General features: G+C 74.0%; 6 protein-coding genes (1 of these 6 running past the window's edge). 1 reads left to right on the top strand and 5 read right to left on the bottom strand.

The window, feature by feature from the left end; genetic code table 11:
- The 5 genes in view from ACZ6NC_RS31780 to ACZ6NC_RS31760 are tightly spaced (at most 2 nt apart) and all read right to left on the bottom strand, a layout consistent with a single transcriptional unit that may run on beyond the window.
- A protein-coding gene (locus ACZ6NC_RS31780) for an SDR family NAD(P)-dependent oxidoreductase (RefSeq protein ID WP_465737310.1) crosses the window boundary here: on the bottom strand, positions 1–7,862 show its 5' portion. The gene continues 1,501 nt to the left of window position 1, outside the view; the window shows 7,862 of its 9,363 coding nt (coding positions 1–7,862); its start codon is at positions 7,860–7,862; the stop codon falls past the left edge of the window.
- A gap of 1 nt (position 7,863) precedes the next feature.
- On the bottom strand, positions 7,864–17,436 hold the full coding sequence (locus tag ACZ6NC_RS31775) for an SDR family NAD(P)-dependent oxidoreductase (RefSeq protein ID WP_465737309.1): 9,573 nt from the start codon (positions 17,434–17,436) through the stop codon (positions 7,864–7,866).
- Positions 17,429–25,999, bottom strand: coding sequence for an SDR family NAD(P)-dependent oxidoreductase (locus ACZ6NC_RS31770; RefSeq protein ID WP_465737308.1), 8,571 nt, complete (start codon positions 25,997–25,999; stop codon positions 17,429–17,431). Before ACZ6NC_RS31770 ends, ACZ6NC_RS31775 begins: the two co-directional genes overlap by 8 nt.
- Complete coding sequence (locus ACZ6NC_RS31765; RefSeq protein ID WP_465737307.1) at positions 25,996–39,900, bottom strand: SDR family NAD(P)-dependent oxidoreductase; 13,905 nt, start codon at positions 39,898–39,900, stop codon at positions 25,996–25,998. The genes ACZ6NC_RS31770 and ACZ6NC_RS31765 overlap by 4 nt, the downstream gene beginning before the upstream one ends.
- Positions 39,901–39,902: 2 nt before the next feature.
- Positions 39,903–57,554 (bottom strand): SDR family NAD(P)-dependent oxidoreductase, encoded by a 17,652-nt coding sequence (locus ACZ6NC_RS31760; protein ID WP_465737321.1) that lies wholly within the window; start codon positions 57,552–57,554, stop codon positions 39,903–39,905.
- Here ACZ6NC_RS31760 and ACZ6NC_RS31755 point away from each other — a divergent pair.
- Positions 57,478–57,671: hypothetical protein (locus tag ACZ6NC_RS31755; protein ID WP_465737322.1), on the top strand; the 194-nt coding region annotated here is incomplete at its 3' end. The genes ACZ6NC_RS31760 and ACZ6NC_RS31755 overlap by 77 nt on opposite strands.

The raw sequence follows: 57,671 nt of genomic DNA, 5'->3' as shown, positions 1-57,671 counted from the left end.
AGGTCCGAGTCGTCACGCCGGGCGTCGCCGGTGAAGAGCGGCACCGGGGCCTGCCCGGCGGTGCCGTCCAGGTAGTGGCCGAGGCCCGCGAGGAGCTCGCGGGTGCTGCCCGCCACCAGGGCCAGGCGGGAGTCCATGGCCTCGCGCCCGCTCTGCAGCGTGTGGGCGAGGTCCGCGAGGGAGAGCTCCGGCTGCGTGGTCACGAACTCCAGCAGGCGCCCGGCGACGGCCTTCAGCCGGTCCTCGTTGCGCGCGGAGAGGACCACGACCTGCGGTGTCCCGTCGTCCCCGTACTCCTCGGCAGCGCGCTGCCCGGGGATGTACTCCTCGACGACCAGGTGGGCGTTGGACCCTCCGGCGCCGACGGCGCTGATGGTCGCGCGCCTCGGGTACTCGCGCTCCTGCCCGTCGACGTCCACCACCGGCCGGTGCCAGGGCTGTGCCTCCTGCGGGAGGTAGAACGCCGTCCCGTCCAGGGCCACCCCGGGGTTGAGCCCGCCCTGCCCGTCGAGCCCGCCCTGCCCGACGAACGGGACGAGCCGGCGGTGCTTGAGTTGGAGGGCGACCTTGCTGAGCTGGGCGATGCCCGAGGCCGCCTCGGCGTTGCCGAAGGTGGACTTGACCGTGCCCAGGGCGCAGAACCCCTCGTCCCGCGTGTGCTTGCCGAACACCTTGCGCAGCGCCGCGAACTCGATGGCGTCACCCAGCTGGGAGCCGTTCGCCGACGCCTCGACGTAGCCGACCGTGCGCGGGTGGATGCCGGCCCGCTTGAGGTTCTCCTCGATCAGCTCCGCCTGCCGGTCGGGGCTGGGCACCATCGGGCCGTTGGTCCGGCCCTTGTGGTTGGTGGCGCTGGACCGGATGACGGCGAGGATCTCGTCCCCGTCGGCGACGGCCCGGGAGAGCGGCTTCAGCAGGACGGCGCCGACGCCCTCGGCGGGCAGGAAGCCGTCCCCGTCGAGGAAGGCCCGGCTGTCCGGGCTGCTGCCGGTGAGGCCGGTCAGGCTCAGCCCGAGGAACTTCTTCGGGTGCAGGGTGAGGTTGACGCCGCCGGCGATCATCATCTCGCAGTTGCCCCGGCGCAGTTCCTCGCAGGCCATGTGGATGGCGACCAGCGAGGAGGAGCACGTCGTGTCGACCGCGAGGCTCGGCCCCTGGAGGTCGAAGAAGTGCGACACCCGGTTGGCGATGGCGCTGTAGGACATCACCGAGGTGATCGACTCGTGGACGAGGTCGGAGGAGAGCAGCTGGTACTGCTGGTACATCGCGCCGACGTAGACCCCGACCCGGCTCCCGTACGCGGTGCGCAGGCGGTCCCGGGTGTAGCCGGAGCCCTCCAGGAGGTTCCAGACGCACTCCAGGAAGAGGCGCGTCTGCGGGTCCGTGATCGCCGCCTCGCGGGGCGAGACGTTGAAGAACAGCGAGTCGAAGTCGGCGACGCCGTCGATGAACCCGCCCCACTTGGTGGGGGTCCGGCCGGGCCGGTTCTGCTCCGGGTCGTAGTAGAGGCTGTGGTCCCAGCGGTCCTCGGGGACCTCGGTGACGCAGTCGCGGCCGGCGAGCAGGTTCTCCCAGAGCTCGTCGAGGTCCTTCGCGCCGGGGTAGCGGCCGGCGAGGCCGACGACCGCGACGGCGTCCTCCTGCGGCTCGGACCGCCGCTGCGGCGCGGCCGCTACGGGATCGCGCAGCACCGGCGCCGTGGGCGCCACAGGTGCGGCCGCCATGGGCGCGGCGGGCACGACGGGCGCGGCGGGCACAACAGGCGTGACGGGCGCGGCGGGCTCCGACGACGAGGGGCGGAGGCCCAGCACCGACTCCAGCGCGCCCGCGTGAGCGCCGAGGAAGTAGCCGCTCAGGTCGTCGATGGTCTGGTGCTCGAAGAAGAGCGTCTTCGACAGCGAGCCGAAGTCGGCCTCCAGCCGGTTGGTGACGGCGAGCGCCAGCACCGAGTCGATGCCGAAGCGCTCGAACGGGGCGCCCGGGTCGATCCGGTGCGCCGGTACCCGGATCACCTCGGCGAGCGTGTTCCTGAGGTACGTGACCAGTTCGGCGCGCACGGCCTTCCGGCCGGCGCCGGCGGCGGGCCGGGCGGCCGGCTGTACGGCAGCCGGCTGTACGGCGGCCGGCTCGGGCCGCGAGGCCCGGTGCAGCACGGTCTCCCGGATCTTCCCGGCGTCGCCGGCGATCACCAGGACCTGCGTCCGCGGCGCGTCGAGCGCGGCGTACAGCGCCGCGAGCCCGGTGGCGGTCGGCATGGGCACCATGCCCAGCCGCTCGCGCATCACCGTCTCGGTGGCGCCGTCGACGCGCATCCCGCCCTCGGCCCACAGCGGCCAGTCGACGGAGACGGAGGCCCCGGAGCGCTGCCCGCGGGCCACCAGCTCCTGGCGGTGGTGCGTGTAGGCGTCCTGGAAGGCGTTGGCGGCGGCGTAGTCGGCCTGCCCGGCGTTGCCGAACACCCCGGCCGCGCCGGCGCAGACGACCAGGAAGTCCAGCGGGACGTCCTTGCTGGCCTCGTCCAGGTTGACCAGGCCCGCGACCTTCGGCGCGAGGACCTCGCGGCACTCCTCGGCGGTCTTGCGCCGCAGCAGGCCGTCCCGCAGGACGCCGGCGCTGTGGATGATGCCGTGCAGCGCGCCGTGCTCCCGCAGGATCCCGTCGACCAGCTCCCGCACCTCGGTCGCCCGGGCGACGTCCACCCGCTCGTAGCGGACGTCGGCCCCCTGCGCGCGCCACCCGTCCAGGACGGCCTGCTGCGCGGGGCGCAGCGGCGAACGGCCCGCCAGTACGAGGGTGATGTCGCGCACCCCGGTGGCCATGTCCTGGGCGAACAGGGTGGCGACGCCGCCGAGCCCGCCGGTGACGAGGTAGACCCCGCCGGTCCGCCAGGGCACCCGGGTCTCGGGGCGGTCGTCGCCCTCGGCCCAGGTCAGCGCCTCGGTGCGGCCGCCGCGGAAGCGCAGGCAGGCCTCGCCGGGGTGGCGGCGCCCGGCGGCGAGCCGGGAGACCAGCTGCCCGGCGGGCTCGGCCGGGTCGACCAGGACGGCCTGGGCCAGCAGCCGCGGGTCCTCCGCCTGGGCCGACTTCAGGAGGCCGAGCAGGCCCTGAACGGTCGCCAGGCCCTCCCGGTCGGGGACGACGAGCTGCATCAGCACCCGCTCCTGCGCCCGGTCGTCCAGGAGGTCCCGGACGTGGGCGAGGGCCTGCTCGGTGTACTCGGTGAACCGCTCAGCGATCCCCGCCGCGGCGGACGTCAGCGGCAGCACCCGCACCGCCGGGTCCTGCCCGGCCAGCGCGTCGGCGAGGGCGGGCAGGTCGGGCAGCAGCACGACGTGCTGCCTCGGCTCGATGGCCGCGGCGCCCGGCGCGGGCTCCCGCCAGGTGGGCAGGAAGGCGACCGACGACACCTCGGCGGCCCCTGCCGCGGGCGTCTCGGCGGCCGCGCCGACCTCGCCGTCCAGGACGCGGTAGGACATGCCCCTGATCCGGGCGCGCACCCCGCCCTGCTCGTCGCAGAGGTCGATGTCGAGCTTGAAGACCCTGCCGCCCCGCTCGACGCCCGCGCTGTAGCGGATCCAGGCCCACATGGCGTCGGTGCAGGAGCCGAGGACCTCCAGCTCGTCCAGGGCGAACGGCAGCGAGGGCTTCATGCCGGACACGTCGAGGGTGTCCGCGTCGCCGGCCGCCAGCCCCATGCCGAGCGAGGCCTGGAGCGTCGCGTCGAGGAGGGCGGGGTGCAGCACGTAGTCGTCCCGGGTGGCGCGTACCGAGGCGGGCAGCGTGAGCTGCACCAGGACCTGGTCGTGGCCGATGTGCAGCCGCTCGATGCCGCGGTGCGCGTCGCCGTAGCTGAAGCCGATGGCCTCGTACGCCGGGTAGAGCCGGTCGGCGCCGACCTCGGTCCGGCCGCAGGCGGCGCGGATGCCCGGGAGGTCGAGCACGGCCGGGGCGATGTCCTTGAGGACCACCTGCCCCTGGCTGTGCACCACCGGGGCGGCGCCGGGGGTGTCGCCGGCGCCGGAGATCTCGTACTCGGCCTCGTCGTGGCCCCTGGGCACCAGTGCGGTGGTGAGGGTGACGGGCTTCGCGCCGGCGGTCACCGGGCGCGCCCAGACGACGTTGCGCAGGGCGAGGCCGGGGCCGTCCTGGGCCGGTCCGCCGAGGGTGAGGGCGGCGGCGGCCCGGGCCATCTCCAGGCAGGCCACGCCGGGGAGGACCTTCCGGCCCTTCACCACGTGGTCCCGGAGGAAGAACTCCTCGCCGGTGAACTCCGACCGGTAGCGCCGGGAGCGGAAGTCCGAGGCCTCGGAGTGCAGCAGCGGGTGCGTACCCGTGCGGGTGGCGCCGTGCGAGCCGGCCGGGAGCGCCGGGCGCTGCTCCGCTGCCTGCGGCACCCAGTACCGCTCGCGGGCGAACGGGTAGGTCGGCAGCGGGACGCGGGTGTACTGCCCGTCGGCGAAGAGCGCGGCGTAGTCCAGGCCGTAGCCCTGGACGTAGAGGTCCGCGACGGTGGCGAGCAGCTCGGCGAGCGAGCCCGGGTCGGTGCCCGCCGCGGCCTGCCGGATGCACTCGTTGCCGAAGTTGCGCAGCGCGGCGCGCTCCTGGTGTCCCTGCGCGGGGACCTCTCCGACGCAGACGCGCGGGCTCTGCCCCTTGGCGGTCCACAGGCGCAGGCTCTGCACCAGCTCGGCCTGGTCGCGCACGACGCAGGCCAGCCGGTGCGGCAGGTGCTTGCGGCCGACGAGCAGGGTGAAGCCGATGTCGCCCGGGTCGAGGCCGGGCTGCTGCTCGCAGTGCGCGAGGAGCCGTTCGACCTGCTCCTCCAGCTGCTCGGCGGTGCCGGCGGAGAGGGTGACGAGGTGGGCGGAGGGCCCGCCGGTGCGGTGGGCCCGGTACGGGGCCTCCTCGATCACCAGGTGGGCGTTGGTCCCGCTGACGCCGAAGGAGCTGACGGCGGCGCGACGGGTGCCGTCTCCCCCGGCCTCCCAGGGGCGGTCCTCGGTGTTGACGTAGAACGGGCTGTCGGTGAAGTCGATGTGCGCGTTGCCCCGCTCGAAGTTGATCGAGGGCGGGATGCGCCGGTGCCGGAGCGACAGCAGCACCTTGATGACGCCGGCGACGCCTGCGGCGGTGATGGTGTGCCCGAGGTTGGACTTGATCGAGCCCAGCGCGCAGTAGTCCCGCTGCTGGGTGTAGCGGCGGAAGGCCCGCTTGAGCGCGTGGTACTCGATCGGGTCGCCGAGCTTGGTGCCGGTGCCGTGGGCCTCCATCAGCTGGATGTGCTCGGGGTTGATCCCGAACGCGTCGTAGACCGAAGTCTCCAGCCGTTCCTGGGACTTGGCGCTCGGAGCGGTGATCCCGTTCGACGCGCCGTCCTGGTTGATGCCGGAGCCGCTGATCACGCCGTGGATGTGGTCCCCGTCGGCGAGCGCGTCGCTCAGCCGCTTGAGGACGACGACGCCCGCGCCCTCGCCGGGGACGAAGCCGTCGGCCCGGTCGTCGAAGGTGTGGCAGCGGCCGCTCGCGGAGAGCATGCCGGCCTGGCCGGCGATCACCCAGAACTTGGGCGTGGTCTGGATGGCGACGCCGCCGGCGATGGCCATCTCGGTCTCGCCGCCCCACAGGCCCTGGCAGGCGAGGTGGATCGCCACCAGCGAGCTGGAGCAGGCCGTGTCGACGGAGATCGCCGGGCCCTGGAGGTCGAGGTAGTAGGAGATGCGCGCCGGCATCGCCGACAGCGCGTTGCCCCACATGGACTGCGGCGGCGCCTCGCCGCCGAAGAGCTGCGCGTAGCCGCTCTCCTGGCAGCCGACGTACACGCCGACCTGGCGGCCCTGGGTGCCGGAGCCGGCGTACCCGGCGTCCTCCAGCGCCTTCCACGACTCCTCCAGGAACACCCGCTGCTGGGGGTCCATGTAGGTCGCCTCGATGCCCGAGATGTTGAAGAACGTCGGGTCGAAGCGGTCGATGTCGTCGATGAAGCTGCCCTGGTCGCACGGCTGCGCGCCCTCGGGGTGGTAGCCCGACATGTCCCAGCGCGAGATCTTCTCGATCAGGTCGTGCCCCTGCGCCAGGTGGTCCCAGAGCTGCTCGACGCCAGGCGAGCCGCCGAACCGGCCGCTCATGCCGACGATGGCGATCGGCTCCTTGCGCAGCACGCCCGCCGGCTCGTGCGGTGCCCTCGCCGGGGCCTGCTGGGCCGCCGGCGCGGCGGCCTGCTGCGGGGCCGCCGTCTGCGCCGCCGGGAGCGGCGCGGGCTCGGTGGCCGGGGCCCGCAGCTCGGCGGGCAGCGAGGCGGTGGCCTCGGCCCGGTGGGCGCCGGCGATGTACCGGGCCAGCCGGTTCACCGAACCGTGGTCGAACAGGTCGGTGGTGGCCAGGTCGATGCCGATCTTCCGGTTGATCTCCTGGATCAGCTGCACGCCGATGATCGAGTCGATGCCGTAGTCCATGAAGGCGTCGTCCGCGGCGATCTGCGTCCGGTCGACCTTCAGGGAGAGCTTCAGCTGCTCGAAGATGACGTCCTTGACGTGCTGTTCCAGCATCTCGTCCGTGACCGACGGCGTCCGCGCCCCGGTCCGCGCGGGGCGGTGCCCCGGGGTCTCGGACCGGGCCGGCGTCTCCTGCGCGCCGACGGCCTGCGCGGGGGCCGCGCCCCCGGCGGCGGGGGCGCCCGCGAGCTCCTGCCGGATCAGCCCGTCGCTGTCTGCCGCGATCACCTGATGGCCCAGCTCGTGCAGCCGCTCCGCGGGGAACGACACCGCGCCGAAGCCCTCCTCGTCGAGCACCTCCTCCCAGGACTCGGGGGTCAGGCCCGGGCAGCCGGGGATGCGCAGCTCGGTGTCCTCGTACAGCCACCAGCCTTCGAGCAGACCGAACGTCAGGTGCGTGAAGAGCGAGTGCGCGGAGAGCTCGTTGGCGAGCAGGACGCCGTTCTCCTTCAGCGCCCCCTTGGCGTTGCGCAGCGTCCGGCGGATGTCCTTGGTGGCGTGCAGCACGTTGGTGGCGAGCACGATGTCGTAGGAGCCCGGCTCCACGTCCTGGCCGGCGAGCGGCTCCTCGACGTTGAAGATCCGGTAGTCCAGGTACGGGTACGTGGGCCCGTACTCCTTCTCCGCGTACATCAGGAAGGACTTGGACAGGTCGGTGTAGCAGTACGTCTCGACGTGGGCGGCGAAGGGTTCGAGCTTCTCGAAGACCTTCACGCTGCCGCCGCCGGTGCCCGCGCCGATCTCCAGGAGGCGGATCCGCGCCGACGGGTCGCTGCGCACGATCTCGCGCACGATGCCGGCCACCGCATCGGCCATGACGCCGTTGAAGGTGTCGGTGACGGGGTTGTTCTTGTAGATCCCCTCGACCAGCTCCATCGAGGAGTTGGGGAACATGACGTCGGTGGCGAGCACCTCGCCGGTCAGGATCCGCGGCAGGGCGCGCAGCATGGCGTCGAGGAGCAGGACCTGCGCGCGCAGGTCGGCGTTGCGCGACCACTGCGCGCTGCGCTCCTCCCACTCCGCCCAGACGTCGCGGCTGCTCACCGCGTGCACCGGGCGGGGGTGCGCGGCGTCGCCGTGCAGGTAGCCGCGGTCCAGCAGCTGGCGGACGGACTCGTCCAGCCAGCGCCGCAGCTCGTCGCCGAGCGGCAGGCGGGGAGCGGCGTCCGAGAACAGGCCCACGGCCTGCAGCTGGCTGAGGAGCAGCCGGCTCAGCAGGTCGTCGTCGACCAGGGCGTCCGCGTCGCGGTCGGTGCCGTCGACGGCCGGGGCCGCCGCGCCGTCCGCGATCTCCCGGCAGAGGCGGGCCAGGGGAACCCGTGTGCCCCTGCGGGCCGTGGTGATGGCTTCGCGCCGGATGATGTGCTGCATGTTACGAGTTACTCCCCTGAGCCTTGACCAGGCCGAGCTGGTCGAACGTGCCGGAAAGAAGGACGTCGAGGGCCGCCATGCCGTCGGCGGGCTCGATCGAGGCCGCGCCGGCCCTGCTCATCCGCTCCTGGTACTCCTGCGAGGCGACGATGCCGACGCTGCCCCAGTAGCCCCAGTTCATGGTCTTCACGGGGGCGGAGAGAGCGGAGCCGAGCCGGTGGGCGTAGGCGTCCTCGAACACGGAGCCGGCCACGTAGTTGCACTGCCCGGGCGCCTTGAGGAACGAGTTCATCGAGGAGAAGAAGAGGACGAAGTCCAGCGGCTCGGTCCGGAAGACCTGGACGAGGCGCACGCTGACGTCGACCTTGGCGGTGACGGCGGCGCGGAAACGCCCCTCGTCCATCCGCTCCAGGCTCTGGTCGAGCAGGACGATCGCCGAGTGGATCACGCCGTGGACGACCGGGTGGCTTTGCTTGATGCGCTCGTAGGCGCCCTGCAGTGACTCCCGGTCGGCGGCGTCGGCCTGCACGTAGCGGGGCTCCGGGCCCAGCCGGCCCAGGCGCTCCAGCTTCTCGCGGAGCGCCGCGTCCTCGGCCCGGCGGCCGATCCAGACGACCTGCGCCCCGTAGGTGCGGATCATGTGCTCGGTCCACGCCTCGCCGATGCCGCCCGCGCCGCCGATCACCACGTAGGTGCCGCCCTGCCGGTACACCGGGTGGGCGCCGGGCGCGGAGTCGGCGGCCTCCGCGACGCCGCCCTGGACGGTCTCCTGGATCGGGAGGAGCGCCTGCTGGTACCAGCGCTTGCGGCGGTACGCCCAGACGCTGCCGCGCTCCTCGCAGGGCAGCGCGAACAGCTCCGCGAGCGGCCAGTCGTACCCCTTGTCGAGGTCGGCCAGGCGCACGCTCCAGCCCGGGTACTCCTTGGCCACCGAGCCCAGCAGGCCGTGCAGGCCGGCGTGGGTCGGGTCCACGGTGTCGCTGCGCCGCACCGGCAGGCTCTGCTCGGTGACGACGGTCAGGTCGAGCGTGCGGCGGCCGTAACCGAGGCTCAGCAGTGCCTTCAGCGTGCGGAAGCAGGCGTAGAGGCCCCCCTCCTGCGCCTCGACCAGCGCGTCGTCGGTGACGCCCGGCGGCGTCTGCTGGGGGGCCAGCCAGACCAGGTGGGCGAGCGGTCCGCCGGCCTCGTCGAGCCGGGCGGCGATCGTCTCCACGGTGTCCGCGGGGCCGACCGGCAGGCGCTCGGCGGTCGGGTGGACGGTGCGGATCCGCTCCCAGTGCTCCTCCGTGCCGCCGGCCACGAAGACGCGGCCGTTCGGCGCGGCGGGGGTCTGCGGGGCGGGCTTCGGGACGACGTCCCAGACCGGCTTCAGCAGGATGTTCGCCGCGGGTGCCGGGGTGGGTGCGGGTGCGGTGGGTGCGGTGGGTGCGGGTGCGGCGGGTGCGGTGGGCAAAGGTGCCTCGGCCGCGGGTGCGGCGGGCACCTCGGTGCCACCCTCGGCCGGCGTGAACCAGTAGCTCCCACGGGCGAAGGGGTACGTGGGCAGCGGGAGGCGGCGGGGCCGCCCGTCCGCGTACAGCTGTGCCCAGTCGACGGCCGTCCCGGTCACCCAGAGCTCGGCCAGCCGCTCGCACTCCGCCGCGGACGGTGCGCCATCCGGGGCGGGCTGGGGGACGTGCACGGCGCCCCTCCCCCGGACCTTCCTGGCCTGGCCGGTGCGGACACCGCCGGCCTGACCGTCCTCGGCGAACCGGCCCAGCTTCTCCGCCAGCTCCCCGAGGGTGCCGGCGACCAGCGCCAGGCGCTGCGTCATGGCCTCGCGGCCCAGCTGGAGCGAGTAGGCCAGGTCCTTCGGGTCCAGCGACGGGTGCGCCCGGACGTGGTCGCCGAGGCGGGCGGCGGCGGTCCTGAGCTGGTCCTCGCTCCTCGCCGACAGAACGAAGAGGCGGGGGGCGTGCAGCGGCTCCGGCGCCGTGTCCTCCGCGGCCTCGTCGTACTCCTCCAGGACGAGGTGGGCGTTGGTGCCGCTGAAGCCGAACGAGCTCACGGCCGCGCGCCGCGCGGTGCCCGCCTCCGTCTTCCACGGCGTCAGCCCGGTGTTGACGTAGAACGGCGAGCGCTCGAAGTCGAAGTGCTCGTTGTGGCGCTCGAAGTTCAGCGTCGGCACCAGGTGCTTCTGCTGCATGCAGAGCACCGCCTTCTGGATCGAGGCGATGCCCGCGGCCGCGGAGGTGTGCCCGAGGTTGCTCTTCACCGAACCGATGGCGCAGTACCCGACCTTGTCGGTCCGCTCGCGGTAGACGGTGGCCAGCGCCTCCAGCTCGATCGGGTCGCCCAGCTTGGTGCCGGTGCCGTGCATCTCGACGTAGCCGATGCCGGCCGGGTCGATGCCGTGGCGCCCGTAGACGTCGCGCTCCAGCTCCATCTGGCTCACCACGCTCGGCGCGGTGATGCCGTTGGTCTTCCCGTCCTGGTTGATGCCCGAGCCGAGGATGACGCCGTGGACGTGGTCCCGGTCGCGCACCGCGTCGTCGAGCCGCTTCAGCACGAGCGCGCCCACGCCCTCGCCCGGCACGAAGCCGTCGGCGCCGTTGTCGAAAGTCTTGCAGCGGCCGTCCGGCGAGAGCATCCCCGCGCCGCACATGCTGATGTACGCCTCGGGGCTCAGGTAGAGGGTGACGCCGCCGACCAGGGCCATGTCGATCTCGCCGCTCTTGAGCGCCTGGGAGGCCAGGTGGGTGGCGACGAGCGAGGAGGAGCAGGCCGTGTCCAGGGCGATGGCCGGGCCCTTGAGGTTCAGGAAGTAGGCGATCCGGCCGGCCGTGATGGCGTTGCTGTTGCTGGTGGCCGAACTCGCGTCCGCGCCCTGCTTCTGCATGAGCATGCTGTACTCGTTGCTCATGATCCCCAGGTAGACGCCGCACTTCTCGCCGCTCAGCGCCCGCGGGTCGTACCCCGCGTCCTCGAAGGCGTGGTACGCCTCCTGGAGGAAGATCCGCTGCTGCGGGTCCATCGCCTCGGCCTCGGCCGGCGGGATGTTGAAGAACAGCGGGTCGAAGATCTCGATGTCCTCCAGGACACCCATCGACCGGCAGTAGACCTTGCCCTTCTGGCTCGGGCGCGGGTCGTAGTACTCGTCCACGTCCCAGCGGGACTTGGGGATCTCCCGGACGCAGTCGCGCCCGTTCGCCAGGTTGTCCCAGTACTCCGCCAGGTTCTCCGAGCGCGGGTAGCGGCCGGCCATGCCGACGATCGCGATCGCGTCACCGCGGCGCGGGTCGGCGGCGCGCGCCTCGGCCCGGGCGGGGGCCTGGGCGGGGGCCTGGGCGGGGGCGGCCGGCTGCACGGCCGGCTGCACGGCCGCGGGGGCCGGCTTGGGCGCGGCAACAGGCGCGGGTGCGGCGACGGGCTCGGGCTTCGGCTCGGGCGCCGGCTTCGGCTCGGGGGTGGGCAGGACGACGGGTGCGGCGGCGACGGGTACGGCGGCGACAGGTGCGGCGGCGGCTGTGGTGTCGGCCGGGGCGGTCAGCCCGCGAAAGGGACGCCCCTGAGGGGCGCCTCCCTTCTCCAGTTCCCGCAGGACGCAGGCCGTCAGTTCCAGGATGGTCGGGTGGTCGTAGAGCCTGGTGGCGGGCAGGTCCAGCCCGTACTGCTTGTTGATCGCCTTGATCCACTCCACACCGATGATGGAGTCCAGGCCGAAGTCGGTGAAGCTCCGGTCGAGGTCGAGCTCGTCCTCCGTCACGTACAGGGCGGCGGCCAGGCTGCTCAGCAGGTCCGCCTGGACGTCCTCCTCCGCGAGGACCGGCTGCGGCTGCTCGGCCGTCACCACGGGCGCAGCGGCCACAGGCGCGGTGGCCACTGCGGCAACCGGGGCGGCCTCCGCCAGGGCGGGCGCCGGCGCGGCGGCCGGGGCGGGCGCCGCGGTGCGCAGCAGGTTGTGCAGGTAGGCCGCCAACTGGCGGACGGTGGGCGTGTCGTAGAGCCTGGTCGCGGCCAGGTCGAGCCCGTACTGCTTGTTGATCGCCTTGATCCACTCGACCCCGACGATGGAGTCCAGCCCGAGGTCGGTGAAGTTGGTGTCGGTGTCGACGTCCTCCTCCGCCATGTACAGGGCCTGGGCGAGGCTCACCGCCAGCTCGTCGACGAGGGTCTCCTCGTCCGGTCCGGCGAACGCCGTGGCCACCGGGGCGGGGGCGGGCGCCGGAAGCGCAGCCGACGCGGGGGCGGGGGCGGGGGCGGCGACCGGCGCGGGCGCCGGGGCGGCCGCGCGCACGGGCGCGAGGGTCACCGCCGGGGCGGGACGCCGCACGGGCGCCGGGCTCGCCGGAGCGGCCGGCCCGCCGCCGAGCGGGGCGAGGCCGATCCCCCGCGGCTTCGCGACGGCACGGGCGCCGCCCGACGGGAGGGGCGCGGTGGCGGTGACGGCAGCGGGCCGTACCGGCGCGACCGGCTTCAGCGCGACGGGCTCGGCCACCACAGCGGCGGCCGGCACCACCGCGGCGGGCGCGGCAGCGGGAACGGCGGGCGCGGCCGGGGCGGCCGGCACGGAGGCCGGGGCCCAGAACCGCTTGCGGGCGAACGGGTAGGTCGGCAGCGAGACCCGGCCCGGCAGCGGGGCCGGGTAGAAGCTCCGCCAGTCCAGGCCCAGTCCGTTGACCCAGAGTTCGAGCAGCTTGCCGAACTTCCGCTTCCGCACCCAGGCCTCGATGGTGTGCGCCATGTCCTCGTCCTCGGCGAGGAACGACACGGCGTCCTTCGCGCGCTTCACGCGCCCCCGGTACACCTCGCCGACGGCGTCCTTGCCGTCCAGGTGGTCGCGGAGCCGGGCGAGCAGCTCCTCGGCGGAGCCGGCCAGGAAGGCCAGCCGCTCGTCCAGGTGCTCGCGCCCCGTCTGGAGCGTGAAGGCGATCCCGGGCACGTCGGCGTCGCCGATCCGCTCCTCCTGCGCCCAGTCGAGGAGCCGCTGCGCCTGCTCGCGCAGCTGTTCCCCGGTGCGCGCGGTGAGCACGACGACGGACGCCAGCGGCTGCCCGGCCGGGTCGGTCTCCACCGGGCGGTCGGCCGGGACGTACTCCTCGACGACGACGTGCGCGTTGGAGCCGCCCGCGCCGAAGGAGGAGACACCGGCGATGCGCGGGTACTCGCGGGGGCCGTCGGCGGTGTCGATCACCGGCCGCTCCCAGTCCGCCAGTTCCCGCTGCACCCGGAAGGGCGTCCCCTCGAAGTCGATGTGCGGGTTGAGCACCTCGGAGTGGAGCGAGGGCACCAGCTTGCCGTGCTTCAGCTGCAGCAGCACCTTGGTCAGCGCCGAGATGCCGGCGGCGCTCTCGGCGTGGCCGATGTTGCTCTTGACGGAGCCGATCGCGCAGAACTGCCGGTCGTCGGTGTGCCGGGAGAACGCCTTGGTGAGGCCGGCGATCTCGATCGGGTCGCCGAGCGAGGTGCCGGTGCCGTGCGCCTCGATGTAGCTGACGGTGCGCGCGTCGACGCCCGCCTTGTCCAGGGCGTGCGCGATCACGCCGCTCTGGGCGGTCGGGTTGGGCACCGTGTAGCCGTTGGTCCGGCCGCCGTGGTTGACGGCGGTGGCCTTGATGACGCCGTAGATCCGGTCGCCGTCGGCGATCGCCCGGTCCAGCGGCTTCAGCAGGACGGCGCCGACGCCCTCGCCGGGCACGTAGCCGTCGCCGCCCTCGCCGAAGCTCTCGCACCGGCCCTTGCTCGACGCGAAGCCGGTCTGCCCCAGCAGCAGGTACTTGTTGGGGTGGAGCGACAGGTTGACGCCGCCGGCGACGGCGACCTCGCAGTCGCCGAGCTGCAGGCTCTGGCAGGCGAGGTGGAGCGCCGTCAGGGAGGAGGAGCACATGGTCTTGAGCGTGATGCTCGGGCCCTGCCAGTTGCAGAAGTACGAGACCCGGTTGGCGATGTTCGCCGCGTTGCCCGGGATCGGCCGGCCCTCGGCCAGCGCCTGCTCGGTCGCGCCGTAGAGCTGGTACTCGTCGTACATCGCGCCGACGAAGACGCCGACGTTGCCCTCGACGCCGTTCGAGCGGTGCCGCTGGAGGTCCTGCCGCGTGTACCCGGCGTCCTCCAGCGTCTCGTGGACGCACTCCAGGAACAGGCGCTCCTGCGGGTCGGTGAACTCGGCCTCGCGGGGCGACATGTTGAAGAACAGCGGGTCGAACAGGTCGACGTCGTCCAGGAACCCGCCCCACTTGTGCGAAGTCGCACCCGGCTTGGCCGTGGACTGGGCGGAGTGGGCGCGGTGGTCCCAGCGGTCCGCGGGCACCTCGGTGATGCTGTCCCGGCCCTCGGCCAGGTTGCGCCAGAACTCGCGGAGGTTGCGGGCCTGCGGGTAGCGGCCGCCGAGGCCGATGACGGCGATGTCGGCGCCGCGCGGTGCGGCCGCCGCACGGGGCTCGGACACGACGGCGGGCGCCGGAGCGGCCGGGGCCTCGGACACGGCGACAGGCGCCGCGGCGGGCACGACGGCGGGGGCGGACGCGACGGCGGGCACGGGCACGACGGCAGGCGCGGGAGCCGCGGGCGTCACGCCCAGCAGCTCCGCCAGCCGCTCCCGGTGCGCGTCGACCAGGTAGCCGGTGAGCTGCTTGATGTCGCGGTACTCGAAGAAGAGCGTCTTCGGCAGGCGGCCGAAGACCGCCTCCAGCTTGGCGGTCAGGTTCATCGCCATCACCGAGTCGATGCCGTACCGCTCCAGCGGCAGGTCGGCCTCGATGCGGTGCGCGGGCACCTTGAGCGCGCCCGCCAGCAGCGAGGTCACGTACCCGACGGCCCTGTCCTCCAGGCCGTCGTCCTGCCGCTCCGGTTCCGCGACGGGGATGTCGGTGCTCACTGGTCCTGTGTCCTCACCGGCCTGCTGCATCGTCAGCGCCTGCCTGATTCGGGCCACGTCGCCTGCGGCGACGAGCACTTGGTGGTGGTTCGTCTGGAGGCTGCGGGAGAGGGCCTCGATCCCGGCCGCGCGCTCCAGCAGGGAGATCCCGAAGCGGTCGCGGAGCACCGCCTCCGTGGCGGCGTCCGGGCGCATGCCGCCGTCCGCCCAGAGCGGCCAGTCGACGGAGAGCGTTCGGCCGCGCCGCAGCCCGGCCGCGACCAGGCTCTGCCGGTACTCGGCGAAGCCGTCCATGAAGGCGTTGGCCGCCGCGTAGTCGGCCTGGCCGGCGTTGCCGGTGACGGCGGCGCCGGAGGAGAACGCGACGAAGAAGTCGAGGTCCGCGTCCTTGGTGGCCTCGTCCAGGTTCACCAGGCCGCCGACCTTGGGCGCCAGGACGGCGCGGAACTCGCGGACCGGCTTCTTCAGGATGAAGTTGTCCTCGATCACGCCGGCGCCGTGGATGACGCCGTGGAGGTGCCCGGCCGTGCGCACGATCCGGTCGACCAGGGCCGTCACGGCGTCCCGGTCGGCGACGTCGAGCCGGGCGTAGGAGACGTCCGCCCCCGAAGCCCGCAGCCGCTCCACGATCCGGCGCGTCCGCGCGCTCTCCGGGGAGCGGCCGGCGAGGACGAGCGTGGCGTCCTTCACCTGGCCGGCGATCTCCTCGGCGAAGATCCGTCCGAGGCCGCCGAGGCCGCCGGTGACCAGGTAGACGCCGCCGGCCCGCCAGGGCGAGCCGGGGCGGTCCGCCGCGGGCTCCTCGGCCCAGGTCAGCACCTCGCGCCGGCCGTCGCGGTACCGGACGGCGGTACCGGCCGCGTGGTCCGTGGCGGTGCCGTCGCCGGTGCCGGCCGCGTTGCGGCGCTCGGCGGCGAGGAGCGCGCGCAGGGCGTCCGCTCCCGTGGCGGCATCCGCGAGGACGATCTGACCGGTGATCCGCGGGTTCTCCAGCCGGGCCGTCCGCAGCAGCGCGCCGAGGCCGGAGAGGGCCGGCGCCTGTGGCCCGTCCGCCAGCAGGACCTGGACGAGCAGCTCGGACTGGGTGCCGTCCGTCAGGACGGCCTTCGTCCGCTCGAACACCTGGAGCGCGTAGTCGGTGTAGCGGCCGCCGAGGCCGGCCGCGCCGGAGGTGAGCACCTCCACCTCACAGCCGCCGTCCGGGGCGATCGCGTCCGCGAGGGCGCCCGCCTCGGCGAAGACCACGGTGCGCCGCGGTCCGGCGCCCGCCGGCGCGGGCAGCGCCCGCTCACGCCACTGCGGGAAGGCCAGGACGCTGCCGGTCGCGGGCTCGGACGGCAGGGCCCGGACCGCGAAGCCGGTCAGGCGCACCCGGACCTCTCCCGCGTCGTCGCACAGGTCGAGGTCGAAGCGGCGGACGGAACCGTCCTGCGGGCCCGCCGCGCTCGGGCGGATCCAGACCCAGAGACCGGGCGTGAGGGCGCCGAACACCTCGACCCGGTCGACGGCGAACGGCAACAGGGTCTGCTGCGGGGCGGCCGGGTCGGCGGCCGGCATCCCCAGGCAGGCCTGGAGCGCCGCGTCCGTCAGGCCCGGGTGCAGACGGGTGGAGTCCCAGCCCGGCTGCGCGGCGGCGGGGAGCACGAGGCGCGCCAGCACCTGGTCCGCGCCGACCAGCAGGTACTCGATGCCGCGGAACGACGGGCCGTACTCGATCCCGGCCGCCGCGAACGCCGCGTAGACCTGGTCGGCGTCGACCCGGCGCGCGCCGCACTCGGCCCGCAGCCGCGCCAGGTCGACCCGGCCGGGCGTGCCGTCGCCGGGCACGACCGTGCCGGTGCTGTGCAGGACCTGGGCCGTGGCGGGCCCGTCCGCGTCCTCGTCCGCGGCGAAGACCTCGAACCGGACGCCCTGCGCCTCGTCGGGCCGCAGCGCGACGTGGAGGTCGCGCGGCCGGTCACCCACCCGGAACGGACGGGCCCAGACCACATCGGTGAGGGCCGAACCCGCCGACGGCGTCCGCCCGCCGGCCGCGGCCGCGAGCGCCATCTCCAGGTGGGCGACACCGGGCAGGATCCGCTCGCCGCGGACCCGGTGGTCGCCGAGGAACGCCTCCTCGCCGGTGAAGGTCGAGGTGTAGCGCTGCCGCCCGAACTGGGAGGTGTCACGGTGCACCAGCGGGTGCGGCGCCGCCGGGACGGACACCCCGGGGCCGGCCTGCGTACCCGGCTGCGCCTCGACCCAGTACCGCTCCTTGGCGAAGGGGTAGGTGGGCAGCGGGATCCGGAACGGCCGGTCGGGCGCGTACAGCAGCGGCCAGTCGACGGCGCAGCCGCCGGCCCAGGCCTGCGCGACGGCCGCGTGGTCCCCGGCCGCGATCCAGGAGCGGACGAGCGCCTTGCGGTCCTCGTCCTCCTCGTCCCAGGTCAGCTGCTCGGGCGCCCGGCCCCGGAAGAGGGCGGTGTCGCCGCCCTGCCCCAGGTGGGTCCGCAGACCCCGCGCGACCGCGCTGGTGGAGTCGGCCACGAAGGCCAGCCGGTGGTCCATCGCCTCCCGGCCCACCTGGAGCGAGAAGGCCAGGTCGGTCAGGTCGAGCCGGGGCTCCTCCGCCAGGAAGGCGAGCAGGTTCTCGGCCGCGCTGTCCAGCTGCGCCTCGGTCTTGGCCGACAGGGTGACGACGACGGCCGCCGAAGCGGTCCGCACACTGCTGTCACGCATTGCGATACTCCTCCAGCACGACGTGGGCGTTCGTTCCGCTGAATCCGAACGAGCTCACGGCAGCGCGCCTCGGCGCCCGGCCGGCCTGGGGCTCCCAGGGTTCGAGGCGGGTGTTGACACGGAAAGGGGAATGGGCGAAGTCGAAGTGCTCGTTGGGCGTCTCGAAGTTGAGCGACGGCACGAGCAGGCCGTGACGCATGCTCAGCAGCGCCTTGTGCACCCCGGCGACGCCGGCGGCCGCCGAAGTGTGGCCGATGTTGCTCTTCACCGAGCCGATCGCGCAGGAGTTGGTGGGCACGCCCCGCTCCCGGTAGACGGTGCCCAGCGCGTCGAGCTCGATCGGGTCGCCCAGCTTGGTGCCGGTGCCGTGCATCTCGACGTAGCCGATGGACGCCGCGTCGATGCCGTGCCGGTCGTAGACCGAACGGACCAGCTCCATCTGGCTGTTGGCGCTGGGCGCGGTGATGCCGTTGGTCTTGCCGTCCTGGTTGGTGCCCGTGGCCGCGACGACGCCGTAGACGTGGTCGTGGTCGGCCTCGGCGTCGCCCAGGCGCTTCAGCACCAGCGCGCCGACACCCTCGCCCGGCACGAAGCCGTCGGCGCCGTTGTCGAAGGACCGGCACTGCCCGTGCGGCGAGAGCATGCCCGCCTCGGACATCCCGACGTAGGTGTCCGGCAGCAGGTAGAGCGAGACGCCGCCGACCAGCGCGATGTCGATCTCGTGGCTCGCCAGCGCCTGCTGGGCGAGGTGCAGCGCCACCAGCGACGACGAGCAGGCGGTGTCGATCGCGATCGCCGGGCCCTTGAGGTTGAGGAAGTAGGCGATGCGCGAGGCGGCGATGGCGTTGCTGCTGCTCGTCGCGGCGTTGGTCTCCGCACCGTTGCGGAACACCAGGAAGCTGTACTCGTTGCCGCTGATGCCCAGGAAGACGCCGCACTTCTTGCGGCTCAGGGACTGCGGGTCGTAGCCGGCGTCCTCGAACGCCCGGTAGGCCTCCTGGAGGAACAGCCGCTGCTGCGGGTCCAGCCCCTCCGCCTCCAGCGGCGAGATGTTGAAGAACAGCGGGTCGAAGCAGTCCGCGTCCTCCAGGTAGCCCAGCCACTTGCAGCTGGTCTTGCCCTTCTGGCCGGGGCGCGGGTCGTAGTACCGCTCGACGTCCCAGCGGGACGGGGGCACCTCGCGGACGGAGTTGCGGCCGTTGCTGAGGTTGTCCCAGTACTGGCGGAGGTTCTCCGACCCGGGGTAGCGCCCGGACATGCCGATGACGGCGGCCCGGTCGCCGGTACGGACGGCGGGCGGTGCGGCCTCCCGCGCGGCCGGGGCGGGCGCCGGGGCCGGGGCGGGCGCCGAGACGGCAGGCACGGGGGCGGCGGGGGCGACAGGCTCGACGGGGGCTACCTGGGCGGCCGGGGCGGGCTCCGCCGGGGCGGCGGGCGCGACGGGCGCGACCGGGGCAGGCGTCGGGACCGGCTCGGCGGCAGCGGCGGGCTCGGCCGGAGCCGGGATCTGCGTCTCCAGGTGGCCGGCCAGCTCGCGCAGCGTCGCGTAGTCGTACAGCCGCGTCGCCGTCAGCGACGTGCCGTACATCCGGTTGATCGTCTTCACCCACTCGACGCCGATGATGGAGTCCATGCCGAGCTCCACGAAGTTGCGGCCGGCGTCGATCTCTCCCGACTCCAGGAACAGGGCCTCGGCGAGGCTGCTCCTCAACTCGTCGATGAGGACGGACTTCGGGCGCACCGGCCGGGCGGCGACGGGCGCGGGCGCGGCCACCGGCTGCGGCGCGGGCGCCTGGGCGGGCTCCGGCGCGGCCACGGCCACCGGCTGCGGCGCGGGCGCCTGGGCGGGCTCCGGCGCGGGCCCGGAGGCCGCCATCTCGCTCTGCAGGAACTCCGCGAACTCCCGCACCGTCGGGTAGTCGTAGAGCCGCGCGGCCGTCAGCGCGGTGCCGTACTTCTTGTTGAGGGTCTTGATCCACTCGACCCCGACGATGGAGTCCAGGCCCAGCTCGATGAAGTTGCGGTTGAGGTCGATGTCGCTCTCCGGCAGGTAGAGCGCCTCCGCGAGACCGGCCCGCAGCTCCTGCCGCAGGACGCTCGTGGACCGCACCGGCCCGGCCGCGGGCTGCGCCGCAACCACCGGGCTCGCGACGACCACGGGCTGCTCGACGGGGGCCTGCGCCGCGACCACCGGCGCCGCGAACGGCGCGGGCCGCTCGGCCGGGCGGCCCAGCTCGCCCAGCCGGACGTTGCGCGGCTTGGCGACCGGCGACGTCGGCGCGGAGACCTTCGCTCCCGGGCTCTGCAGCACGATCTTCGCCCGTCCGGCGGCGGTGCCCGCCTTCACGGGCGCAGCGGGCGCAGCGGATGCAGCGGGTGCAGCGGGTGCAACGGCCGCAGCGGGAGCCGGCGGAGCGACGGGCCCGGCCGGGGTGACCGGCGCAGCCGGGGCGGGCGCGGTCACCACAGCCACCGGCTGCGCCGCCGCGGGCCGCTGCTGCGCGGCCCAGTACCGCTTGCGCGAGAACGGGTAGCCGGGCAGCGCGGTCAGGTGCGGCCGCTCGCCCGCGAAGAGCTTCTGCCAGTCCGGCGTGGCGCCCTGGCAGTAGAGGGCGGCGAGGGCGGCGAGCACGTCCCGGTACTTGGCCGCCGGGATGCCGGGCGCCGCGAGCTCGGTGAGCAGGGCCTGCGCCTGGATGTCGAGCAGCGAGCGGTCCTTGCGGTCGCGCGGCACCTCGCCGCGGCGGACCGCCGGCAGCTCCTCGCCGCGCGCCGCCGCGTCCAGCGCGGCGAGTGCGTCGCCGGCGTCGCCGACGACGAGCGCGCAGCGGTGGGCGAAGTGCTGCCTGCCCTCCAGCAGGGTGTACGCGGCGTCGCCGAGGCGGGCGGTGTCGAACGCCCCCGCCCGCAGGGCCTCCCGCAGCTCCCGGATCCGCTCGTCCAGCGACTCGGGGGTCTTGGCGGACAGGACGAGCAGCCGGGCCGGGGCCTCGGCGGTCGGCGCGGTTCGCCCGGCAGCCCGGTAACTCTCCACGACCATGTGGACGTTGGTCCCGCTCATGCCGAACGAGCTCACCGCGCCGAGCCGGGTGCCCGCCGCGCCGGCCGGCCAGGCCTTGGCCGCCTTGTTGACGTAGAAGGGGCTTTCCTTCCAGGCGATGTAGTCGCTGTCCTGCTCGCAGTGCAGGCTGGCGGGGATGACGCCGTGCCGCAGTGACTGGACGAGGGCGATCAGGCTGACCACGCCGGAGGCGGCCAGGGTGTGGCCGACGTTGGTCTTGGTCGAGGTCAGCGCGCAGTAACCGGCCTGGTCGGTGCGCTCCTTGAAGACCTCGTTGAGCGCGTTGACCTCGACCGGGTCGCCGAGCCTGGTGCCGGTGCCGTGGGCGACGATGTGCTCGATGCGCCCGGCGTCGATCGCGTGCCGGCGGTAGACGCTGCGGTAGAGGTTCGCCTGGGCGGCGCCGTTCGGCGCGGTGATGCCGTTGGTCCGGCCGTCGTAGTTCATGCCGCTGCCGCGGATGACGGCGAGGACGTTGTCGCCGTCGGCCTCGGCCTGCGACAGGCGCTTCAGGACGACGACCGCGACGGCCTCACCGAGCACCATGCCGTCGGCCCGCGTGTCGAACGCGTGGCAGACGCCGCTCTCGGAGAGCATGCCGGCCTTGCTCGTCTCGGCGAACACCCGGGAGGTGGTCGCCAGGTTGACCCCGGCCACCACCGCGGCGTCGCACTCGCCGCTGCGCAGGCTCGCGCACGCCTGGTGGGCGGCGACCAGCCCCGAGGAGCAGGCGGTGTTGATGGCGAGCACGGGCCCGGAGAAGTCGAGCAGGTAGGCCAGCCGCGAGGCCATGATCGCCTCGTGCTGCGCCGTGATGCTGCCCTCTCCCTGGGTCAGGTGCAGGTAGTCGCCCTGCTCCGCGCCGACGAACATGCCGATCTGCTCGTCACGGAGCCGGCGCTCGCCGTAGCCGGCGTCCTCCAGAGCGCGCCAGGCCTCCTGGAGCAGCAGCCGCTGGCGCGGGTCCATGCTCTGCGCCTCGCGCGGCGAGATCTCGAAGAAGGCGGGGTCGAACTCGGCGATGCCGGGGACGAATCCGACCCTGGTCCGCTCCGGGTCCTGGGCCTGCGGGTCGCTCCAGTCGGCGCGGCGGTCCTCGGGGACGGGCGACAGTACGTCCCGCCCCTGCTCCAGGATGGTCCAGAGCTCGTCCACCGACCGGGCGGCGGGGAAGCGGCCGCTCATGCCGATGACGGCGATCGCCTCCGGACCGTCCTGCCCGCTCCGCTCCCGGGCCGGCGCGGGCTCGTCGGCGCGCCCGGCCCCGGGGGCCGCGGTGACCTCGGGGGCCGGGGCGGCCGGGCGGCCGGACTGCGCCGCGTAGCGGGTGCGCAGGGCGTCCTGCTGCTCCGCCACCAGGTGCGCCACCAGCCGCTGCGGGGTGGGGTGGGAGAAGAACACCGAGGGCAGCACCTCGAAGCCGAAGTGCCGGCTCATGGCCCCGGCGAGCTTCGCCAGGTTGACGGAGTCGAACCCGAGGTGCGAGAGGTTCTCGTCGGCGTGGATCTGCTCACGGGGTACCCGGAGAGTCTCACCGATCATCGTTTCCAGGTCCGACAGGACAAGGGCGTCGAGGTCCACGTGCTCCGATCCCGGGACAAGCGCGCTGTGCGCGGTGTTGATGGCAGGTGCGGCCTGTGCCGCGGGTACAGCGGGTGTGGCGGGCTGTTCCTGGCCGGCGGGCAGCCGGTCCACGCCGAGCAGCTGCCGGACGCGGTCCGGTTCCCCGGCCAGGACGAGCTGTTGGGTCGCGCCCTGCCCCAGCAGCCGTTCGAAGAGCGCGATGCCCTCCTCCCGGTCGAGCAGGCGCAGCCCGCTGGAGGCGAGGTACAGCTCGGCGCCCTCGGCGTCGGCGAACCCCATGCCGCCCTCGCGCCACAGCGGCCAGTTGACGGCCACGGTCGCGCCGGAGAGCGCCCCCTGCCGCACCCGCTGGTCGCGGTGCCGGGCGTAGGCCGTCTGGAAGCGGTTGCCGACGGCGTAGTCGCAGCTGCCGAAGTCGCCGAGGACGGCCGAGGTGGACGAGAAGTAGCAGACGAAGTCGAGGGGTTCACCGGCGAGGACCTCGTCCAGGACGAGGGTGCCGTCCACCTTGGAGGCGAGCCGGTCCTGGAACTCCCGGGCGTCATTGGTGAGCAGGCTGCCCTGCCCGGCGACGCCGGCGGCGTGGATGACGCCGTCGATCGCTCCGAAGCGCTCGTGGGCCGCGCTCACGACGGCGCGCATGGCCTCCCGGTCGGCGGCGTCGGCCCGTCCGTAGAGGACCTCGCCGCCGAGCGCCTCGATCCGGGCGATCAGCTGCTCGCGGCCGGCGTCGAGGGGCGAGCGGCCGGTCAGCACCAGGCGGGCGGAGCGGGTCCGGGCGAGGTGCTCGGCGAAGAGCAGGCCGAGGCCGCCCAGTCCGCCGGTGACCAGGTAGGTGCCGCGCTGCTTGAGGAGGTCCTTCCCGGCGCCGGGCGTGCTCGGCCGGACCCGGCTGACGTGGCGGGTACCGGCGCGGTACAGGGCGCTCGCTGGCTCGGCGGCGGCCAGTTCGTCCAGGAGGCGCGCGAACCAGTCCCCGGGGGCCGTCCGGCCGTCGCCGTCCCGGGCGTCCTCCAGGACGACCGTGAACTCCACGCCCGGCAGCACCCGGCCGAGGGAGCGCTCGAACCCGAGCCACGACTCCAGGTACGCCTGCTCCGTCCCGTCGCGGAACTCCCCGGCCTGCAGGATCCGCCGGACGGTCAGCCCGGCTGCCGCGACGGCCTGGAGGAGGTGGACGGTGGCGGGGTAGGCGGCCGGACCGGCGCCGTCCGCCGCCGCCCACAGGTTGAGCACCGCGTCGACCGGGCCGTACTGCGCCCCGATCTCCTCGAAGGCGCGGACGCAGTCGCCGGCCTCCCTGGCGTCGACCTCGTAGGAGTGGTCGGAGGTCTTCCGGAAGGCCTCGCCCCTGGTCACGAACACCAGCGTGGTGGCGGGGTCCAGGCGGTGCGCGGCGCGCGCGATCTCGTCCCGGCCGGCGCGGTCGGCGCAGAGGCAGACCAGCGTGCGCGGCGCGGCGGCCGGGCCGGCGGGCAGCGCCTGCGGCTCCCAGGACTCCGTGAACACCAGCGCGGACGGGGCCTGCTCCGCGGGGGTGCCGGCCACCGCCGCGGCGGTGCGCGAGGTGTCGATCCAGTAGCGGTCCCGGCTGAACGGGTAGACGGGCAGGGCGATGCGTGCCGGTGCCTCGCCGTCGTACAGCCCGGCCCAGTCGACGGTGACGCCCCTGACCCACAGCTCCAGCAGCTTCGCGAGGTCACGGCCGGCGAGCGCGTCGTCCAGCCGCTCGTCGGCGGCGAGCCGCGCGAGGGCCTCGGAGTCCCCGCTCGCCCGGCCGCGGACCAGGCCCTCGGCCTCCTCGCCGGCGACGAACGCCGTCAGCCGCGCGACCACGCCCGGCAGGGAGTCCACCACGACGCCGAGCCGCTCCCGCATGGCCTCGCGCCCCACCTGGAGCGTCCGGGCCAGCGAGGGCAGGTCCGCGTCGGAGAGGCCCTTCGCCCCGATCCAGTCGGCGAGTCGGCGCGCCTTCTCGGCCAGGCGGTCGGCGCTGCGGGCGGAGAGCACGACAAGGACGGGTGCTCCGGAGGCGGAGGCGGCCGCGGGCTCCGCCCGGTACTCCTCGACGACCAGGTGGGCGTTGGACCCGCCGGCCCCGAAGGAGGAGATGCCCGCGATCCGGGGCAGCTCCCGCTCGGCCCCGTCGACCGTGACCACCGGCCGCTGCCAGTCGGCCAGGGTCTGCTGGACGGTGAAGGGCGTGCCGTCGAAGTCGATGTGCGGGTTGAGCTCGGCGGAGTGCAGCGAGGGGGCGAGCTTGCCGTGCCGCATCTGCAGCAGGACCTTGGTCAGGCCGGAGATGCCCGCCGCGCTCTCGCAGTGCCCGATGTTGCTCTTGACCGAGCCGATCGCGCAGAACCGGTCGTCCTGGGTGTGCCGGCGGAACGCCTTGGTGAGCCCGGAGATCTCGATCGGGTCCCCGAGCGCGGTGCCGGTGCCGTGCGCCTCGATGTAGCTGACCGCGCGCGGGTCGACCCCGGCCTGCTGCCAGGCATCGGTGATCGAGCGGGCCTGCGCCAGCGGGCTGGGGACGGCGTAGCCGTTGGTCCGCCCGCCGTGGTTGACGGCGATGCCGCGGATGACGCCGTGTATTCGGTCGCCGTCCGCGACGGCCCTGGCCAGCGGCTTGAGCAGGACGGCGCCCACGCCCTCGCCCGGCACGTAGCCGTCGCCGCCCTTGCCGAAGCTCTCGCACCGGCCCTTGCTGGAGACGAACTTCCCCTGACCGAGCATCAGGTACTTGTTGGGGTGCACCGACAGGTTGACGCCGCCGGCGAGCGCCACCTCGGACACGCCCGACTGGAGGCTCTGGCAGGCGAGTTGGATGGCGGTGAGCGAGGAGGAGCACATCGTGTCGACGCTCATGCTCGGGCCGCGGAAGTCGAAGTAGTAGGAGACCCGGTTGGCGACGGCCGAGGGGTTGCCGGAGAGCGCCACCGGGCGCCCGAGGGCCTGCTCCTGGGCGCCGTAGAGCTGGTACTCCTCGTACATCACGCCGACGTAGACGCCGATGTTGGGCACCGCGCCGTTCTCCGAGGGCGCGTTCAGGCCGGCCGGCGTGTAGCCGGCGTCCTCGACGGTCTCGTAGGCGCACTGCAGGAAGAGCCGCTCCTGAGGGTCCATCAACTCGGCCTCGGAGGGCGAGATGTGGAAGAACAGCGGGTCGAACTCGGCGACGCCGTCGACGAATCCGCCCCACTTGCTGTACGTCTTGCCCGGCGCGTCCTTGTCCGGGTCGAAGTAGGCGCGGTGGTCCCAGCGGTCGGCCGGGATCTCGGTGACGCTGTCGCGGCCGGCGGCCAGGTTGGCCCAGAACTCGTCCAGCGTACGGGCCTGCGGGTAGCGACCGGACAGGCCGATGATCGCGATGTCGATCCCCCGAGACCCGTCCGGCTGCGCCGCCCGCACCGCCTGCACCGGCTCGGGTACCCCGGCCGGCCCGGGCCCGCGGACCGGCCTAGGCGCCTCGAACCGCGTCGCCCACCGGCTCGACGCCAGGGGCTTGCGCGGCACGGCCCCGCCCCGCACCGCCTTGCCCTGCGCTGCCTTGGACTGTTCGGCCTTGCCCGGCACGGCCTTGCCTGGCACGACCTTGCGCGGCCGGCCCGCCGGGGCGGGCGTCTCCTCCTCGGCGGTGCCGAGGTGGCGCAGCAGCGCCGGCCGGTGGGTGGCGAGGAGGTGCTGCGCCAGCCCGTGGAGGTCGCGGAACTCGAAGAAGAGGGTCTTCGGCAGCGACCCGAGGACGGCTTCGAGCTCTGCCGTCATGGTCATCGCCATGACCGAGTCGATGCCGAAGCTCTCGAACGCCCGGTGGGCGTCGACCCGGCCGACCGGCACCTTGGTGGCCTGGGAGAGCAGGCCCTTGAGGTACGCGGTCGCCTTCGCTTCGAGCTCGTCGTTGTCGTTGTGCGTCACGGATTCGTCCCGACGGCAGAGGTGACAGGGAAGGTCTGGTGCGAGGCAGGCGAGGAAGGCGTTTCAGGTGATCCGGACGGGTCGGCCGCGGTGACCATCACCTGGTTGTGCGGGGAGTTGAGGATCCGGTGGAACGCCGTGACCCCCTCGGCCGTCCCCAGCGGGACGACGCCGTAGCGCGAGCGCAGCACGGCCTCCGTCTCCGCCGTGACGTGCATGCCGCCGTCGGCCCAGAGCGGCCAGTTGACGGACTGACTGTGCCCGGCGCGCTCGCCGCGGGCGACGAGCTCCTGCCGGTACCAGGCGTAGGCGTCGAGGAAGGCGTTGGCCGCCGCGTAGTCGACCTGGCCGACGTTCCCGGAGGCGCCGGAGGTGGACGAGAAGGTCACGAAGAAGTCGAGCGGGAGGGCGCCGGTCGCTGCGTCGAGGTTGACCACGCCCGACACCTTGGGTGCCAGGACGTCGCGGAACTCCCCCGCCTGCTTGCGCAGGATGAAGCCGTCGTGCGTCACGCCGGCGCTGTGGATCACCCCGTCGATCCGGCCGCACCGCTCCAGCGTCCGCGCGACCAGCGCGTCGGCGTCGGCGCGGCTCGCCGTGTCGGCCTGCTCGTAGTACGCGGCGCGGGCGCCGAGGGCCACCAGCTCGTCGAGCGTCCGGCGCTTGTCCGGGTCGGACGGGGAGCGCCCGGTCAGGACGAGGGTGGCGTTCCCGGTCTGCGCGGCGATCTCCCGGGCGAACACGAGGCCGAGCGCCCCCATGCCGCCGGTGACCAGGTACACCCCGTTCTCCTTCCAGGGGAGCGGAGTGGCGGACGCCGTGGCGTCCTCGGCCCAGATCTGCACCTCGCGCCGTCCGTCCCGGTAGCGCACGAGGGTGTCCTCCGGGTGGGTGCGGTTCTCCAGGATCCGTCCGACGGCCGTCGCCGGGGTGTCGGCGGGGTCGAGGAGAAGCAGCTGCCCGGTGACGTTCGGGTTCTCCAGTCCGGCCGTACGGAGCATCGCGGCGAGGCCGGAGAGCGGGAGCGCGTCCGGGCCGCCGGCGACCGCCAGCTGGAGGTGGGCCTTGCCGGCCGTTCCGCGCACCTCGGACTTCAGCCGCTCCAGGAGCTGCACCCCGTAGCCGGCGTACCGGCCGTCGAGGGTGTCGCCCTCGGCGGCCAGGACGACGACCTCGCTGTCGTCGCTGCCGCGGAGCAGCTCCGCCGCCTCGGGCAGCCCGGCCAGGAGCACGGTCCGCCGGGCGCCGTCCACGGTGGAGGGCCCGTCCTGCGCGGGCCTCGCCTGCCACGTCGGGTAGGAGAGTGCCGCTGCGCCGGGGTTCCCCACGGGATTGACCGGATCATGATGCAACGTCACTTGATGAGACGTTACATGATCACCAGTCGACTCCGTGATGGAAATCGGATCATGATTCTTTGTCAGATCCAACACGCGAAATGACAGGCCGCCGATGCGTACACGGACACATCCGTGCTGGTCGGCCAGGTCCACGTCGAGTTTGCGGGTCGCCGCGTCGGCGCCCTGGTCCGCGCTCGGACGCACCCACGCCCACATCGTCTCCGTGCAGGCGTCGAGGACGAGGACGTCGTCCACGGCGAACGGCACGGCGAGGCCGGCGCCGTTCGCCGCCGCCCCCTCGGCGCCCGGCCGGCCGAGGACGCCGACGCAGGCCTGGAGCGCCGCGTCGAGCAGGCTCGGGTGCAGCGTGAAGTCGCCCCCGGTACCCCGGACCACGTCCGGCAGTGCCAGCTCGGCCAGCGCCTGCTCCGCCCCGGTCCAGAGGTGCCGGACGCCCCGGTGCGCGGGCCCGTACGCGATGCCGGCCGCCCGGTAGAGCTCGTAGCACTGCCCGGCGGTGAGCCCGGGGAGGTCGCAGGCCTCCCGCAGGGCGTCCAGGTCGAGCACCGTCTCCTCGACGCCCTCCACGAAGTAGAGGGCCCCCTCGCTGTGCACGACGGGCTCCGCGCCGTCCGGGGAGCTGTAGGCCCGGAACCGGATGTCACCGTCCTCCTCGGGGTGGAGGCCGACGTGCAGCTCCTGCGGCCGGTCGCCGACCCGCAGCGGCTGCGCCAGCACGATGTTCCGCAGCGCCACCGGCGCGGACGGCTCGACGGCCGTCCGGCAGGTGAGGCAGGCGGCGGCGACGGCCATCTCCAGGAACGCCGTGCCCGGCATCGTCCGGGCGCCCTGCACGACGTGGTCGCGCAGGAAGAACTCCTGGCCGGTGAAGACCGAGCTGAACCGCTGCTCCGCGAAGTCCGAGGTGTTGGCCTGCACCAGCGGGTGCAGCCGGCCCGGGGCCTGCGGGGCCCGTACCACGACGGGCTCGCCGTCGAACGGGAAGCAGCGCTCGCGGGCGAAGGGGTAGGTCGGCAGCGCGATCCGCCGGGGGGCGTCGGCGCCGTGCAGCAGCCGCCAGTCCAGCGGCACGCCGTTGGCCCACAGTTCGAGCAGCTTCTCGTACTTCCCCTTGGCGGCCCAGGCCGCGATCATCGCGTCGAGGTCGGTGTCGGGGGCGAACAGCGTCAGCACGCTGCTGTCACGGGTGACCGTGCTCCGGACGACCTCGTCGCTGCCGGCGCCGCCGTCGAGGAAGTCCCGCAGCTTCGCCACCAGGTCGGGCACCGAGGCGGCGAGGACGCCGAGACGCTCCTCCATCGCCTCGCGGCCCACCTGCAGCGTGTAGGCGACGTCCGCGAGGGCGAGCCCGGCGTGCTCCGGGCGCTCCAGCCAGTCCAGCAGGTTGCCGGCCTGCGCCCGCAGCTGCTCCGCCGTCCGCGCCGAGACCGGCACGACGGCGGGCTGCTCGTCGCGGGCCGGGGCCGGCTCCGCCGCCGCCCCGGGCAGGTACTCCGCGATGACGATGTGGGCGTTGGAGCCCCCGGCGCCGAAGGACGAGACGCCGGCGACCCGCGGGGCCGCGGTGCCCGTGCCGCCGTCCGTACCCGGGCTCGGCCAGTCGGCCAGCTCCCGCTGCACGACGAACGGCGTCTGCGCGAAGTCGATGTGCGGGTTGAGCGTCTGCGCGTGCAGCGAGGGGGCGAGCTTGCCGTGCTGGAGCTGGAGCAGGACCTTGGTGATCCCGGCGATGCCGGCCGCGCTCTCGGCGTGCCCGATGTTGCTCTTCACCGAGCCGATCGCGCAGAACTGCCGGTCGTCGGTGTGCTCGCCGAACGCCTTCGCCAGCCCGGCGATCTCGATCGGGTCGCCCAGGGCCGTCCCCGTGCCGTGCGCCTCGATGTAGCCGACGGCGCGCGCGTCCACGCCCGCCGTCGCCAGGGCCCGGCCGACGACGTCGGACTGGGCCTGCGGGTTCGGCACCGAGTAGCCGTTGGTCTTGCCGCCGTGGTTGACGGCCGTGCCCTTGATGACGCCGTAGATCCGGTCGCCGTCCGCGACGGCCTTCGCCAGCGGCTTGAGCAGGACGGCGCCCACGCCCTCGCCCGGCACGTAGCCGTCGCCGCCGGCGCCGAAGCTCTCGCAGCGGCCGTTGGTCGACGCGAACCGGCCCTGGCTGAGCAGCAGGTACTTGTTCGGGTGCAGCGAGAGGTTCACCCCGCCGGCGACCGCCACCTCGCAGTCGCCCCACTTCAGGCTCTGGCAGGCCAGGTGAACGGCCGACAGCGACGACGAGCACATCGTGTCGACGCTCATGCTCGGGCCCTGGAGGTCGAAGTAGTACGACACCCGGTTCGCGATGGACGCGGGGTTGCCGGCCACCGCCAGCGGCGTGCCGCCGAGCTGCGCCTGGGCGCCGAGGAGCTGGTACTCCTCGTACATGACGCCGACGAAGACGCCCACCCGGCCGTCGAGCACGTTGCCCGTCCGGCTCCTCGCGGTGTCCCGGGTGTAGCCGGCGTCCTCCAGGGTGTCGTGGACGCACTGGAGGAAGAGCCGCTCCTGCGGGTCCATGATCTCCGCCTCGCGGGGGGAGATGTTGAAGAACATCGGGTCGAAGTCGTAGGCGCCGTCGAGGAATCCGCCCCACTTGCTGTACGTCTTGCCGGGGGTGTTCGGGTCGGGGTCGAAGAAGGCGCCGGCGTCCCAGCGCGAGGCGGGCACCTCGGTGACGCAGTCCTTGCCGGCGGCGAGGTTCTGCCAGAACTCGCGGACGTCGGCGGCCTGCGGGTAGCGCCCGGCCAGGCCGATGATCGCGACGTCGCCGCCGCCCGCGGTGGCGTCCCCGCCCGGGGCGGCCTCGGGCCGGGCCGGGGCCAGGGTCCGCCAGGTGCGCCCGGGCGCGGACCCGGTCCGCTCCGGGACGGCCGGGGAGGGCTGCGGGCGGGTGCCCGCGGTGGGCAGCAGCTCCCGCATCCGGTCCGGGTGGGCCTCCAGGAAGTGCCGCGTCAGCGCCGCGATGGTCCGGTGCTCGAAGAACAGCGTCTTCGGCAGCGAGCCGAAGACCGTCTCCAGCGTCCGCGTCATGTCCATCGTCATCACGGAGTCGACGCCGTAGTCCTCCAGCGGCGCCTCCGCGTCGATCTTGGCGGCGGGCAGGTCGATGACCGCGGCCAGGAGCTTCTTGAAGTACGCCGCGGCCTTCTGGGCGGTGCCCTCGTCCGGGGCGGTCCCGTCCGGGCCCGCCTCCGGCGCCGCCGGGCGGCTCGCAACCGGGGCCGGGGCCGGGGCCACGACCGGGGCAGCGGTGGCCCGGTCGGCGAGGAGGTCGGCGAGCAGGGTCTCCCGCAGCCGGGGCCGGTCGCCCTCCAGCACCAGCACCTGGCTGTGCTGCGAGGCCAGCGCCCGGTGGAGGGCGCGAACGCCGGTCTCCGTGCGCAGCGGCACGAGGCCGAAGCGCTCGCGCAGCGACTGCTCGGTGCCCGCGTCGACGTGCATGCCGCCGTCGGCCCACAGGGGCCAGCCGAGCGACACCGTCCGGCCCTGCCGCTCCCCCGCCGCCACGAGGGCGTTGCGGTGGTGCGCGTAGGCGTCCATGAAGGCGTTGGCGGCCGCGTAGTCGCACTGGCCGACGTTGCCGAGGGCCCCGGCGACGGAGGAGAACGCGACCAGGAAGTCGAGCCCGTCCTCGCGGGTGGCCTCGTCCAGGTTCACCAGGCCGGCCACCTTCGGTGCCAGGACGCGGGCGAAGTCGTCCGCGTCCTTGCGCAGGATGAAGGCGTCCTTGATGAACCCGGCGCTGTGCAGGATGCCGTCGATCCGGCCGTGAGCCTCGCGGACCGTGCGGACCAGCGCCTCGGCGTCCTCCCGCACGGCCACGTCGGCCCGCTCGTAGGCCGCGTGGGCGCCGAGCCCGGTCAGCTCCGCCAGGAGCGCATCCTTCTGCCCGTCGCGCGGTGCCCGGCCGGCGAGGACGATCCGGGGCTCGCGCACCCGGGCGGCGATGTCCCGGGCGAAGACGGCGCCCAGCCCGCCGGCGCCACCCGTGATCAGGTAGACGCCGCCGTCCTTCCAGGCCGTCTCGACGGCGGGGCCGCCGTCCTCCTCCTCGCGCCACCGCAGCACCTCGCGCGTGCCGCCGTGGTGGCGGACGGCGGCGTCCGACAGGGCGGCGCGGTCGGCGGCGACGTGGGCCGCCGCCTGCTCCGGGCCGTCCTGCGGGTCGACCAGGACGAGCTGGCCGAGCACCTTCGGGTTCTCCAGCCGGGCCGACTTCAGGACGGCGGCCAGCCCCGCCCACAGGGACGGCTCCTGGGCCGCCGAGGCGACCAGCTGGACGGGGACGCTCTGCTGCCCGCGCTCGCCCAGCACCTCCTTGACGGCGGCGAGGACGGTCAGCGCGTCCTCGGTGTAGCGGGCGGCGACGCCCGGCGCGGCGGAGTCCAGGCGCACGACCCGGGCCGTGCCCTGCGACTCCAGCGCCGCCGCGACCTCGGGCAGCCCGGCGACCAGCACCAGGCCGGCCTCGGGCGCCCCGGTACGCTCGGCGCGCTCCGCGGGGACCCAGCACGGCGCGGCCAGCAGCTCGGCGACGGCCGGCTGCCCGGCGGTGGCCGGCGGCTCACCGGTGGCCCGCGCGGTGTAGGCGCGCAGGGAGACGCCCTTGAGCCGGACGCACACCCGCCCCTCGTCGTCGCAGAGGTCGATGTCGAGGCGGCGGACGGCGTCGCCCGGCCGGCCGCCGCCCTCGCGCACCCAGGCCCACATCGTGGGGGTGCACGGGCCGGCGATCTCCACCTCGTCCAGCGCGAACGGCAGCAGGAGCGGCCCGTCCTCGCCGGCCAGGGGCAGCAGGCCCGCACAGGCCTGGAGGGCGGAGTCCAGCAGGGCCGGGTGCAGGCCGTAGCTGTCCAGCGTCCCGCGCACCGCGGCCGGCAGGACGAGCCGGGCCAGCACCTGGCCGTCGCCGGTCCAGAGCCGGTCGAGGCCGCGGTGGCCGGGGCCGTAGGCGATACCCCGGGCGCGGAACGCCTCGTAGGCCTGCTCCGCGTCCAACTCGGCGCCCTGGCAGGCGGCTTGCAGCTGCGGCAGGTCGAGGACGGCGGCGGCCGGGCCGGCCTCCGGGGCCACCCGGACGAGGCCCTCGCTGTGGATCACCAGCTGCGCCGCGGGAGCGTCCTCGTCACCGGTGCTGTAGATCTCGAAGCCGACCTCGTCCCGGCCCTTCGGCAGCAGGCGGACCTGGACGGTCCGGGCCCGGCCCTCCACCGTGACGGGCCGCGACCAGACGACGTTGCGGATCCGCAGGGAGCCGTGCGGCTCGTCCAGCGAAGCCGCCACGGCGGCGCGCGCCAGCTCCAGGCAGGCCGCGCCGGAGAGCACGCGCTCGCCCTGGACCAGGTGGTCCTTCAGGAAGAACTCCTCGCCCGTGAAGACCGAGGTGAAGCGCTGCTCGTTCAGACTGGAGGTGTTGGCGTGGAGCAGGGGGTGGAGCCGACCGGCACCGGCGGCCGGCTGCGGGTCGGCGCCGGGCCCCGGGGAGAGCCAGTAGCGCTCGCCCTGGAACGGGTAGGTCGGCATCGGCACCCGGCGGGCGGTGCCGTCCTGCAGCTTCTCCCAGTCGAGCACCAGGCCGGTGACCCAGAGCTCCAGCAGCTTGCCGTACGCGCGCTCGGCGATCCAGGCGTCCAGTGCCCGCGCCAGGCCGTCGTCGGCGGTGAAGACGGCCAGTGCTCCCTGCCGGCGCTCGACCCGCCCCCGGTACAGCTCGGCGACGCCCGCCTCGTCGGCGAGGAACGCCCGCAGCTTGGCGGCGAGTTCGCCGGTCGTGCCCGCGACGAGGCCGAGCCGCTCCTCGTACGCCTCCCGGCCGACCTGGAGGGTGTGGGCGAGGTCGGCGAGCGCGACGCCGGCGCCCTCCTCCTCGGTCGTCCAGCGCAGCAGCTGCTCGGCCTGGGCCCGGAGGCCGTCCTCCGTCCGCGCGGAGAGCACCACGACGGCGGGCCGGCCGGTGCCGGCCTCGACGGCTTCGGTGACCTCGACGGCCCGCGCCGGGACGTACTCCTCGACGATGACGTGCGCGTTGGAGCCGCCCGCGCCGAAGGACGAGATGCCGGCGATCCGCGGCGCCTCGGTGCCGTCGGCGGCGACCGGTCGCCGCCACGGCGACAGCTCGCGCTGCACGTAGAACGGGCTGTTCTCGAAGTCGATGTGCGGGTTGAGCACCTCGGAGTGGAGCGAGGGCACCAGCTTGCCGTGCTTCAGCTGCAGCAGCACCTTGGTCAGCGCCGAGATGCCGGCGGCGCTCTCGGCGTGGCCGATGTTGCTCTTCACCGAGCCGATCGCGCAGAACCGCCGGTCGTCCGAGTACTCCCGGAACGCCTTCGTCAGGCCCGCCACCTCGATCGGGTCGCCGAGCGACGTCCCGGTGCCGTGCGCCTCGACGTAGCTCACCGAGCGCGCGTCGACGCCCGCCTCGCGCAGCGCGTGGCCGATCACGTTGTGCTGCGCGCGGGGGTTGGGAACGGAATACCCGTTGGTCCGGCCGCCGTGGTTGAGGGCCGTCCCCCGGATCACACCGTGGATGGTGTCCCCGTCCTCGATCGCCCGGGCCAGCGGCTTCAGCAGCACGGCGCCGACGCCCTCGCCGGGCACGTAGCCGTCGCCGCCCTCGCCGAAGCTCTCGCAGAGCCCCTTGCTGGACGCGTACTTGCCGTTGCCGAGCATCAGGTACTTGTTCGGGTGGAGCGACAGGTTGACGCCGCCGGCGACGGCGAGCTCGCACCCGCCGGTCTGCAGGCTCTGGCAGGCCAGGTGCAGGGCGGTGAGCGAGGACGAGCACATGGTGTCGACGGCCAGGCTCGGGCCGTGCAGGTCGAAGACGTAGGAGATCCGGTTGGCGATGGACGAGGCGCTGCCGGACAGGGTGACGTTGCGTCCCTTCGCCTGCTCCTGGGCGCCGTAGAGCTGGTACTCCTCGTACATCACGCCGACGAACACGCCGACGTTCCCGGCGAGTCCGCGGTCGCCGTAGCGGCTCAGCGTCTCGCGGGTGTAGCCGGCGTCCTCCAGCGTCTCGTGCACGCACTCCAGGAACAGCCGCTCCTGGGGGTCCATGAACGCGGCCTCGCGCGGCGAGATGTTGAAGAACAGCGGGTCGAAGTGGTCGGCCCGGTCCAGGAAGCCGCCCCACTTGGTGTACGTGCGGCCCGGCGCGTTCTTGTCCGGGTCGAAGTACGCGCTGTGGTCCCAGCGGTCGGCCGGGATCTCGGTGACGCAGTCCCGGCCCTCGGCCAGGTTGCGCCAGAACTCCCGGACGTTGCGGGCCTGCGGGTAGCGCCCGGCCAGCCCGATGACGGCGATCTCCAGGCCCTCGGAGGCCGCCTCGGTCCGGCGGGCCGGGGCGCGCCGTGCGCTCCGCCCGCGGCGCGGGGCGGCGGTGCGGACCGGGGCGACGGCCGCGGGGGTGACGGCCGCGGGGATGGCGGCGGGCTCCGGGTCGTCCGGCCCCAGGAGTGCGGCCAGCCGCTCCCCGTGGGCGTCGAGGAAGTACTCGGTCAGCGCGCGGATGCTCTGGTACTCGAAGAACAGGGTCTTGGGCAGCGAGCCGAAGACCTGCTCCAGCTTGTTGGTCAGGTTCATCGTCATGATGGAGTCGATGCCGTAGTGCTCCAGGGCGTCGTTCACATCGATCCGGTCGGCCGGCAGGCGCAGCTGGGAGGCCAGCAGACCGACCAGGTACCGGCCGGCCCGCTCCGCCTGCGTGCCGGCGGGCCGCGACGGCTCGGTGTCCCGCACCGGCTCGGGCCCGGTGCGCTCCACCGGGGCCTGGGCCGGGGCCGGAGCAGGGGCCGCGTCCGCGTCGTAGGCCCGGGAGGTGAACCCCCGGAGCCGGCAGCGGACGGCGCCGGCGTCGTCCAGGAGGTCGATGTCCAGCTTGCGGACCTTGTGGCCCGGCCGGTCGTCCGCGCTGTACCGCACCCACGCCCACAGCTCCGGGGCGAGCGGCCCGAGGACCTCCAACTCGTCCAGGGCAAAGGGAAGATGGAGCACCGTGCCGTCGGCCTCGCCGAACAGGCCGACGGAGGCCTGGAAGGCGGAGTCCAGCAGGCCCGGGTGCAGCACGAACCCGTCGAGCGCCTCCCGCGCCCCGGCGGGCAGCACCAGGCGCGCCAGCGCCTGGCCGTCGCCGATCGCGATGCTCTCGATGCCGCGGTGCGCCGGTCCGTAGTCGAGGCCCATGGCCCGGTACGTCCGGTAGCACTCGTCGGCGTCCAGCCGCGCGGTGGAGCAGGCGGCCAGCAGCGCGGCCACGTCCACCGGGGCAGCCGGTGCCACCGCGACGGGGACGGCCACGCCCTGGCTGTGCACGACGGCCTCGGCGTCGCCGTCCGGCAGGCTCGCGATCTCGAAGGCGACCTCGCCGCTCTCCTCGGCGACCAGGGTGGTCCGCACGTGCACGGGCTGCCCGTCCACCGTGACGGGGCGGGCCCAGACCACGTTGCGCAGCGTCACGCCCTGCGGGCGGGCGTCGAGCGAGGCCTCCAGGGCCGCCCGCGCCATCTCCAGGTACGCGGCGCCGGGCAGGACCTTGCGGCCCCGGACGACGTGGTCGGTCAGGAAGAACTCCTCGCCCGAGAACACCGAGCCGAACCGCTGGGCGTCCAGGCTGGAGGTGTTGGCGTGGACGAGCGGGTGGAGCCGGACGGCGCCGGGGGCAGTGGCGGCCCGGCCGGCCGTGAGGTCGCCCACCCAGTAGCGCTCGCGGGCGAAGGGGTAGCCCGGCAGCGGGACCATCCGGGGGCGCCGATCACGGTGGAGCCGGCTCCAGTCGACGGCCAGGCCCTTGACCCAGAGGTCGAGCAGCTTGTCGAACTTGCCCTTCTCGATCCACGCGTCGACGGTCGCCGCCATGTCGGTGTCGGTGGCGAAGACGGCCAGGGTCTCCCGGTGCTCCTTGACGTTGCCCAGGTGGAGGTCCTCGACGGCGTCGTCACCCGCGACGAACGCGGTGAGCTTGGCCGTGAGTTCGGCGGCGGAGGTGACGGGCAGCGCGAGCCGCGTCTCCATCGCCTCGCGGCCGGACTGCAGTGTGTGGGCGACGGCGTCGAGGTCCGGTCCGGCCCCGTCCTGGCGGGCGAGCCAGTCCAGCAGGGCCTGCGCCCGCTCGCGCAGCCGCTCGCCGTCCTTGGCCGAGAGCACGATCAGCCGCGGGGTGCTCCCGTCCGTGGCGGTGCCCCCGGTGCCGGTGCCGCGGTACTCCTCCACGACGACGTGCGCGTTGGAGCCGCCCGCGCCGAAGGAGGAGACGCCGGCGATCCGGGCCCGCTCCGCCGTGCCGTCGGCGCCGGCGGGGCGCTGCCAGTCGGCCGGCTCCTGCTGGAGCCGGAAGGGCGTCCGGGTGAAGTCGATGTTGGGGTTGGGCTCCTGCGCGTGCAGGCTGGGGGCGAGCCGCCCGTGCTGCATCTGGAGGACGATCTTCAGCAGTCCGGCGATGCCGGCCGCCGCCTCCAGGTGGCCGATGTTGGTCTTGGCCGAGCCGACGGCGCAGTACTGCCGGGCGTCGGTGTCCTTCGCGAACGCCTGGGTGAGCCCGTCGAGTTCGATCGGGTCGCCGAGCTCCGTCCCGGTGCCGTGCGCCTCCACGTAGCTGACCTCGTCGGCCGAGACCCCCGCGCGGTCCAGCGCCTCGCGCACCACCTCGGCCTGCGCGCCCGGGTTGGGCACGGTGTAGCCGTTGGTCCGGCCGCCGTGGTTGATGCTGCTGCCGCGCAGCACGGCGTGGATGACATCGCCGTCCCGCTCGGCGTCCGCCAGCCGCTTGAGCAGCACGACGGCCGCGCCCTCGCCGGGCACGAAGCCGTTGCCGCCGGCGCCGAAGCTACGGCACTTCCCGTCGTGCGACAGCATCCGCTTGCCGGACATCAGGGTGTAGTTCGACGGGTGCAGGTAGAGGTTGACCCCGCCCGCGAGCGCCAGGTCGCACTCGCCGCGCCGCAGGTGCTCCATCGCCTCGTGGACGGCGCTCAGCGAGGACGAGCACATGGTGTCGACGGGCAGACTCGGGCCCCGGAGGTCGAGCAGGTAGGAGACGCGGTTGGCGACCGAGGCGAACGAGGTCAGCGGGTGGAGGTTCTCGTTCTGCTCCCGGAGCGCGGGCCCGTAGAGGTCGAAGCCGGTCTTGGAGACGCCGGCGAAGACGCCGACCCGCCCGCGGTGCGCGTCGGCCAGGCGCCGGCGGGTGTAGCCGGCGTCCTCCAGCGCGTTCCAGGACTCCTGGAGGAACAGGCGTTCCTGCGGGTCCATGTTCATGGCTTCCTGCGGCGAGATGCCGAAGAAGAGCGGGTCGAAGTCGGCGAAACCGTCGAGGAAGCCGCCCCACTTGCTGTAGCTGCGGCCCAGCGCGACCGCCTCGTCGCGGTCCGGGTGGTAGAAGCCCTCCAGCTCCCAGCGGTCCGCGGGGATCTCGGTGACGCAGTCCCGCCCGGCGGCGAGGTTCTGCCAGTACTCGTCCAGGTTCCCCGCCTGCGGGAAGCGGCCGCTCATGCCGACGATCGCGATGGCGTCGGCGGCCGCCGGGGCCTCGGGGGCCGGGGCGGGAGCGGGAACGGAGGCGGGGGCGGGGGCGGGCTGCGCGGGAGCGGGCTGCGCGACGGCGGCGGGCTTGTCGGCGACGGCCGGGGCCGCGCCGGCGGCGGTCCTTGCATCGGCGGGCCCTGCGGCGGGAGCCGGTGTGGCGAGCCCGGTCCAGGTGAGGCACGTCCCCCGGTGCTCCCGGAGGAAGTAGTCCGCAAGGGCGTCCAGCGAGTTGAACTCGTAGAGGACCGTCTTCGGGAGCCCCGCGAAGGTCTCGGCGAACTTCCGGTTGAGCCGGGTGACGACGATGGAGTCGATCCCGTAGCTCTCCAGCGGGGCCTCGGCGTCGATCTTCGCCGCCGGGAGGCCGATGACGCCGCCGAGCACCTGCCGGAGCCGGTGCACGACCTTGTCGCGCAGCGCGCCCGCGTCGACGGCCACGGCGGCCGCCGGCGCAGCGATGGACGCGGCGACCGGGGCCGCGACGGACGCGCCGGCCGGGGCGGGGCCGGACGACGGCGAGGCCGTCGGCTGCCCCAGCAGCGCCCGGCGGATGAGCGCCCCGTCACCCTCGACCGCCATCACCTGGTGGTGCGTCAGGGAGAGGCTCTCGTGCAGGACCCGCACGCCGGACTCGGTACGCAGCGGACGCATGCCGACCTGCTCCAGCAGGGCACGCTCCGTCTCCGCGTCCGGGGCCATGCCGCCCTCGGCCCACAGCGGCCAGTTGAGCGAGATGCTGCGGCCCGAGCGCAGCCCCTCGGCGACCAGGCCGGCGCGGTGCCGGGCGAAGGCGTCGAGGAAGGCGTTGGCGGCGGCGTAGTCGGCCTGGCCGACGTTGCCGGTGACCGCCGCCGCGGAGGAGAACAGGGCGAAGAAGTCCAGCGCGTCGCCGTGGCTGGCGGCGTCGAGGTTGACCGTCCCGGCCACCTTGGGGGCGAGGACGGCGCGCAGGTCGTCCTCGCTCTTGCGGAGGACGAAACCGTCCCGCAGGACGCCAGCGCTGTGGATGATGCCGTTGATCGCGCCGTGCTGCTGCCGCACCCCGGCCAGGAACGCCGCCACACCCGCGGCGTCGGCGGCGTCGAGCGGGGTGTAGTGCACCTGCGCCTGCGGGCGCCGCAGCGACTCCAGCAGCTGCCGCCAGCCCGCGTCGAGCGGGGAACGGCCGGTGAGGTGGACGGTGGCGCTGCGGACGGACCGCAGGACGTCCCGCGCGAAGATCAGCCCGAGGCCGCCGAGGCCGCCGGTGATGACGTAGGTGCCGCCCTCCTTCCAGGGCAGCGCGGGCTCCGCCGGGGCCGGCAGCTCCTGCCAGGCCAGGACGGACCGGCCGCCGTCGTGCAGCCGCACGGCGCGCTCGTCCGGGCGGTCCCGGACCGTCAGGAGCTGCGCGGCGGTGGCCGCGGCCGGCGCGGCGGCGTCGACCAGGACGAGCTGGGGCACGAGCCGGGGGTTCTCCAGGGCCGCGCTCTTCAGCAGGCCGAGCAGGCCGGCGCCGAGGGCGTCCTCGCCGTTCCACGGACAGACGAGCTGCACCAGCGTCCGGGGCAGCGACGGGAGGGCGAGGAGCCGGCGGAGGGCGTCGAGCACCTGGCCCGCGAGGTCGGTGTAGCGCTCCGCGAGGCCGGTGGCGGGGCTCTCCAGGAGGCGCACCACGGCCGTGCTGTCCGACTCCTGCAGGGCCGCCGCCAGTTCGCTCGGCCCGGCGAGCAGCACGAGGTGGCCGGGCTCCCGCCCGGTCGCCGGGGTGCCGTCCGCCGGCTGCCAGACCGGGTGGAACCGGACCAGCTCCGGGCCGGCCTTCTCCTGACCGGCCTGCTCCGGGCCCGCCTTCTCCTGCGCCGCCTGATCCTGGCCTGCCTGATCCTGGCCGGCATGATCCTGGCCGGCCTCCTGGCGGCGCCTCAGGAACTCCTTGACGTACTCCTTGGAGACGCGCTCGGCCTTGAGATCCAGCAGCAGCTGCTCGAGTTGCCTGTCCATGGTCAGCGACCCCCGTTGTCCGTGGTGCGGCCGGCGTCGTCGAACGACCGGCGGATGTGCTCTGCGGCGGCTTCCATGCCGAGGGAGTCGCTCAGGTAGCTGTCGAGGACGTCGTCGAGCAGCGCGTCCGGCAGACCGGCCTGCGCCGCACCGGCCCCGCCCCCGGGACCGTCGCTCTCGGGTCCGTCCGTCCCGGGACCGTCGATCGGCTTCTCCGCGATCCAGTACCGCTCGCGGGCGAAGGGGTAGGTGGGCAGCGGGACGACCCGGGCCGTTCGCCCCGGGTGGAGGCTGCGCCAGTCGAGCTCGAAGCCGTTCACCCAGAGGTCGAGCACCTTCGCGAACTTCCCCTTGGCGATCCAGACTTCGAGGATCGCGCCCATGTCCTCGTCGGCGGTGAGCGCCGAGAGCGCCCGGTCGTGGCGCTTGACCCGGCCACGGTGCAGCCCCTCGGTCCGCTCCGGACGGTCCAGGAAGCCCTGCAGCCGCTCCCTCAGTTCGCCGAGCGAGCCGACGACCGTCCCCAGCCGCTCGGGCATGGCCTCGCGGCCGACCTGCAGCGTGTGGGCGACGTCGGTGACGGACACCCCGCGCTGCTCCCCGGTCGGCAGCCAGCGCAGCAGGGCGGCGGCCTGCTCCCGCAGCCGCTCCTCGTCCTTGGCGGAGAGGACGACGACGGCGGGCCCGCCGGCCGCAGCGCCCGCGGCGGCCGGCGCCTTCGGGACGTACTCCTCGATCACCACATGGGCGTTGGCGCCGCCCGCCCCGAAGGAGGAGACACCGGCCCGGCGCGGCACCTCGGCGGTGACGCCGTCCAGGGTGACGACCGGGCGCTTCCACTCCGCCTGTTCCCGCTGGACCACGAACGGCGTGGAATCGAAGTCGATGTGCGGGTTCAGCTCTTCGGCGTGCAGGCTGGGAGCCAGCTCGCCGTGCTGCAGCTGGAGCACGACCTTGAGCACGCCCGCGATGCCGGCCGCGGCCTCGGCGTGGCCGATGTTGCTCTTGGCCGAGCCGATCGCGCAGTACTGGACGTCCCCGGTGTCGCCGGAGAACGCCCTGGTCAGGCCGTTGATCTCGATCGGGTCGCCCAGCGCCGTCCCGGTGCCGTGGGCCTCGATGTAGCTGATCGTGCGCGCGTCGACGCCGGCCCGGTCGAGCGCCTGGCGCACGACCTTGCCCTGCGCCACCGGGTTCGGCACGGTGTAGCCGTTGGTCGTCCCGCCGTGGTTGATGCCGGTGCCGCGGATGACGGCGTGGATGTGGTCGCCGTCCCGCTCGGCGTCCTCCAGCCGCCTGAGGACGATCGCGCCGACGCCCTCGCCGGGGACGAATCCGTTGCCGCCGAGCCCGAAGCTGCGGCACTTCTCCTCGTCCGAGAGCATCTGGAGGTTGCACAGGTTGAGGTAGCTCGACGGGTGCAGGTAGAGGTTCACCCCGCCGGTCACGGCCAGCTCGCAGTCGCCGCGGAGCAGGTGCTCGCACGCCTCGTGGAGCGCCGTCAGCGAGGACGAGCACAGGGTGTCGACGGGCATGCTCGGGCCGTTCAGGTTGAGCTTGAACGAGACGCGGTTGGCCGCCGACCCGAAGGAGGTGTACGGGTAGGCCGTGTCGCCGCGGCGCCACCGCTCGGGCCCGTAGAGGTTGTGCCCGGCGCGCGTGATGCCCACGAAGACACCGACCCGGCCGTCGAACTCCTCCTCGATGCGCGCCCGCGTGTAGCCCGCGTCCTCGAAGGCCTTCCAGGTCTCCTGGAGGAAGAGACGCTCCTGCGGGTCGATCTCCAGGGCCTCGTTGGGCGTCATCTCGAAGAACAGCGGGTCGAACTCGGCGAAGCCGTCGAGGAATCCGCCCCACTTGCTGTAGCTCTTGCCCTCCGCGGCGGCCTTCTCCTTGTCGGGCTCGTAGAACCCGTCGAGGGGCCACCGGTCGGCGGGGATCTCGGTGACGGAGTTCCGGCCGGACCGCAGGTTCTCCCAGAACGCGTCCAGCGTCTCGGCCTGCGGGAACCGGGCGCTCATCCCGACGATCGCGATGTCACCGGTACGGGCCGCCGCGGCGGGCGCGGGGCGCACCGGCTCGGCCGCCACCACCGGCACCACCGGCACTGCCTGCACCGGCGTGGAAGCCTGGACCGCCTGCACCGGCGTGGCGGCCGGGGCCGCCGGCGCGGGAGCAGCCGCGGGGGCGGCAGCCGGCGCGAGGCCGACCGCCCGCTCCAGGGCCTCGTCCTGACGGCCGGCGAAGTGCTCGGTGAGCGCCTCGATCGTGCGGTACTCGAAGAACAGCGTGCTGCTCACCTCCCCCAGGTCCTTCTTGAGGTTGTTGAGGAGCTGGAGGATGAGGATCGAGTCGATGCCGTAGGCCGACAGCGCCTCCCGGGCGTCGATGGACTCCGCCGGGATGAGCAGGGTCCGCGCGACCAGCTCCCTGAGGTAGGTCCGCACGGCGTCCTTGAACGCCGCCGGGTCCGCCTGCACGGGCTGCGGCGCGGCGGCCGGCACCGGCTGCGGCGCGACGGACTGCGACGCTACCGGCTGCGACGCGACGGGCTGTGGCGCGACCACGACGGGCGGCTCGCCGCCGTCGGCCTGGCGGATCACGCCGTCGCTGAAGGCGACGACGACCTGCTGGCCGAGCGGGTGCGCGTCCCGCGCGGGGAACTCGACGGCCGCGAAGCCCTCCCACTCCAGGACGGACTGCCACATCCGGGGTTCGAGCCCCGGGCCGCCGGCGTCCCGCAGCTCCGGGTCGTCGTAAAGCCACCAGCCGTCCAGGAGCGCGAAGGTCAGCATGCCGAACACGGTGTAGCCGTCGATCTCGTTCACGACGACGGCACCGCCGGGCCGCAGCAGGGCCTTGCTGTTGCGCAGCGACACGCGGATGTCCTTGGTCGCGTGGAGCACGTTGGTCGCGATGACGAGGTCGTACCCGCCCTCCTCGAACCCCTGCTCCGCCACCGGGCGGCCGGCGTCGTAGAGCTCGCAGCGCAGGAACGGGTTCTCCGCTCCCCACTGCTGCCTGCCGTGGATGAGGAAGGCCCGGGAGAGGTCGGTGTAGCAGTACTCGCCGATGTGCTCCGCGTACGGGCGCAGCTGGCGCATGATCGTGGCGGTGGTGCCACCGGTGCCGGCGCCGACCTCCAGGATGCGGAACTTCGCGCCGGGGTTCTCCGCGAGGCGGCGCTCGACCAGGGCGACGGTGCAGTCGCCGACGACGTCGTTGAAGTAGTCGGCGATCATGTTCCGCTTGTAGATGCCCTCCACGAGGTCCAGGGAGGAGCCGGGGAAGATGACGTCGACCGCGGAGGTCGCCCCGGTGAGGATGCCGGTCAGCGCCTGGAGGGTCTTGTCGACCAGGTCCACCGAGGCCCGCAGCTCCGGGTCGGCGAGCCACGCCCGCTTGTTGCGCTCCCACTCGGCCGCGGTGGCGGCCGGGTCGAGCGGGTTCCCGGCACCGGCGCGGTAGCCGGCGCCGGTGTCGACGAGCCAGCCCTGCTGCACGAAGATCTTGAGGGTCTCCTGGAGCCAGCGGTCGTACTTGCCGGTGATCCCGTTGGCCCGCTGGAAGGAGGTCGCGTCGAAGGCACCGCCGGGGAACCAGCCACGGCCGTGCAGCTCGCACCAGAGCAGCTTGGCGAGCAGCGCGTCCAGCTCCCGGAGCTTGTCCTTCGCCTGCGTCTCCACCGTCCGCAACGCGCCCTGGCGCGAGGGGAGTTCGGGAGTGAGCGGGCCGGCCTGCGCGGCCGCCGGGCTCAGCACCCGGACGGACTCGTGGTCCGCGTAGGCCTCGAACCGCTCCGGCTTGCGGGTGTTGACGTAGACCAGCTGGCCGAGCGGGGCGGCCAGCAGCCGCTCGACCGCGGCCATGGCGAGCGCCGGGTCGATGTCGCCCAGGCCCTCCTGCTGGTAGATCCGCTCCCGGACGTGCTGCGGAACGTCGAGCCCGCTGCCGACAGCGCCCCAGTAGCCCCAGTTGACCACCTTGACGGCGTGGCCGCGCTCCGCCGACAGGCGGTCGGCGAGGGCGTCCTCGAAGGCATTGCCGGCCACGTAACTGCAGTAACCCATGGTCGGGTTGATCGACGCGATCGAGGAGAAGTACAGCAGGAAGTCGAGCCCCTCGGCGTCGAACACCTCCGCCATCCGCACAGTGGCGTCGACCTTGGCGCTCAGGCCCTGGCGGAACTGCTCCTCGCTCGTGTTGGGCAGGCTCTGGTCCACCAGGCCGAAGACCGACTGGACCACGCCGTGGACGGTGCCGAACCGCTCCCTGACCTTCGCGTACGCGGCCCGCAGCGACTCCGGGTCGGCCGCGTCCGCCGGGACGTACCAGGGCGCGCGGCCCAGGGCCGCCAGCCGGTCGATCTTCTGCTGGATGGCGTCGTCCTTCTCCCGGCGGCCGATCCAGACCACCTGGGCGCCGAAGCGCCGGATGACGTCCTCGCTCCAGAGCTCGCCGATGCCACCGGCCCCGCCGAGGACGACGTAGACGCCGCCCTCCTTGTACGGGGTCCGGGCCGGAGCGGGGAGCTCCACCCGGGCCAGGCTGCGGCGGAACCACTGCCCGCCCCGCAGCGCCCGCACCGTCCGCGCCGGAGCGCCGAGCAGGGAGGCCACGGGGGCCGGCTCGGTCGCGCCGAGGTCGAAGGACTTCACGGCCCAGTCGGGCAGCTCCTTGGCCATCACGCCGGCCAGGCCGAGCACGGCCGCGTCGGCGGGGTGGACCGTCTCGCCCCGGAGCACGGACTGGGTCTGCCGGGTCACCACCGTCCAGCCGAGCTCCTCGCCGCCGTAGCCCAGCGCGAACAGGGCCTTGGTCAGGCGGAAGAACGTGACCACCCCGGCGTCGGTGCGCCGCAGCAGCGCGGTGGCCTCGGCGCTGTCGTCGGCCGGCGAGATCCAGACCAGGTGCCGGACGGTGCCGACGCGCTGCAGCGCCGCGGTGAGCGCCTCGACGCTCTGCGTGTCGCCGGCGGTGAGGAAGTGCGGTGCGGCGCAGCGGGCGGCGATGGCGGCGCGCTCCGCGGCGTCTCCCCCGACGACCACGACGTTGCCGTCCAGGGCCGGGCCGGTGGCCGGCTCGGGGGCCGGCTCGCGGACCCAGAGCGGCGCCAGCGACAGGTGGTCGGCGTCCTCCGGGCCGGCGGCGCGCCCGGCGGGCAGGGCCGCGGCCACGGGGGCGGCGGGCAGGGCCGGGCGCTGCGTCCGGGCCTCCTCGGGCAGCCAGTAGCGCTGCCGCAGGAAGGGGTAGGTCGGCAGCGGGACACGCAGGTGCGCGCCGGTGGCGAAGAGCCGCGCGTACTCCAGCTCGTAGCCCTGGAGGTACAGGTCGCGCACGGCCTCCAGCTGCTCCGTCCGGGCCGTCCCGGCCGCGCCCTCGGCGCACTGGCGGATGCAGCTGTTGCCGAACTGCTCCAGGGAGGTCTGCGGGCGAGGCGCGTGGTCCGCGAGGTCGGCGACGCGCACGTGCTCCTCGCGGCCGTCCGCGAGCCACTCGCGCAGTCGCGCCGCCAGCTCGGCGGTGTCCCGGGCGACGCAGGCCAGGCGGACCGGGCAGTGCCGGCGGCCCAGGAGCAGGGTCAGGGCGATGTCACCCAGCTCGATGCCCGGGTTCTTGTCCAGGTGGTCCAGCAACTGCGCGCCCTGGGTGCGCAGTTGGTCGCGCGAGAGCGCGGAGAGCACCACCAGCTGGCCGGCGGCGGCCGGGGCGGTGCGCTGCCGCTCGGGGGCCTCCTCGATCACCAGGTGGGCGTTGGTGCCGCTGAAACCGAACGAGCTGAGCGCGGCCAGCCGCGGGCGGCCCGGCTCGGCCGTCCAGTCTCGGTGGACGGTGTTCACGTAGAACGGGCTGCCCCGGAAGGCGATGTGGGCGTTGCCCTGCTCGAAGTGGAGGGAGCGCGGCAGCTCGCGGTGGTGCATGGCGAGCAGGATCTTGGCGAGGCCGGCGACCCCGGAGGCCGGTGCCGCGTGCCCGATGTTGGTCTTCACCGAGCCGATCGCGCAGTACTCCTGCTTGTCGGTGTAGTGGCGGAACGCCCGGCTCAGCGCCTGGAACTCGATCGGGTCGCCGAGCTTGGTACCGGTGCCGTGGGCCTCGACCAGCCGGATGTCGGCCGGGTCGATCCCGAAGGTGTCGTAGACCGTACGCTCCAGCCGCTCCTGCGACTTGGCGCTCGGGGCGGTGATGCCATTGGAGGTGCCGTCCTGGTTCAGGCCGGAGGCGCGCACCACACCGTGGATGTGGTCGCCGTCGGCGAGGGCGTCCCGCAGGCGCTTGAGCACGACCATGCCGACGCCCTCGCCGGGGACGAAGCCGTCCGCCCGCTCGTCGAAGGTGTGGCACTGCCCCGTGTCGGAGAGCATGCCGGCCTTGTGGGCCGCCAGGTAGTAGTCGGGTGCGCACTGCACCGAGACCCCGCCGGCCAGCGCCAGCTCCACCTCACCGGCGCGCAGCGCCTGGCACGCGAGGTGGATGGCCACCAGCGAGCCGGAGCACGCCGTGTCGACGGCGATGGCCGGGCCCTGGAGGTCGAGGTAGTAGGAGATCCGCGCCGGGATGATCGCCTCGGCGTTGCCCCACATGGCCTGGGCCGGGGCGTCCTCGGCGGGCGCGGTCAGGTAGTCGCTGACCTGGGTGCCGATGTAGACGCCGCAGGCCCGGCCGCGGACCGCCTCGCCGGCGTAGCCGGCGTCCTCCAGCGCCTTCCAGGACTCCTCCAGCGTGAGGCGCTGCTGGGGGTCCATGTAGGTGGCCTCAAGGCCGGATATCTGGAAGAACATCGGGTCGAAGAGGTCGATGTCGTCCATGAGCGAGGCGTACCGGGGGTGGCCGGCGCCCGGGGACACGTAGGTCGAGAGGTCCCAGCGGTCGATCTCGCCGACCAGGCTGCGGCCCTCGGCGAGGTGCTGCCAGAGCTGGTGGACGTCCTTCGCGGTGCCGAACTTTCCGCTCAGACCGATGATCGCGATCGGCTCGGTGGACGGGTCCGCTGCCGTGGCGGGCGCGACGGCCGCGGGGGCTTCCGGCGCGGGGAGGACTGCGGTGGCAACGACCGGCGCCGGGGCGGCGACGGCAGGAACGGCGACGGCGGGAACGGCGACGGCCGGGGCCGCGACAGTCGGCGCGGCGGACGCGGGCACGGGCGCCGCGACGAAGGCGGCGGCCAGCTCGTCGCGGTGGTACTCCACCACGTAGCGCGCCAGCGCCCGTACCGAGCTGTGGTCGAACAGGTCGGTGGCCGCCAGCGTGATGCCGAGGGCGGCGTTCAGATCCTGCGTCAGCCCGACCCCGAGGATGGAGTCGACGCCGTAGTCGGCGAACGCGTCCTCCTCGGAGATCTCCCGGCGGTCCAGGCCGAGGGACTGCTCGATCTGCGTGACGATCGCCTCCCGGACGCGCGCCTCGGCGGCCGCGCCGTCGAAGGCACCGGCCTCCCGGGCCGCGGCCGGAACCACGGCCGGGGCCGCCACCGGGGCCGCGACCGTGACGACAGCCGGAGCCGCGACCGGGGCCGCCAGCGCCCGCGCCTGCTCCGGGAAGGTGTCGGCCACGTACGCCGCCAACTGGCGCACCGAGCTGTGGTCGAAGAGGTCGGTGGTCACCAGCACGCCGCCCAGCACCTCGTTGAGGTCCTGGATCAGCTGCACGCCGAGGATGGAGTCCACGCCGTAGTCGGCGAACGCGTCCTCCTCGTGGATCTCGCTCGCGGCCAGCCCGAGGGAGGTCTGGATCTGCGTGACGATCGTGCGCTGCACCTGCGCCCGCACCTCGCCCTCGCTCGCGACCGCCACGGGCGCGGCCACCACGCTGGGCCCGGCGGTCGGCCCGGCCACGACGGCGGCCACGACGGTGGGGACGGCGGCGGCACCGGCCCGGGCCACGACGATCTGGTGCCCCGCGTCGTGCACCGCGGCGGCCGGGAAGGCGACGGGCCCGAACCCCTCCTCCTCCAGCACCGTCCGCCAGGTCGCGGGCGCCAGGCCGGGGCAGCCCTCGATCCGCAGCTCGGCGTCCTGGTAGAGCCACCAGCCGTCGAGCAGACCGAAGGTCAGGTGCAGGAACAGCGTGCGCGCGGCCATCTCGTTGAGGAGGAGCTCGCCGTCCGCGCCCAGCAGCGCCTTGGCGTGCCGGACGGCCGCCCGCACGTCGCGGGTGGCGTGCAGGACGTTGGTGGCGAGGACGATGTCGTAGCCGCCCTCGGTCACCCCCTGGGCGGCGGGGCTGCGCTCCACGTCGAAGAGGTCGAACCGCACGTAGGGGTGCTCGGCGCCGAACTCCTTCTGCCCCTTGAGCAGGAAGTACCTGGAGAGGTCGGTGTAGCGGTACTCGGCGACGCCGTCGCGGTACGGGGCGAGCCGGCGCAGCACCTTCTCGCTGGTGCCGCCGGTGCCGGAGCCGATCTCGAAGATCCGGACCTTGCGGGCCGGATCCCGGTCGAGCAGGGCCGCGACCCGGGCCGCCACCTGGTCCGCCATGATCTCGTTGAGGGCGTCGGCGCTGTCGCAGTGCCGGTAGACGCCCTCGACCAGCGCCATGGACGAGGCGGGGAAGATGACGTCGGTCGCGGGCCGGCGGCCGGTGATGACCTCCGGGAGCGCGCGGAGCGCCGGGTCCAGCAGGTTGACGTAGGCGCTGGCGCCGTTGCTCTCGCTGCGCAGCGCCTCCCAGCGCCGCCACACGGCGTCACCGTCGGCCGGCGCCTTGGCGGTCGGCGTGTAGTGCCCGGTGCCGTGTCCGTCGTACTCCAGGTAGCCGTGGCCGGCCAGGATGCGCAGGCTCTCGTCGAGCCAGCGGTCGTAGCCGCCGCCCGGCTTCAGGGCGGCCCGGAGCTCGGCGACGGAGCCGCCCGCCGTCTTCAGCCCCACGGCCCGCAGCTGCGCGAACAGGAGCTCGCAGAGCAGCTCGTCGTCGAAGCCCCGGGCGCTGCCGGAGTCGGCGAGGATGCGCCGCAGCCGGCGCTCGTCCGCGGTCGGCACCGCATCGGCGGCACCGGCCGCCTGCTGCCCGGCCCGCTTCGGGGTGGTGGTCTTCTCGACGGCGAGCTGGTCGAACGGGCCGGAGAGCAGCACGTCCAGCGCCGCCATGCCCTCGGCGGGCTCGATGGAGCCGATGCCGTCCAGCTCCATCCGCCGCTGGTAGGCGTCGGCGGCGACGACGCCGACGCTGCCCCAGTAGCCCCAGTTCATCACCTTCACGGTGGCGGGCCAGGTCTGCTGGAGGAGCCGGGCGAAGGCGTCCTTGAAGACGCAGCCGCAGACGTAGTTGCTCTGCCCGGCGGAGCGCTGGAAGGAGTTGAGCGAGGAGAAGAACAGCACGAAGTCCAGCGGCTCGCCGGCGAAGACCTGGGCCATCCGGACGCTGACGTCCACCTTGGCGCGGACGGCGGCCCGGAAGCGGTCCTCGCTCATCCGCGCCACGCTCTGGTCGAGCAGGGCGATCGCGGAGTGGACGACGCCGTTGATCCGGGGGAAGCGCGCCTTGACCCGGGCGACGGCGGCCGCGAGGGACTCCCGGTCGGTGGCGTCGGCCTGGAGGTACCAGGGCGCGGGGCCCAGCCGGCCCAGCTCGGCGATCCGGGCCCGGATCGCCTCGTCCTCGGGGCGGCGGCCGATCCAGACCACCTGCGCGCGGTAGTCGCGCACGACGTGCTCGGTCCAGGCCGCCCCGAGGCCGCCGGCGCCGCCGATGACCACGTAGACGCCGCCGTGCTTGTACGCCGTGGCGTCGTCGGGGACGGCCTCGTCGGCCGGCACGGGCACCAGGGTCTGCCGGTACCAGTGCCCGCCGCGGTGCGCCCAGGTGGCGGCCACCGGTTCGGTCGGGAGGTCGAGCGCCTCGCGCAGGACGGACTCGCGCAGCTCCTCGACGTCGGCGAGGCGCACCCGCCACCGCGGGTTCTCCTTCGCCAGCGAGCCCAGCAGGCCGTGGACGCCGGCGTGGGTCGGGTCGACCTTGTCGGCGTCGCCGACGAACTGGCTGCGGACGGTCACGGCGGTCCACTCCAGGGCCCGCTTCTCGTAGCCGAGCGCGAGCAGCGCCTTGGCCAGCCGGAAGCCGGCGTACGCGCCCTCCTCCTGCCGCTCGACCAGGGCGTCGCTCTCCGGCCCCACCGGCGCGCCGCCGCCGGCCACCCAGACCACGTGGTCGTAGACCGCGCCGCCGCGCGCCAGCCGGGCCCGGAGGCCGTCGACGGTGTCGCCGGCCCGCAGCAGCAGGACCTCGACGCCCTCGTGCCCGGTGAGGACCGAGCCCAGCGCGTCCGGCTGGTCGCCGACGAGCAGGATCCGCCCGCCCGGGCCGCGCTGCGCGGCGGGCGGGAACGGCGGCTGCGCCTGCTCCCAGCCCGGCTTCAGCAGGGTCGGCCGCCCCGCGGCCGGGGCCGCGGCGGGCAGCGCCGGAGCGCCGCGCTTGACCGGGCGGGTGCTGAACGCCCTGATTCGCACGCTCACGTTGCCCTGCGCGTCGCACAGGTCGATGTCGAGCTTGTCGCCGCCCTGCGCGGCCGCCCGCCCGCTGCGCCGCAGCCACGCCCACATGGTCGGCGCGCAGGGGCCGAGGATCTCCAACTCCTCCAGCGCGTAGGGCAGGTGGGCGCCGTCGGTGGCGTCCAGCAGGCCCACGGAGGCCTGCAGTGCGGCGTCGAGCAGGCTGGGGTGCAGCACGAAGCGGTCGAGGCCGTGCTCCGCCTCCTGCGGCAGCGCCAGCTCGGCGAGCGCCTGCCCCTCACCGACGAAGATCCGCACCAGGCCCTGGAAGGCCGGCCCGTACGCGATCCCCTTGCGCCGGTACGAGGCGTAGGCCTCGGCGGCGGCGATCTCGAAGGAGCCGCACTCGGCCCGCAGCCGGGCCAGGTCCAGCGGGGCCGGGCGCGGGGTGTCGGCGACGACGATGCGGCCCTGGCTGTGCACGGCCGGCTGCGCGCCGGCGACCGGGGCGAGGATGCGGTAGCGCACGCCCGCGGCGTCCGGTTCGAGCTCGACCCGCACGTCCGACGGGGTGTCACCGACCTTGACCGGCCGCATCCAGACGACGTCCCGGATCGAGACGCCGCCCGCCTGCCCGCCCTGCTCCGCCCGGTCGGCGGCGTGGGCGGCCCGGGCCAGCTCCAGGTGGGCCACCCCGGGGAGGACCTTCTCCCCGGCCACGACGTGGTCGCGCAGGAAGAACTCCCGGCCGGTGAGGGTCACGCCGGCCGGCCGGCCGGGCTCCGCGGCGCCCCGCAGCAGCGGGTGGCCGGCCGCGCCCGGCGCGCCCACCGCCTGCCGCGCGACGTCCTGCCACAGCTGCTTCCTGGCGAAGGGGTAGCCGGGCAGCGAGACCGGGGCCGGGCGGCGGCCGCCGAACAGCCGCAGCCATTCGAGGTCGTTCCCCTGGCAGTAGGCCTTGGCGACGGCGCGCAGCGCGTCCGTGTGGAGCGCGGCGTCGTGGTGCAGCAGGGCCGCCTGCTCCAGCAGCCGGTTGCCGGCCTCGCGCACCTCGTCCTTCGGCGCGAAGCCCTTGGGCACCCGCGCGGTGAAGACGTCCGGCGCCTGCCCGTCCCGGGCCCACTGCCGCAGCAGGCGCACGGCCTCGGCGGCGTCGCGGGCCACCACGGCGCAGCGGTGCGGGAAGTGCGGCCGGCCGTCGAGCAGGGTCGCGCCGACCTCGCGCAGGCCCTGCGGGCGGGTGGCGTCCTCCAGGAAGTCGATCAGGTCGGCGACCCGCTGCCGCAGCGACTCCTCGGACTTGGCCGACAGGGCCAGGAGGTGGGCGGGCATCGTCGCGGCCTCGTCCTCGTTCTGCACCGGATAACTCTCCACAACCATGTGTGCGTTGGTCCCGCTCATCCCGAACGAGCTGACGGCCGCGACGCGCCTGCGCCCGGCGCGCTCGGGCCATGCCCGGTTCGCCTTGTTGACGAAGAACGGGCTGTCCTTCCAGGCGATGTACTCGCTCTCCTGCTCGCAGTGCAGGCTCGCCGGGATCGTCTCGTGGCGCATGGCCTGGACGAGCCCGATGAGGCTGACGAGGCCGGAGGCCGCGAGCGTGTGCCCGACGTTCGACTTGACCGAGGTCAGGGCGCAGTACTGCTGCTTGTCGGTGAAGCCCTTGAAGGCGTCGTTGAGCGCGTTGATCTCGACCGGGTCCCCGAGCCGGGTGCCCGTCCCGTGCGCGACCACGTACTCGATGTCCGCCGGGTCGACCCCGTACTGCCGGTAGGTGGAGCGCAGCAGCTCGGTCTGGGCGTCGCCGTTGGGGGCGGTGATGCCGTTCGACCGGCCGTCGTAGTTGATGCCGCTGGCGCGGATGACGGCGTGGATCCGGTCCCCGTCGGCGACGGCCGCGGAGAGCTTCTTCAGGACGACGACGGCGACGGCCTCGCTGAGCACCATGCCGTTGGCGCGCTTGTCGAACGCGTAGCAGACGCCGTCCTCGGAGAGCATGCCGGCCTGCTGGGTGCCGCCCAGCAGCTGCGGGGTCGTGATCAGGCTGACCCCGGCGGCGAGGGCGGTCTCGCACTCTCCGTTGCGGATGCTCGCGCATGCCTGGTGAGCCGCCACGAGCCCGGAGGAGCAGGCCGTGTTGAGGGCCATCACCGGGCCGTTGAGGTCCAGGAAGTAGGAGAGCCGTGCGGCGAGGATGCCGTCGTGGTTGGCGGTGATGCTGCCGGTGCCGCGGGCGAGGTCGCCGTAGTCGCCCTGCTCGACGCCCACGAACATGCCGACCCTGCGGGTGGCCGCCGGCTTCCAGCCCGCGTCCTCCAGCGCCCGCCACGACTCCTGGAGGAGCAGCCGCTGGCGCGGGTCGAGGCTCTGCGCCTCCTTGGGGGAGAGCTCGAAGAAGAGCGGGTCGAACTCGTCCGGCCCGGACAGCTGGCCGACCCGGAAGGCGGCGAACGGGCTGTCCTCGGGCTCGCCCCAGAGGGCGAGCCGCTCGCGGCCGACCGGGGTCACGGTGTCGCGGCCCTCGGCGAGGACGGACCAGAGCTGGTCGACGTCGTCCGCGCCGGGGAAGCGGCCGCTCATGCCGATGACGGCGATGGCGTCGTCGTCCCCGCCCGTGCCGAACGGTGCCCGGGCCGCGGGCTCCGGCAGGGTGCCGGCCGTCCGCTGCCCGGCCGTCGCGGCCTCGACGGCGGCGATGGCCTCGACGGCCCCGTCGGTGGCGGTGGTGTCGGCGGACCGGGCCGGGGTGGGCTCGGGTGCGGCCGCGTCCAGCGCGTCCCGGAACCAGTCGGGCTCGGCCACCTCGACGACGGGCGGGGCGTCGTCCGCGCCGCCGCCGTGGAGCGCCGCGAGGACGTCCTTGTGCTCGGCCGCGAACCAGCCCCTGAGCTTGCGCAGCGTGGAGTGGCTGTAGAAGAGCGAGGGCGAGACCTCGACGCCGTAGTGCGCGCCGAGCCGGGCCGCCAGCTCGGCCAGGCTGACCGAGTCGAAGCCGTAGTCGGAGAGGTTGTCGTCCTCGTAGATCTTGTCGAGGGCGATGTTGACGGCCCCGCTGATGATCTCCCTGAGGTCCCGGTCCAGGCTCTCCTCGGGGCTCACCGCCGGCGCGGCCGGGACGGCCGGCCGGGTCGGGGAGGCCGCCGGCTGCCGCTGCGTCAGGCCGAGGAAGCGCACCACCCGGCTCGGCCTGCCCACCAGGATCATGTGCTGGGAGGCGTCCTGGGCCAGCAGCTGCTCGAACAGCGCGATGCCGTCCCGCGTCTCCAGGAAGTCCTGGCCGCTCGACCGCAGGAGCATCGTGGTGGTGTCCTGGTCGAAGCCCATCCCTCCCTCGCGCCACAGCGGCCAGTTGACGACCACCGTCCGGCCGGAGAGCTGCCCGGCCTTCACCCGCGCGTCGCGGTGGGCGGCGTAGGCCATCTGGAAGCGGTTGCCGACCGCGTAGTCGCAGGTGCCGAAGTCACCGATGACGGCCGAGGTCGAGGAGAAGTAGCAGACGAAGTCGACGTTCTCGCCCGCCAGCGCCTCGTCCAGCGCCAGCGTGCCGCGGATCTTGGGCTCCAGGATCCCTTCGAAGGAGCTCAGCTCCTTCTGCAGGACGCTGCCCTCGCCCTGGACGCCGGCCGCGTGGACGACGCCGTTCAGCGGTCCGAAGCGCTCGCGGGCCTGCGCCACGACGCGCTTCATGTCCTGCGCGTCGGCCACGTCCGCCTGCACGTACACGGCCCGGGCCCCGGCGGCGGTCAGGCCGTCGAGCTTCTCCTGCCGCGCCGCGTCCAGCGTGGAGCGGCCGGTCAGCACGAGGTTCGCCCCGTAGTTCTCGGCGAGGTGCCGGGCCACGATCATGCCGAGGCCGCCGGCCCCGCCGGTGACCAGGTAGGTGCCGCCGCGCCGCAGGGCGCCGGGGCGCTCGGCGAGGGCGGCCGGCCGGACCCGGCTGACGAACCGTCCGCCCGCGCGGTAGAGCGCGCTGACGGCCTTCTCGGTGCGGAGTTCGGCGAGCAGCCGCTCCGTCCACGCGGCCGCGGTGGCGGGCCGCTGCGGGTCGGCGGCGTCCTGGAGCACGGCCACGACGGACAGCTGCGGCATCACGAGGCCCAGCGAGCGCTCGAAGCCGAGGTTCGCCTCCAGCAGCGCACGCTCGACGCCGTCGCGGTACTCCCCCGCGAGGACGAGGCGCCGCGCGGGGAGCTTGGCCGCGGCCACGGCCTGGAGGGTCAGGACGACGTCGCCGAAGTCCTCCGGGTCCGAACCGGGCTCCAGCGCCCGGAGGTTGACGACCGCGTCGATACCGGTCCGGTTCGCCGCGAGGTCGCGGAACGCCTCGCGGTAGTCCTGGGGCTCACCGCGCCGGACGTCGTAGGAGTCCGGGGAGAGCTTGCGGTAGGCGTCGCCGAAGCCGACGAAGGCCACCGGCAGGGCGGGGTCGAGCGCCCGAACGGCCCGGGCGATCTCGGCCTGGCGCTCCGCCCCGGTGCAGAGGAAGACGATCCCGCCGGGCTTGCGCGCCGCCGCCCCGTCCAGGGCCTGCGGCTCCCAGCCCTCCACGAAGGCCAGCGGCCGGATCTGCTCCCCGGCCCCGGGGGCCGGCGCGGCAACGACCGGGGCGGAGACGGCCGGCGCGGCAACCACCGGCACGGCGGCGACCGACGCGACGGCGGCCGGCTCAGCCGTGACCGGCTCGACCGGTGCCCGGCCGAGGGACAGCGGCCTGGGCGCGTCCAGCCAGTGCCGCTCCTGCGCGAACGGGTACGCCGGCAGCGGGATGCGGCGCACCTCGGCGCCACGGGCGAGGGCGTCCCAGTCGAGGGCCAGGCCCTTGACCCAGAGCTCGGCGAGCTTCTCGCCCCGGCCGCGCTCCAGCCACCGCGCCACCACCTCCTGCATCTCCTCGTCGGCCTCCAGGAGGGCGACGGTGTCCTTGTGCTGCCGCACGCCGGCGTGGAAGACGCCCTCGACGTCCTGCCCGCCGTCGAGGAAGGCCCGGAGCTTCTCGCTCAGCGCGTCGTGGCCGTCGACCACGAGGGCGAGCCGTTCCTCCATGGCCTCCCGGCCGACCTGGAGCGTGTACGCGATGTCCGGCAGGGCGGCGTCGCGGCCCTGCTCCGACAGCCACGTCAGGAGTGCCCGGGCCTTCTCCCGCAGGCGGTCTCCGTCCTTCGCCGACAGGGCGACGATCTGCGGCTGCGCGGTGCGGCCGGCGCGCGGGCGCGGCTCCTCCGCGGGGATGTACTCCTCGATGATCACGTGGGCGATGGCCCCGTGGGCACCGAAGGAGGAGACACCGGCGATCCGGGGCAGCTCGTGCGTCACGCCGTCGACCGTCCGCGTGGGGCGGGTCCACGGCTCCAGCTCCTGCTGGACGTAGAACGGCGTGTTCGAGAAGTCGATGTAGGGGTTCAGCTTCTCGGAGTGCAGGGACGGCGCGAGCATCCCGTGCCGCATCTGCAGCAGCACCTTGGTGACGGCGACGACGCCGGCCGCGCCCTCCAGGTGGCCGATGTTCGACTTGACCGACCCGATCGGGCAGTACTGCTTCTTCGCGGTGTGCTTGCGGAAGGCCCGGGTCAGACCGGTGATCTCGATCGGGTCGCCGAGCGAGGTGCCCGTCCCGTGGCCCTCGATGTAGCTGATGTCCTCCGCCGAGAGGCCGGCGTCGGCCAGGGCGGCCGTGACCATCTCCGCCTGGGCCAGCGGGTTGGGCACCGTCATCCCGTTGGTCTTGCCGCCGTGGACGGTGGCGACGCCGCGGATGACACCGTGGATGTGGTCGCCGTCGGCGACGGCCTGGTCGAGCGGCTTGAGCAGGACGCAGCCCACGCCCTCGCCGGGCACGTAGCCGGTGCCGCCGTCGCCGAACGAGCGGCAGCGCCCGTCCTTGGCGAAGAAGTTCATCTGGCTCAGCGACACGTACTTGTTGGGGTGCAGCGAGAGGTTGGCCCCACCGGCGAACGCCAGCGAGGCGCTGCCGTTGCGGATGCTCTCGACCGCCATGGCGATCGCGTAGAGCGAGGACGAGCACGCGGTGTCGACGGTCAGGCTCTGGCCGTGCAGGTTGAAGAAGTAGGAGACGGCGTTGGACGCCGCGGCACGGTCGGAGAGGACCACCTCCTGGCCGCTGAGCAGCTGGTACTCGTTCCACATCATGCCGAGGTAGACGCCGACCTTGCGGGCCTTGTCGGGGCTCAGGGTCTTGCGCGTGTACCCGGCGTCCTCCATCGCCTCCCAGGCGGACTGGAGGAACAGGCGGCTCTGCGGGTCGGTCAGCGCGGCCTGGTTCGGGGACATGTTGAAGAACAGGGCGTCGAAGTTCTCGGCGCCGTCGATGAAGCCGCCCCACTTGCTGCTGCTCTTGCCGGGCGTCTTCTCGGCGGCGTAGTGCTCGTCCTTGTCCCAGCGGTGCGCCGGGATCTCCTCGATGCAGTCCTCGCCGCGCTCCAGGACCTTCCAGAACTCGTCGAGGTCCCAGGCCTTCGGGTAGCGGCCGCTGACGCCGATGATCGCCACGTCGCGCGACCGTCCGACGGCCTGCGGGCGCTCCTGCACGGCCGGCACGGCGGTGGCCGCCGGGGCGGCGGTCACGGCCGGGGCCGGCTGGGTCCGGAGCGGCTGGACGGGGGTGGCCGGGGCCTCGGCGGCGGTCTGCCCGATGTCCAGCAGCTCGCGCAGGCGCTCCGCCTGGTTCTCCGAGAAGTACCCCGCCAACTCGTCGATCGTCCGGTACTCGAAGAACAACGTCCCCGGGATCGACTCGAAGTCCTTCCCCAGAAGCCGCATCAACTCCATGATCTGGATCGACTCGATCCCGTACTCACCCAACTCCGCAGCAGCGTCGATCCGCCCCTTCGGAATCCGGAACACCTGCGACAAACGGTCCTTCAAATACTCGACCGTCCGCCCCAGCAACTCCTCCGAACCACCACCCACAACCGCCACCGGCTCCACGGCCACGGCGGCCGGCACCGGCTGCGCGGCGGCCACCAACACGGCCGGGGTCACGGCAGCGGACTCCCCGAGGCCCAGCAGCTCGCGCAGGCGCTCCGCCTGGTTCTCCGAGAAGTACCCCGCCAACTCGTCGATCGTCCGGTACTCGAAGAACAACGTCCCCGGGATCGACTCGAAGTCCTTCCCCAGAAGCCGCATCAACTCCATGATCTGGATCGACTCGATCCCGTACTCACCCAACTCCGCAGCAGCGTCGATCCGCCCCTTCGGAATCCGGAACACCTGCGACAAACGGTCCTTCAAGTACTCGACCGTCCGCCCCAGCAACTCCTCCGAACCACCACCCACAACCGCCACCGGCTCCACGGCCACGGCGGCCGGCACCGGCTGCGCGGCGGC

The sequence above is a fragment of the Kitasatospora sp. NPDC041988 genome, assembly GCF_055588525.1.
This window is presented reverse-complemented; position numbering and strand designations above follow the sequence as displayed.

Bases quoted from the DNA above. Each gene is read 5' to 3' on its own strand.
- ACZ6NC_RS31775 (WP_465737309.1), bottom strand. From the start codon at position 17,436: ATGCGTGACAGCAGTGTGCGGACCGCTTCGGCGGCCGTCGTCGTCACC.
- ACZ6NC_RS31765 (WP_465737307.1), bottom strand. From the start codon at position 39,900: ATGGACAGGCAACTCGAGCAGCTGCTGCTGGATCTCAAGGCCGAGCGC.